The sequence below is a fragment of the Zoogloea sp. genome (assembly GCF_023150065.1).
Lineage (GTDB): Bacteria > Pseudomonadota > Gammaproteobacteria > Burkholderiales > Rhodocyclaceae > Zoogloea.
The window spans coordinates 112594-169169 of the sequence record NZ_JAKLLN010000002.1 but is presented as its reverse complement, the minus strand read 5'-3'; the positions used below and the strand labels follow the sequence as shown (position 1 = coordinate 169169).

At 64.1% G+C, this 56576-nt stretch carries 56 protein-coding genes (2 of these 56 only partly in view); 34 read left to right on the top strand and 22 right to left on the bottom strand.

The genetic code is table 11. The features are described 5' to 3' along the window. The 3 genes from secD to L6Q67_RS04035 form a co-directional block, all read left to right on the top strand. Window positions 1-67, top strand: partial view of a protein translocase subunit SecD gene (gene secD / locus L6Q67_RS04045; protein ID WP_296565687.1) — the final stretch only. Its footprint begins 1793 nt before the window's first position; 67 of the gene's 1860 nt are visible here — the last part of the coding sequence; its start codon lies beyond the left edge, outside the window; the stop codon is at window positions 65-67. A gap of 33 nt (window positions 68-100) precedes the next feature. Then, the gene (gene secF / locus L6Q67_RS04040; protein WP_296565683.1) at window positions 101-1033 is read left to right on the top strand and encodes a protein translocase subunit SecF; all 933 of its coding nucleotides are present in this window, start codon (window positions 101-103) and stop codon (window positions 1031-1033) included. A 213-nt stretch (window positions 1034-1246) separates the two neighbouring features. Then, entirely contained in the window at window positions 1247-3484 is a 2238-nt protein-coding gene (locus L6Q67_RS04035) for an NADP-dependent isocitrate dehydrogenase (protein WP_296565680.1), read from the top strand. A 118-nt stretch (window positions 3485-3602) separates the two neighbouring features. On the opposite strand, the gene icd is transcribed toward L6Q67_RS04035, so the two are convergent. Next, window positions 3603-4847 carry an NADP-dependent isocitrate dehydrogenase gene (gene icd / locus L6Q67_RS04030; protein ID WP_296565677.1) on the bottom strand — a complete coding sequence of 415 codons (1245 nt, stop codon included), beginning with the start codon at window positions 4845-4847 and terminating at the stop codon, window positions 3603-3605. Window positions 4848-5177: 330 nt separating this feature from the next. Here icd and aceK point away from each other — a divergent pair, with 330 nt between their 5' ends. Both aceK and L6Q67_RS04020 read left to right on the top strand, forming a co-directional pair. After that, a complete protein-coding gene (aceK, locus tag L6Q67_RS04025; RefSeq protein ID WP_296565674.1) occupies window positions 5178-6956 on the top strand; it encodes a bifunctional isocitrate dehydrogenase kinase/phosphatase in 1779 nt (592 codons plus the stop codon). A gap of 147 nt (window positions 6957-7103) precedes the next feature. Further along, on the top strand, window positions 7104-9785 hold the full coding sequence (locus L6Q67_RS04020) for a D-(-)-3-hydroxybutyrate oligomer hydrolase (protein ID WP_296565671.1): 2682 nt from the start codon (window positions 7104-7106) through the stop codon (window positions 9783-9785). 53 nt (window positions 9786-9838) lie between these two features. Here L6Q67_RS04020 and L6Q67_RS04015 read toward each other — a convergent pair whose 3' ends face one another. The 3 genes from L6Q67_RS04015 to coaBC are packed head-to-tail and all read right to left on the bottom strand — an operon-like array spanning window position 9839 to window position 11933. Continuing rightward, window positions 9839-10267, bottom strand: coding sequence for an NUDIX domain-containing protein (locus tag L6Q67_RS04015; protein ID WP_296565670.1), 429 nt, complete (start codon window positions 10265-10267; stop codon window positions 9839-9841). After that, complete coding sequence (dut, locus tag L6Q67_RS04010; protein ID WP_296565667.1) at window positions 10267-10716, bottom strand: dUTP diphosphatase; 450 nt, start codon at window positions 10714-10716, stop codon at window positions 10267-10269. The genes L6Q67_RS04015 and dut overlap by 1 nt, the downstream gene beginning before the upstream one ends. A gap of 26 nt (window positions 10717-10742) precedes the next feature. After that, on the bottom strand, window positions 10743-11933 hold the full coding sequence (gene coaBC / locus L6Q67_RS04005; RefSeq protein ID WP_296565664.1) for a bifunctional phosphopantothenoylcysteine decarboxylase/phosphopantothenate--cysteine ligase CoaBC: 1191 nt from the start codon (window positions 11931-11933) through the stop codon (window positions 10743-10745). A 47-nt stretch (window positions 11934-11980) separates the two neighbouring features. Here coaBC and radC point away from each other — a divergent pair, with 47 nt between their 5' ends. From radC to rpmG, 3 genes are all read left to right on the top strand, one after another. Beyond that, a complete protein-coding gene (radC, locus tag L6Q67_RS04000; RefSeq protein WP_296565661.1) occupies window positions 11981-12658 on the top strand; it encodes a DNA repair protein RadC in 678 nt (225 codons plus the stop codon). 119 nt (window positions 12659-12777) lie between these two features. Beyond that, entirely contained in the window at window positions 12778-13014 is a 237-nt protein-coding gene (gene rpmB, locus L6Q67_RS03995; RefSeq protein WP_169144506.1) for a 50S ribosomal protein L28, read from the top strand. Window positions 13015-13042: 28 nt separating this feature from the next. Further along, window positions 13043-13210 (top strand): 50S ribosomal protein L33, encoded by a 168-nt coding sequence (rpmG, locus tag L6Q67_RS03990; protein ID WP_153161166.1) that lies wholly within the window; start codon window positions 13043-13045, stop codon window positions 13208-13210. A gap of 256 nt (window positions 13211-13466) precedes the next feature. On the opposite strand, the gene L6Q67_RS03985 is transcribed toward rpmG, so the two are convergent. Further along, the gene (locus tag L6Q67_RS03985) at window positions 13467-13670 is read right to left on the bottom strand and encodes a cold-shock protein (protein WP_079433360.1); all 204 of its coding nucleotides are present in this window, start codon (window positions 13668-13670) and stop codon (window positions 13467-13469) included. Window positions 13671-14061: 391 nt separating this feature from the next. Here L6Q67_RS03985 and clpS point away from each other — a divergent pair, with 391 nt between their 5' ends. The 7 genes from clpS (at window position 14062) to L6Q67_RS03950 (ending at window position 21121) form a co-directional block, all read left to right on the top strand. Further along, entirely contained in the window at window positions 14062-14370 is a 309-nt protein-coding gene (gene clpS / locus L6Q67_RS03980) for an ATP-dependent Clp protease adapter ClpS (RefSeq protein ID WP_296565658.1), read from the top strand. Window position 14371: 1 nt separating this feature from the next. Continuing rightward, complete coding sequence (gene clpA / locus L6Q67_RS03975) at window positions 14372-16654, top strand: ATP-dependent Clp protease ATP-binding subunit ClpA (RefSeq protein ID WP_296565655.1); 2283 nt, start codon at window positions 14372-14374, stop codon at window positions 16652-16654. An 85-nt stretch (window positions 16655-16739) separates the two neighbouring features. After that, window positions 16740-17219, top strand: coding sequence for a ribonuclease E activity regulator RraA (rraA, locus tag L6Q67_RS03970; protein ID WP_296565653.1), 480 nt, complete (start codon window positions 16740-16742; stop codon window positions 17217-17219). 307 nt (window positions 17220-17526) lie between these two features. Further along, entirely contained in the window at window positions 17527-18828 is a 1302-nt protein-coding gene (aceA, locus tag L6Q67_RS03965) for an isocitrate lyase (RefSeq protein ID WP_296565649.1), read from the top strand. A 142-nt stretch (window positions 18829-18970) separates the two neighbouring features. After that, window positions 18971-19834, top strand: coding sequence for a DMT family transporter (locus L6Q67_RS03960; protein WP_296565647.1), 864 nt, complete (start codon window positions 18971-18973; stop codon window positions 19832-19834). Window positions 19835-19894: 60 nt separating this feature from the next. Then, a complete protein-coding gene (locus tag L6Q67_RS03955) occupies window positions 19895-20254 on the top strand; it encodes an STAS/SEC14 domain-containing protein (RefSeq protein WP_296565643.1) in 360 nt (119 codons plus the stop codon). A 12-nt stretch (window positions 20255-20266) separates the two neighbouring features. After that, window positions 20267-21121: a sulfurtransferase gene (locus tag L6Q67_RS03950; protein ID WP_296565641.1), complete on the top strand. Its 855-nt coding sequence runs from the start codon at window positions 20267-20269 to the stop codon at window positions 21119-21121. Between the two features lie 26 nt (window positions 21122-21147). On the opposite strand, the gene L6Q67_RS03945 is transcribed toward L6Q67_RS03950, so the two are convergent. Further along, on the bottom strand, window positions 21148-21660 hold the full coding sequence (locus tag L6Q67_RS03945) for a YidB family protein (RefSeq protein WP_296565638.1): 513 nt from the start codon (window positions 21658-21660) through the stop codon (window positions 21148-21150). Between the two features lie 140 nt (window positions 21661-21800). Here L6Q67_RS03945 and rpiA point away from each other — a divergent pair, with 140 nt between their 5' ends. The 3 genes from rpiA to L6Q67_RS03930 all read left to right on the top strand — a co-directional run bounded on the left by rpiA (window position 21801) and on the right by L6Q67_RS03930 (window position 24146). Further along, entirely contained in the window at window positions 21801-22463 is a 663-nt protein-coding gene (rpiA, locus tag L6Q67_RS03940) for a ribose-5-phosphate isomerase RpiA (RefSeq protein WP_296565635.1), read from the top strand. Window positions 22464-22528: 65 nt separating this feature from the next. Continuing rightward, window positions 22529-23227 carry a phosphate signaling complex protein PhoU gene (phoU, locus tag L6Q67_RS03935; RefSeq protein WP_296565633.1) on the top strand — a complete coding sequence of 233 codons (699 nt, stop codon included), beginning with the start codon at window positions 22529-22531 and terminating at the stop codon, window positions 23225-23227. 154 nt (window positions 23228-23381) lie between these two features. Next, window positions 23382-24146: a flagellar brake protein gene (locus L6Q67_RS03930; protein ID WP_296565629.1), complete on the top strand. Its 765-nt coding sequence runs from the start codon at window positions 23382-23384 to the stop codon at window positions 24144-24146. 89 nt (window positions 24147-24235) lie between these two features. Here the strand turns inward: L6Q67_RS03930 and fliE are convergent, their stop codons facing one another. The 3 genes from fliE to L6Q67_RS03915 all read right to left on the bottom strand — a co-directional run bounded on the left by fliE (window position 24236) and on the right by L6Q67_RS03915 (window position 27155). Next, window positions 24236-24556, bottom strand: coding sequence for a flagellar hook-basal body complex protein FliE (gene fliE, locus L6Q67_RS03925; RefSeq protein WP_296565627.1), 321 nt, complete (start codon window positions 24554-24556; stop codon window positions 24236-24238). A gap of 63 nt (window positions 24557-24619) precedes the next feature. Continuing rightward, window positions 24620-26017 (bottom strand): sigma-54 dependent transcriptional regulator, encoded by a 1398-nt coding sequence (locus tag L6Q67_RS03920; RefSeq protein ID WP_296565624.1) that lies wholly within the window; start codon window positions 26015-26017, stop codon window positions 24620-24622. Between the two features lie 34 nt (window positions 26018-26051). Then, on the bottom strand, window positions 26052-27155 hold the full coding sequence (locus L6Q67_RS03915) for an ATP-binding protein (RefSeq protein ID WP_296565619.1): 1104 nt from the start codon (window positions 27153-27155) through the stop codon (window positions 26052-26054). A gap of 155 nt (window positions 27156-27310) precedes the next feature. On the opposite strand from L6Q67_RS03915, the gene fliF reads away from it, so the two are divergent. From fliF to fliN, 9 genes are all read left to right on the top strand, one after another. Continuing rightward, a complete protein-coding gene (gene fliF / locus L6Q67_RS03910; RefSeq protein WP_296565615.1) occupies window positions 27311-29017 on the top strand; it encodes a flagellar basal-body MS-ring/collar protein FliF in 1707 nt (568 codons plus the stop codon). After that, complete coding sequence (gene fliG, locus L6Q67_RS03905; RefSeq protein ID WP_296565612.1) at window positions 29001-30002, top strand: flagellar motor switch protein FliG; 1002 nt, start codon at window positions 29001-29003, stop codon at window positions 30000-30002. Before fliF ends, fliG begins: the two co-directional genes overlap by 17 nt. Window positions 30003-30017: 15 nt before the next feature. Beyond that, window positions 30018-30746 carry a flagellar assembly protein FliH gene (locus tag L6Q67_RS03900; protein ID WP_296565610.1) on the top strand — a complete coding sequence of 243 codons (729 nt, stop codon included), beginning with the start codon at window positions 30018-30020 and terminating at the stop codon, window positions 30744-30746. After that, window positions 30746-32149 carry a flagellar protein export ATPase FliI gene (fliI, locus tag L6Q67_RS03895; protein WP_296565607.1) on the top strand — a complete coding sequence of 468 codons (1404 nt, stop codon included), beginning with the start codon at window positions 30746-30748 and terminating at the stop codon, window positions 32147-32149. The genes L6Q67_RS03900 and fliI overlap by 1 nt, the downstream gene beginning before the upstream one ends. Window positions 32150-32232: 83 nt before the next feature. Further along, on the top strand, window positions 32233-32682 hold the full coding sequence (fliJ, locus tag L6Q67_RS03890) for a flagellar export protein FliJ (protein ID WP_296565597.1): 450 nt from the start codon (window positions 32233-32235) through the stop codon (window positions 32680-32682). Between the two features lie 73 nt (window positions 32683-32755). Continuing rightward, a complete protein-coding gene (locus tag L6Q67_RS03885; protein ID WP_296565595.1) occupies window positions 32756-33877 on the top strand; it encodes a flagellar hook-length control protein FliK in 1122 nt (373 codons plus the stop codon). A gap of 93 nt (window positions 33878-33970) precedes the next feature. Further along, window positions 33971-34543: a flagellar basal body-associated FliL family protein gene (gene fliL, locus L6Q67_RS03880; RefSeq protein WP_296565593.1), complete on the top strand. Its 573-nt coding sequence runs from the start codon at window positions 33971-33973 to the stop codon at window positions 34541-34543. Between the two features lie 12 nt (window positions 34544-34555). Continuing rightward, window positions 34556-35548, top strand: a complete 993-nt coding sequence (gene fliM, locus L6Q67_RS03875) for a flagellar motor switch protein FliM (protein WP_296565590.1) — start codon at window positions 34556-34558, stop codon at window positions 35546-35548. A gap of 9 nt (window positions 35549-35557) precedes the next feature. Next, window positions 35558-36016: a flagellar motor switch protein FliN gene (fliN, locus tag L6Q67_RS03870; protein WP_296565588.1), complete on the top strand. Its 459-nt coding sequence runs from the start codon at window positions 35558-35560 to the stop codon at window positions 36014-36016. A gap of 37 nt (window positions 36017-36053) precedes the next feature. Here fliN and L6Q67_RS03865 read toward each other — a convergent pair whose 3' ends face one another. Continuing rightward, entirely contained in the window at window positions 36054-36272 is a 219-nt protein-coding gene (locus L6Q67_RS03865; RefSeq protein ID WP_296565585.1) for a hypothetical protein, read from the bottom strand. 169 nt (window positions 36273-36441) lie between these two features. Between L6Q67_RS03865 and fliO the strand changes: the two genes are divergently transcribed. Genes fliO through L6Q67_RS03830 form a run of 7 tightly spaced genes read left to right on the top strand, consistent with a single transcriptional unit; the run spans window position 36442 to window position 45120 of the window. Then, window positions 36442-36858 (top strand): flagellar biosynthetic protein FliO, encoded by a 417-nt coding sequence (gene fliO / locus L6Q67_RS03860; RefSeq protein WP_296565582.1) that lies wholly within the window; start codon window positions 36442-36444, stop codon window positions 36856-36858. Continuing rightward, entirely contained in the window at window positions 36855-37601 is a 747-nt protein-coding gene (fliP, locus tag L6Q67_RS03855; protein ID WP_296565579.1) for a flagellar type III secretion system pore protein FliP, read from the top strand. Before fliO ends, fliP begins: the two co-directional genes overlap by 4 nt. A 9-nt stretch (window positions 37602-37610) precedes the next feature. Further along, window positions 37611-37880: a flagellar biosynthesis protein FliQ gene (gene fliQ, locus L6Q67_RS03850; protein WP_296565578.1), complete on the top strand. Its 270-nt coding sequence runs from the start codon at window positions 37611-37613 to the stop codon at window positions 37878-37880. A 13-nt stretch (window positions 37881-37893) separates the two neighbouring features. Next, complete coding sequence (gene fliR, locus L6Q67_RS03845; RefSeq protein WP_296565575.1) at window positions 37894-38697, top strand: flagellar biosynthetic protein FliR; 804 nt, start codon at window positions 37894-37896, stop codon at window positions 38695-38697. After that, the gene (locus L6Q67_RS03840) at window positions 38694-40931 is read left to right on the top strand and encodes a PAS domain S-box protein (protein WP_296565572.1); all 2238 of its coding nucleotides are present in this window, start codon (window positions 38694-38696) and stop codon (window positions 40929-40931) included. The genes fliR and L6Q67_RS03840 overlap by 4 nt, the downstream gene beginning before the upstream one ends. Window positions 40932-40984: 53 nt before the next feature. Next, complete coding sequence (locus L6Q67_RS03835; protein WP_296565569.1) at window positions 40985-42031, top strand: HD domain-containing phosphohydrolase; 1047 nt, start codon at window positions 40985-40987, stop codon at window positions 42029-42031. After that, complete coding sequence (locus L6Q67_RS03830; protein WP_296565567.1) at window positions 42028-45120, top strand: response regulator; 3093 nt, start codon at window positions 42028-42030, stop codon at window positions 45118-45120. The genes L6Q67_RS03835 and L6Q67_RS03830 overlap by 4 nt, the downstream gene beginning before the upstream one ends. Before the next feature lie 20 nt (window positions 45121-45140). Here L6Q67_RS03830 and mnhG read toward each other — a convergent pair whose 3' ends face one another. The 12 genes from mnhG to glyQ form a co-directional block, all read right to left on the bottom strand. Next, the gene (mnhG, locus tag L6Q67_RS03825; RefSeq protein ID WP_296565564.1) at window positions 45141-45500 is read right to left on the bottom strand and encodes a monovalent cation/H(+) antiporter subunit G; all 360 of its coding nucleotides are present in this window, start codon (window positions 45498-45500) and stop codon (window positions 45141-45143) included. Then, a complete protein-coding gene (locus L6Q67_RS03820; protein WP_296565562.1) occupies window positions 45497-45781 on the bottom strand; it encodes a K+/H+ antiporter subunit F in 285 nt (94 codons plus the stop codon). The genes mnhG and L6Q67_RS03820 overlap by 4 nt, the downstream gene beginning before the upstream one ends. Next, window positions 45778-46296: a Na+/H+ antiporter subunit E gene (locus L6Q67_RS03815; protein ID WP_296565559.1), complete on the bottom strand. Its 519-nt coding sequence runs from the start codon at window positions 46294-46296 to the stop codon at window positions 45778-45780. The genes L6Q67_RS03820 and L6Q67_RS03815 overlap by 4 nt, the downstream gene beginning before the upstream one ends. Next, on the bottom strand, window positions 46293-47915 hold the full coding sequence (locus L6Q67_RS03810) for a monovalent cation/H+ antiporter subunit D (RefSeq protein WP_296565556.1): 1623 nt from the start codon (window positions 47913-47915) through the stop codon (window positions 46293-46295). The genes L6Q67_RS03815 and L6Q67_RS03810 overlap by 4 nt, the downstream gene beginning before the upstream one ends. Next, window positions 47912-48253, bottom strand: a complete 342-nt coding sequence (locus tag L6Q67_RS03805) for a Na+/H+ antiporter subunit C (RefSeq protein ID WP_296565554.1) — start codon at window positions 48251-48253, stop codon at window positions 47912-47914. The genes L6Q67_RS03810 and L6Q67_RS03805 overlap by 4 nt, the downstream gene beginning before the upstream one ends. Continuing rightward, window positions 48253-51162: a monovalent cation/H+ antiporter subunit A gene (locus tag L6Q67_RS03800; RefSeq protein WP_296565551.1), complete on the bottom strand. Its 2910-nt coding sequence runs from the start codon at window positions 51160-51162 to the stop codon at window positions 48253-48255. The genes L6Q67_RS03805 and L6Q67_RS03800 overlap by 1 nt, the downstream gene beginning before the upstream one ends. A 71-nt stretch (window positions 51163-51233) precedes the next feature. Further along, window positions 51234-51635: a lactoylglutathione lyase gene (gloA, locus tag L6Q67_RS03795; RefSeq protein ID WP_296565548.1), complete on the bottom strand. Its 402-nt coding sequence runs from the start codon at window positions 51633-51635 to the stop codon at window positions 51234-51236. Between the two features lie 17 nt (window positions 51636-51652). Continuing rightward, window positions 51653-52378, bottom strand: coding sequence for a M48 family metallopeptidase (locus tag L6Q67_RS03790; protein WP_296565546.1), 726 nt, complete (start codon window positions 52376-52378; stop codon window positions 51653-51655). Further along, window positions 52375-53124 (bottom strand): 1-acyl-sn-glycerol-3-phosphate acyltransferase, encoded by a 750-nt coding sequence (locus L6Q67_RS03785; RefSeq protein WP_296565543.1) that lies wholly within the window; start codon window positions 53122-53124, stop codon window positions 52375-52377. Before L6Q67_RS03785 ends, L6Q67_RS03790 begins: the two co-directional genes overlap by 4 nt. A 9-nt stretch (window positions 53125-53133) precedes the next feature. Then, entirely contained in the window at window positions 53134-53667 is a 534-nt protein-coding gene (gene gmhB / locus L6Q67_RS03780) for a D-glycero-beta-D-manno-heptose 1,7-bisphosphate 7-phosphatase (RefSeq protein WP_296565540.1), read from the bottom strand. Between the two features lie 9 nt (window positions 53668-53676). Continuing rightward, window positions 53677-55761 (bottom strand): glycine--tRNA ligase subunit beta, encoded by a 2085-nt coding sequence (gene glyS, locus L6Q67_RS03775; protein ID WP_296565538.1) that lies wholly within the window; start codon window positions 55759-55761, stop codon window positions 53677-53679. Beyond that, window positions 55761-56576, bottom strand: partial view of a glycine--tRNA ligase subunit alpha gene (gene glyQ, locus L6Q67_RS03770; RefSeq protein WP_296565535.1) — the 3' portion only. Its footprint extends 93 nt past the window's final position; 816 of the gene's 909 nt are visible here — the last part of the coding sequence; the start codon falls outside the window, past its right edge; the stop codon is at window positions 55761-55763. The genes glyS and glyQ overlap by 1 nt, the downstream gene beginning before the upstream one ends.

Sequence of the window (56576 nt, the reverse complement as noted above, 5' to 3'; positions counted from 1 at the left end):
GATCTACGGCAAGAAGCGCAAGCTCGACAAGCTGTCCATCGGCCAGGTCTGGAAGCCGGGCAGCTGAAGCCTGCATCAATAAAGAAACGGACCCGCAAAAATGGAATTTTTCCGCATCCGCAAAGACATCCCGTTCATGAAGCATGCGCTGGTGTTCAACGTCATTTCGTTGGTCACCTTCCTGCTCGCGGTCACTTTCCTGGCCACCAAAGGCCTGCATTTCAGCGTCGAGTTCACCGGCGGCACTCTCATGGAGGTGAGCTACAGCGAGCCCCCCAACCTCGAAAAGCTGCGTGAATCCCTCGCCAAGGACGGTTACCAGGACGCCCAGGTGCAGAACTTCGGCAGCGCCCGTGACGTCCTGATCCGCCTGCCGAACCGGGACGGCATGGAGACCGGCAAGGTCAGCGAGAAGGTCATGGCCAACCTCGCCACCCTCGAAGGCCCCAAGGCCGAGATGCGCCGTGTCGAATTTGTCGGCCCTCAGGTCGGCAAGGAGCTCGCATCCGATGGCGCCATGGCCCTGCTGCTGGTGATCGGCGGCATCGTCGCCTATCTGGCGATGCGCTTCGAGTGGCGCTTTGCCGTCTCCGCGATCATCGCCAACCTCCATGACGTGATCATCATTCTCGGCTTCTTCGCCCTGTTCCAGTGGGAGTTCTCCCTGCCGGTACTGGCGGCCACCCTGGCCGTACTGGGCTACTCGGTGAATGAGTCGGTGGTGGTGTTCGACCGGGTCCGCGAGACCTTCAAGAAGAAGCGCGGCCTATCCACCCCCGAGGTGCTCGACCACGCCATCACCAGCACCATCAGCCGAACCATCATCACCCACGGCAGTACCCAGATCATGGTGCTGTCCATGCTGCTGTTCGGCGGTGAAACTCTCTACTACTTCTCCCTGGCCCTGACCATCGGGATCTGCTTCGGCATCTACTCCTCCGTCCTCGTGGCCAGCCCCCTGGTCATGTGGCTGGGCGTATCCCGGGAGCAGTTCATGCAGGTAAAGAAGGACAAGGAAGAGGCTGTCGTCTGAGCCTCATCTGAATGCAAAGGGCTGCCACTTGGCGGCCCTTGTCATTTGGCAGATCGGGCCTGCAGAGGCAAGGTTTGCCGGTTTCAATGCAGGCGCGCGGGATACGTGATATTTTCCCCGCCGACTGCAAAAAGCGTCGTCCGCCGGTTTCAACGGCGACTGGGGGGCCTGAAGGGCTCGTCGTCAATAAAATCAAATATCGAGGGAAGATAAATGGTTACTGGGAAATCTAAGATCATCTACACGCTGACGGACGAAGCTCCGCTGCTGGCCACCTGTGCGTTTCTTCCCATCATCCGGACCTTCACCGGTCCGGCTGGCATCGACGTCGAAAAGGCCGACATCTCCGTGTCCGCCCGCGTTCTGGCCGAGTTCTCTGACGTACTCCCCGAAGAACAGCGTGTGCCCGACACCCTGGCCGAACTGGGCAAGAAGACCCTCGAAGCCGACGCCAACATCATCAAGCTGCCCAACATCAGTGCCTCCGTGGCACAGCTGAAGGCCTGCATCAAGGAACTCCAGGCCAAAGGCTACGCTGTTCCCGACTACCCGGAAGTGCCTTCCACCGACGAGGAAAAGGCGATCGTTGCCCGCTACGGCAAGTGCCTGGGCTCCGCGGTGAACCCGGTTCTGCGTGAAGGCAACTCCGACCGCCGTGCTCCGCTGGCCGTCAAGAACTACGCCCGCAAGAACCCCCACTCCATGGGTGAATGGAAGCCCTGGTCGCGGACTCACGTGTCCCACATGCACCACGGTGACTTCTACCACGGCGAAAAGTCCATGACCCTGGACAAGGCTCGCAACGTGCGCATGGAGCTGATCGCCAAGGGCGGCAAGATCACCGTGCTGAAGCCGAAGGTCGCGCTCAAGGAAGGCGAGATCATCGACTCCATGTTCATGAGCAAGAAGGCCCTGTGCGACTTCTACGAGAAGGAACTGGAAGACTGCCGTGAGTCCGGCATCCTCTTCTCCCTGCACGTGAAGGCCACGATGATGAAGGTGTCCCACCCCATCGTGTTCGGCCACTGCGTCAAGATCTTCTACAAGGAAGCCTTCGAGAAGCACGGCGCCCTGTTCAACGAGCTCGGCATCAACGTCAACAACGGCATGGTCGACCTCTACGAGAAGATCAAGACCCTGCCCGAGTCCAAGCGCGATGAGATCATCCGCGACCTGCACGCCTGTCAGGAACACCGCCCCAAGCTGGCCATGGTCGACTCGGCCAAGGGCATCACCAACTTCCACTCCCCCAACGACGTGATCGTCGACGCCTCCATGCCGGCGATGATCCGCCAGGGCGGCAAGATGTGGGGTGCGGACGGCAAGCAGTACGACAGCAAGTGCGTCATGCCGGAATCGACTTTTGCCCGGATCTACCAGGAGATGATCAACTTCTGCAAGACCAACGGCAACTTCGACCCGAAGACCATGGGCACCGTGCCCAACGTCGGCCTGATGGCCCAGAAGGCCGAGGAATACGGTTCCCACGACAAGACCTTCGAGATCGCCGAAGACGGCATCGCCAACATCGTCGACATCGACACCGGTGAAGTGCTGCTCACCCAAAACGTCGAAGCCGGCGACATCTGGCGCATGTGCCAGGTCAAGGACGCTCCGATCCGTGACTGGGTCAAGCTGGCCGTCACCCGCGCCCGTAACTCCAACACCCCGGCGGTGTTCTGGCTTGACTCCTACCGTCCCCACGAAGCCGAGCTGATCAAGAAGGTCCAGACCTACCTGAAGGATCACGACACCAGCGGCCTCGAGATCTACATCATGTCCCAGGTCCGCGCCATGCGCTTCACCCTGGAGCGCGTGATCCGTGGCCTCGACACCATCTCCGTGACCGGCAACATCCTGCGCGACTACCTGACCGACCTGTTCCCCATCATGGAACTCGGCACCTCAGCCAAGATGCTGTCCATCGTCCCGCTGATGGCCGGCGGCGGCATGTACGAAACGGGTGCCGGCGGCTCCGCACCGAAGCACGTGCAGCAGCTCACCGAAGAGAACCACCTCCGCTGGGATTCCCTGGGCGAGTTCCTGGCCCTGGCCGTGTCCCTCGAGGACCTGGGCATCAAGACCGGCAACAAGCGTGCCGTGCTGCTGGCCAAGACCCTCGACGCCGCCACGGGCAAACTGCTGGATAACCGCAAGTCTCCGTCGCCCAAGACCGGCGAGCTGGACAACCGGGGCTCCCAGTTCTACCTGGCCATGTACTGGGCCCAGGAGCTGGCCAACCAGACGGAAGACGCAGAGCTGGCCGCCCAGTTCGCCAACCTGGCCAAGACCCTGACCGACAGCGAAGGCCAGATCGTGGCCGAGCTGAAGACCGTACAGGGCAAGGCCGTGGATATCGGTGGCTACTACAAGGCCGATGCCGAAAAGTGCAAGGCCGTGATGCGTCCCAGCCCGACCCTGAACGCCGCCCTGCGCGCCGCCCGCGCCTGACGGTAGTTCCCTGCGCCGCCTGCGGGCGGAGCAGGGGTCAAAAAACAAAACCCCCGTGGAAACCACGGGGGTTTTGTTTTTTTGATGGCCCGGCACACCGCCAGGCACGCGCAGGCTGTTACATGCGCGCGATCATCGCGTCACCGAACTCCGAGCACGACACCTCGGTCGCTCCGTCCATCAGGCGGGCAAAATCGTAGGTCACGATCTTGTCGCCGATAGCCGCCTCCATCGACCGGATCACCAGATCAGCCGCCTCGGTCCAGCCCAGATGCCGCAGCATCATCTCGGCCGAGAGGATGATGGAACCCGGGTTCACCTTGTCGAGCCCGGCGTACTTGGGCGCCGTACCGTGGGTGGCCTCGAAGCAGGCGTACTGGTCGGAGATGTTGGCCCCCGGCGCAATGCCGATGCCCCCCACCTGGGCCGCCAGGGCATCGGAGATGTAGTCGCCGTTGAGGTTGCAGGTGGCGATCACGTCGTACTCCGCCGGGCGCAGCAGGATCTGCTGCAGGAAGGCGTCGGCGATCGCATCCTTGACGATGATCTCGCGCCCGGTCTTCGGGTTGGCAAATTTGCACCACGGACCGCCATCGATGGGCTGGGCACCGAACTCTTCCTGGGCCACCTTGTAACCCGTGTCGCGGAACAGGCCCTCGGTGAACTTCATGATGTTGCCCTTGTGCACGATGGTCACCGACTTGCGGTCGTTCTCGATCGCGTACTTGATGGCCGCACGGACCAGGCGGGTGGTGCCCTCGATGGACACCGGCTTGATGCCGATGCCTGATGTTTCCGGGAAACGGATTTTCTTGACGCCCATCTCCTCGGTCAGGAACTTGATGACCTTCTTCACCGCCTCGGACTGGGCGGCCCACTCGACACCGGCATAGATGTCTTCGGTGTTCTCCCGGAAGATGACCATATTGACCAGGTCCGGCCGCTTCAGGGGCGACGGGACCCCCTGGAAGTACTGCACCGGACGGACGCACTGGTAAAGGTCGAGCTCCTGGCGCAGGGCCACGTTGAGAGAGCGGATACCGCCGCCCACCGGGGTGGTCATCGGCCCCTTGATGGACACCGAGTATTCCTTGAGAGCATCGAAGGTTTCCTTGGGGAACCACTCGTCCGGCCCATACAGCTGGGTGGATTTTTCGCCCGCGTAAACCTCCATCCAGTGGATCTGCTTCTTGCCGGCGTAGGCCTTGTTCACCGCGGCATCGATGACCTTGATCATCACCGGGGTGATGTCGACGCCGATGCCGTCCCCCTCGATGTAGGGGATGATGGGATTGTCGGGAACGGTCTGGCCCGGAACGATTTTTTGCCCGCCAGCCGGCACCTTGATCAGAGAAGTACTCATACCAACGCCCTCGCAAAGGTTTTATATCGTGTGGACGGGTCAGTCTCCTGACAACGACCGGCCGGCAAAACACCGGCCAGCTGTACGCCTCGACCGACTCCCTGCCTGCCCCTCACGCGGGGACAAACTGCACCGATTATGGACCAAAACCCGGCCGGGTCAATGCTGCACCGCCCACTGCACACCGCCCCGAAACCCGCGCCAGACGGCGTGCTCCGGCCAGGGCGGGGATTGGGGAGTGCTACTATTTGAAGGCTGGACACGCGCACGTGGCCGTCGCCGAGGCGCCACCGCGGCAGCGTGCCGGCCAACCTGCTGGAGGAGACAGAAGTGGACGCTGCACACAACGAAAATCCGGTTGCACTCGCCATCGCCCAGGCCTTGATCGAGGGCTTCAACAAGCACTACCGGATCTTTCGGGAGACCTCCCGACGCGCCAAGGAAAGTTACGAGGCCGCGGCCTGGCAGGAGCAGCTCTCGGCCGTGCGTGACCGGGTTCAGTTTTACGATGACCGGGTCAACGAGACCGTGCAGCGCCTCCACGAGGAATTCAACGCCGAGTCCATCGACGATGCCACCTGGCAGGCCGTCAAGCTCCACTACATCGGCCTGCTGATCAACCACAAGCAACCCGAGCTGGCCGAGACCTTCTTCAACTCGGTGACCACCAAGATCCTGCACCGGGACTACTTCAGCAACGCCTACATCTTTACCCGGCCGGCCATCTCCACCGACTACATCGAGTCCTTCCCGCCCACCTATTCCAGCTACTACCCCCAGGATGAAGGGCTGCGGGCCACCATCCTGCGCCTTATCGAGGACTTTGACTGGCAACGCCCTTTCGAGAACCTGGAACGGGACGTGGATTACGTGATGCGCAGTGTCGAGAAGCATCTCGGCAGCTGGCCCAAGATGGAGGTGAACTGCCAGATCCAGGTTTTGTATTCGGCCTTCTACCGCAACAAGACCGCCTACATCATCGGCAAGGGCATCAACGGCTACCAGGAATGCCCCTTCGTCATCGCCGTCCGCCACGGCGCCTCCGGCATGCTCCACCTGGACACCATCCTGCTCGACACCTGGCGCATCTCCCTGCTGTTTTCCCTGTCCCGGGCCTACTTCCTGGTGGACATGGAAGTCCCCTCGGGCTATGTGCAGTTCCTGCGCAGCATCATGCCCAACAAACCCCGCTCCGAGCTGTACACCATGCTCGGCCTGGGCAAACAGGGCAAGACCAACTTCTTCCGCGACCTCATCGCCCACCTGCGCCACTCCAACGACCAGTTCATCGAGGCGCCCGGCATCCGCGGCCTGGTGATGCTGGTATTCACCCTGCCCTCCTACCCCTACGTGTTCAAGATCATCAAAGACGTCTTCGGGAGCTCCAAGAACATGGACCGGGCCACGGTGAAACGGAAATACCTGCTGGTACGCCAGGTGGACCGGGTGGGGCGCATGGCCGACACCCTGGAGTTCTCCAACGTGGCCCTGCCCCGCAGCCGCTTCCACCCCGACCTGATCCTGCAACTAAAGGAACTCGCCCCCTCGGTGATCGAGGAGGATGGCGACACCCTGGTGATCAAGCATCTCTACATCGAACGCCGCATGACCCCCCTCAACCTCTACCTGGACAAAGCCAGCGACGAGCAGGTGGACGAGGCCGTCCGCGAGTACGGGCAAGCGATCAGCGAACTGGCCATCGCCAACATCTTCCCCGGCGACATGCTGTGGAAGAACTTCGGGGTGACCCGCTACGGCCGCGTCGTGTTCTACGACTACGACGAGATCGAGTACATGACCGACTGCAACTTCCGCAAGATCCCCCCGGCCCCCAACGAAGACATGGAGATGTCCGGCGAACCCTGGTACTCCGCCGGCCCCCACGACATCTTCCCGGAGGAGTTCGCCACTTTCCTGCTCGGCCAGGTCAAGATCCGCAAGGCTTTTCTCAAGCACCACCGCCGGCTCCTCGACCCGCGCTTCTGGCAGGAGGCACAAGCCCTCATCCGCGATGGCCACGTGGAGGACTTTTACCCCTATCCCCAGGCGCTGCGCTTCTGCAACGCCTTTGGCCCTGCCGAGGCCACCGCCCCCCCGCATATCGCCTGATTCACCGCGCCCTGCGCTCCGATGCGGCCAGCGCTTTTTGCATGAAGTTCAGGTAAACCCCAGTGTCGAAGTCCGCCGCCAGGCACCACCATGGCTATGAAGCCGTCACGTGATGATGACTTCCATAACCAATAAAGGAGGAGACACATGGAATACCGGTTTCGATTGAAGGCTGTGGTGCTGGCGGTCAGCGGAGCGCTGCTCCTGAGCGCTTGTGGAGGAAGCGGCAACGGCAGCGATAAAGGCATACAGCTGAGTGGCATCGCCGCTGAAGGCCTGGCCATCGCCAACGGCACGGTCACCATCAAGGACAAGACGGGCCAGACCCGCAGCGCCACCACCGACAGCAACGGCAACTACACGGTTCAGACCATCGGACTGACTTACCCGCTGATGCTCCAGATCACCGGCAGCCAGGGCGTATGGCATGCCCTGATCACCGAAGACGATGCCGGCAAATCCGCCAACATCAACAACGCAACCAACAGCATTGCCCAGTTGGCACTGGGGCTCAGCTCCGATGCCGCCTTGCGCTCCGCCTTTGCGACGGGCACGTTCAGCCAGGTCGGGGCTGCCAGCGTGGCCAGTGCCGACGCCAAACTGCTCGACGCCCTCGAAGCCGAGCTCGGCAAGCGCCCGGCCTCCCTGCGCCACGCGAAATTCCAGCCCGGCACCGCCAGCACGGACGGCGACGAAACCGACCGCCTGCTGACCCTCGTGGACCTGCGCCCATCCGGCACCGGTTTCATTGCCTACAATCGCCGCCCCGAGCGCATCCGCGCCGACTCCTACCGCATCCAGGATTACGACGGCAGCAGCGACGACCTCCTCACCGCCGGGCTCGGCAAGACCGGGCTCGGCAGCGCCACCGCCCCCGCCTATACCAACGCTGCCGCCCCCACCGTCGCCGAGCTGCGCCGCAACGCCATCTACAACAACTACCGCGCCCTGGTGGACGCCAACAAGCCCAGTGGCGGCTACGGCACCCTCTACGGCCCCAACATCGACACCCAGGGCGGTGACACCCTGGGCGAAGGCAAGATCGCCGGCACCGAGGCCATTGCCTTCTCCGGTGACGAAAGCGGAACACGTCTGGTCACCGTCATGGTGCAGATTCCTGCCAGCTTCAACGCCGCTCAACCCTGCATCGTCACCGCCACCTCATCCGGCTCGCGGGGCATATATGGCGCCATCGGTACCGCCGGCGAATGGGGCCTCAAGCATGGCTGCGCCGTGGCCTACACCGACAAGGGCAGCGGCAACGGCATGCACGACCTTGCCAAGGACACCGTCAACCTGATTGACGGCACTGTCTCCAGCGCCAGCGCCGCCGGCAAACGGGCCCATTTCGCGGCCGACCTGAGCAAGAGCCAGCTCGACGCCTTCAATACGGCTTTCCCCAACCGGATCGCCTACAAGCACGCCCACTCCCGCCAGAACCCCGAGAAGGACTGGGGGCGCAACACCCTCGACGCGGTGGGTTTCGCTTTCTACGTACTCAACGAAAAATTCGGCACGGCCGACGCCAGCGGCAAGAAGCCGCGGGCCATCCGCCCGGCCAACACCCTGGTGATCGCCTCATCCGCCTCCAACGGCGCGGGCGCCGCGCTCCTCGCCGCCGAACAGGACAGCCTGGGCCTGATCGATGGCGTCGCCGTCAGCGAACCCCAGATCCAGCCCAAAGACGTGAGTGGCATCGGCATCAAGCAGGGCACCGCCACCGTCAGCACCATCGGTAAGCCGCTGATCGACTACTTCACCTACGCCAACCTCTATCAGCCCTGCGCAGCGCTCTCGACCGCAGCCACCGGCTCACCGGGTGCCGCCTTCATCGCCGGCTATGCCAGCAATCGCTGCACGGCGCTCAAGGCCAAGGGCCTCCTGGCCGGCACTACGCTTCAGGCCCAGGCCGACGAGGCTCTCCAGAAGCTGCGCAGCTACGGCTGGAGCAGCGAGCACGACCTGTACCACGCCTCCCACCACGCCCTCGCCACCCCCTCCATCGTCGTCACCTACCTGAACACCCTCGGGCGTTTCAGCGTGGCCGACAACGTCTGCGGCTTCAGCTTCGGCAGCACCGTGGCCACGGCAGGTGCCACTCTGGGCAACGTCACCGCCACCAGCGCCCTGGTTCAGGCCGGCATTTTTGCGAGCGGCAATGGCGTCCCACCCACCAGCGGCATCAACCTGGTCTACAACGATGCCAGCGGCGGCGCCAAACGGGACGTCCTTGCCGTATCGCCCTCCACCGGGCTCGCTGACGGCGCGCTTGACGGGGCCCTGTGCGCCCGCTCGCTGGTCACCGGCACCGACACCGTGACCGGCAGCAAGCTGACCGGCACCCTCCTTGCCCAATCCGAGCGCGTACGCCAGGGCATTGCCGAGGTACAAGCCAGCGGGGCGCTCAATGGCAAGCCGACGGTCATCGTGTCCGGCCGTTCAGACACCCTGATTCCCGTCAATCACGCGTCCCGGGCCTACTACGGCGCAAACCGGAAGATCGATGGCGCGAGCAGCAAGCTGCGCTACTACGAGGTCACCAACGCCCAGCACTTCGACGCCTTCATCGACAACGGCCTGCTCCCCGGCTACGACAGCAACCTTGTACCCCTGCATGTGTACTTCAACCGGGGCCTGGACATCATGTATGCCCACCTGAAGAATGGCACCGCACTGCCTAACTCCCAGGTGATCCGGACCACACCGCGCGGCGGCACGGCAGGCTCGGCGCCGGCCCTCACGGCCAGCAACCTGCCGCCGATTGCCGGCAACCCGGCAGCAGCGGACACCATCAGCTACACAGGCGGCACGGTGAACGTTCCCGAGTAAGGCGTCTCCTGAACGAAAAAAACCCCGGTTCTGACAGACCGGGGTTTTTCATTTCAGCGCCAGCCGGACTCCCGTATCCACGGGCCCGGCCCCTCCGCAAGCGCCTCGCGGATGTAGGGCACCACAGCTTCGGGCAAGTTGTCCAGGGGAAACCAATCCAGCGCATCACACTTGTCAGGCTCGGCAATATGCGGCTCACCGCACCAGGATCGGGCCCGGACGAAAAAATCGATCCGGTTCGTATCCGAGCGACGATGCACCACGCCCAGCACATCCACACTGTCCGCCGCGAGCACGACCCCAACCTCCTCGGCCATCTCGCGAACAGCCGTTGCCACCACCGACTCCCCCTCCTCCACGTGGCCGCCCGGCAGGCTGTACAGACCGTCGAAGAACCCCGTCCCGGCCCTGCGCATCAACAGCACCCGCCCGTCCCACTCAAGCAGGACGTGGACGCCAGTGGGGATGCCCGGATGCCGCATCAATGCTTGCCGGTGCTGCCAAACCCGCCGGCACCCCGCTCGCTGGCGTCAAAATCATCCACCACATTGAAGGCCACCTGCAGCACCGGCACCACCACCAGTTGGGCAATACGCTCCATCGGCTGCACCGTGAAGTGCTCATGCCCACGATTCCAGACCGATACGAAGATCTGGCCCTGGTAGTCCGAATCGATCAGGCCGACCAGATTGCCCAGCACGATCCCGTGCTTGTGCCCCAGCCCCGAGCGGGGAAGGATCATCGCGGCCAGGCCCGGATCGGCCAGGTGGATCGCCAGGCCCGTCGGCACCAACGTCGTCTGCCCGGGAGCAAGGTTGATCGGCGCGTCGATGCAGGCGCGCAGGTCGAGGCCGGCCGAACCGCCGGTTGCATACGCGGGCGGCTGGCTCTGCAGGCGCTCGTCGAGAATCTTGATGTCAATCCGATGCATGGCAATCCAATCGTTCAGGGCTAGGTTCAGACTTTGGGCAACAGGCCCGCCAGATGGGCCACGATGGCCCGGGCAAGCTCGGGCTTGGCAGCCTTCGGCAGGGGGTGACGGCCGGCATCGTCATACAGCACCACCAGGTTGTCGTCACCACCCAGCCCGTCCTGCACCAGGTTGCCGACGATCAGGGGCAGCTTCTTGGCCTTGCGCTTGCCTTCCGCGTATTCGTCCAGGTTGCGACTCTCGGCAGCAAAGCCCACACAGAATGGCGGGTTTGGCAAACCCGCCACATCCGCGAGGATGTCCGGGTTGGGCGTCAGGGTGATGGACAGTTCGGCACCCGACTTCTTGATCTTGTGCTCCGCCGACGCGGCCGGCCGATAGTCCGCCACCGCGGCCACGCCGATGAAGACATCGGCTCCCGGCAGGGCGGCAAACACGGCCTCACGCATTTCCAGCGCACTGCGCACGCTCACCCGGCGGGCGCCCGCAGGCATCGGCAGGGAAACAGGGCCACTGACCAGAACCACCTCGGCCCCTGCCTGGACGCACGCCCGCGCCAGGCCGTAAGCCATCTTGCCGGAGCTGGAGTTGGTGATACCGCGCACGGGGTCAATCGCCTCGAAGGTCGGCCCGGCCGTCATCACTACCCGCCGCCCGGCAAGCACGCGGGGCTGAAAGAAGCCGATAAGCGCCTCGCACAGCGCCTCCGGCTCCAGCATGCGCCCCAGCCCGACCTCTCCGCAGGCCTGTTCGCCCGCCGCCGGCCCGAACAACGTGACCCCATCGGCGATCAACTGCGCAGCATTGCGCTTGGTGGCGGGGTGCTCCCACATCTGGCGGTTCATGGCCGGCGCGACCAACAGAGGACAGTCCCGGGCCAGGCACAATGTGGTCAGCAGATCATCGGCCAAGCCATGAGTGAGCTTGGCCATCACATCGGCTGTAGCCGGCGCAATCAGGATCGCGTCCGCATCACGGGTGAGATCGATGTGGGCCATATTGTTGTCCATGCGCGGATCCCACAGATCGGTCCACACCCGGTTGCCGGAAAGCGCCTGGAAAGTGACTGCCGTCACGAAGCGCGCACCGCCTTCCGTCAACACCACGTGGACGTCCGCCCCAGCCTTGCCGAGCAGCCGCACCAGCTCCGCCGCCTTGTAGGCCGCCACGCCGCCTGTGACACCCAACACCAGTTTCCTGCCCTTGAGCTCGCTCATGCCAATGGTATTATCCGAGTCCTTCAGAAGCTGGAATTGTACACGCCATGGCAATCACCGACTGGCCTGCCGACGAACGCCCGCGGGAGCGCCTCCTCAGCCTGGGCGCCAGTGCCCTGTCGGACGCGGAACTCCTGGCCCTGTTCCTTCGGGTCGGCATCCGCGGCAAGAGCGCGGTCGATCTCGCCCGCGACCTCCTTGCCCATTTCGGCGGACTGTCCGCCCTGTGCACGGCAACGGCAACAGCCTTCTCGGCGATTCCGGGCATGGGCCCCGCCAAGTACGCCCAGCTCCAGGCTGTGCTCGAACTGGCCCGGCGTGCCCTCGTCGAGGAGATGGCCCGCCGTGACGTACTCGACTCACCTCGTGCCGTACGCGACTGGCTGCGCCTCAAGCTGGCCCAGCTCCCCCACGAAGTCTTCATGATCCTGCTCCTCGACGCCCAGAACCGGGTCATGGGTAACGTGGAACTGTTTCGCGGCACGCTTACCCAGACCTCTGTCTATCCCCGGGAAGTGGTCAAGCTGGTTCTGGAGCGTAATGCCGCAGCCGTCATCCTGGCCCACAACCACCCTTCGGGGGTCGGCGAACCGAGCACAGCCGATCAATCCCTCACCAAAAGCCTCATCCAGGCGCTGGCCCTGATCGATGTCAGGGTTCTCGATCACTTCATCGTTGCCGGCAATGCACCTCCCGTCTCCTTTGCCGAACGGGGCCTGCTCTAGGTTTCGAAGGCAGCAAGGTACATATTCACGATTTGAAACGCACCAAAGTATTGATTCGAGTGAACTTCGTCGCTTATAATCGAGAGTCTTATCGAATCAAAACCAGTTTGGAGCAACAAATGGCTCGCGTTTGCCAAGTGACCGGAAAAGCACCGATGGTGGGTAACAACGTTTCCCACGCGAACAACAAAACCAAGCGCCGCTTCCTGCCGAACCTGCAGAATCGCAAGTTCTGGAGCGAAGCCGAGAATCGCTGGGTGCGCCTGCGCGTATCCAATGCGGCCCTGCGCACCATTGACAAGAAGGGCATCGACACCATCGTCGCCGAGCTTCGCGCTCGCGGCGAAAAAGTCTGAGCCTTTTCACCACCGGAGATAAATCGACATGGCAAAAGGCGGCCGCGAAAAGATCAAGCTCGAGTCCACTGCTGGCACCGGGCATTTTTACACCACCTCCAAGAACAAGCGCACCACCCCGAACAAGCTTGAGTTCAGCAAGTACGATCCCGTTGCTCGCAAGCACGTGCCGTACAAGGAAGTCAAACTCAAGTAATTGCTTCCGGCACGCGATTACCGCTTGTTGCACCTGAAAACCCGCCCAATGGCGGGTTTTCTGCATTCTGCCCCGGCACTCTCCACCGCGACGGCGTAGCCTTCACCGCAAAATCCACGCATTGCATCCGCGCCAAACCCGCAAACGCATCCAAAGCACAACCAGACGCACAAAAACAAAACCGCCGGCAAGCTTGCGCAGGCCGGCGGTCTGGATCACTGCATCAGGGCAGCGAGCCCCGATGGATCGGAATGGATCAAGCGCGCTGGATGTTCGACGCTTGCTTGCCCTTCGGACCTTGGGTGACCTCGAACTGAACCTTCTCCCCCTCCTTCAGCGACTTGAACCCGTTCATATTGATCGCAGAGAAGTGCGCGAACAGGTCTTCACTGCCGTCATCCGGCGTGATGAAGCCGAAACCCTTGGCGTCGTTGAACCACTTAACAGTACCAGTTGCCATATTGCTCATTCCTTCTTGATTTCAGTAATACGATCCGGACTTCCGGCATGCGATCGGGTCAAGGCAAGGGCAGGACTTTCGAGGGCATTTCTTCGAACACGCAACGCAAACCCCGTCGCCCCTGGCTCAGCACGAACACAGCCCTGCTTTTACGTGACTTGATTGGCGTCGTCAACGCATTTGTAATCCGGCACAAATGTTGCACCACAACACGAAAGCAGCGGATAAATGTCGTGTTTTTGTGTGTTTTCCAACAAAACCCGACATTTCAACGCGGCTTTTGCCCCGCTTGCGACGCACCATGAGGGGGCAAGTGCACCGCTTTGGAAAGCCCCGCCAAGTGTGCCAAGTCACTCTTGCACAATCATCGGGGTTGTTTAGAATGGGTCGCATGGTCATCAAAAAGCAGGAAGAGTCTGTACTTGAAACATCGGTGACACGGGTCAAACCGCCACCACTTTTCAAGGTCATGCTCCTTAACGACGATTTCACCCCCATGGATTTCGTGGTGGCCGTGATAGAGAAATACTTTGGCAAGGACCGCGAACAAGCGACGCGAATCATGCTCAAAGTGCACAGAGAGGGCGTTGGTGTGTGCGGGGTCTTTCCACGGGACATCGCTGCCACCAAAGTCGAGCAGGTCATCGCGTACGCACGCCAGTACCAGCATCCCCTGGCATGCGTCATGGAGGAAAACTGAAATGATCGCGCAAGAGCTTGAAGTCAGTCTGCACATGGCCTTTGTCGAAGCACGGCAGAAGCGCCATGAGTTCATCACCGTGGAGCACCTCCTGCTTGCGCTCCTCGACAACCCTTCCGCCGCCGAAGTGCTGCGGGCCTGCGCAGCCAAGACCGACGAGCTGCGCAAGGAGCTCACGAACTTCGTGAATGAGCACACGCCCAAGGTTGAAGGCACGGAAGATATCGACACCCAGCCTACCCTGGGTTTTCAACGGGTCATCCAGCGGGCCATCCTCCACGTCCAGTCCTCCGGCAAGAAGGAGGTCACCGGCGCCAACGTGCTGGTCGCCATCTTCGGAGAGAAGGACTCCCACGCGGTTTACTTCCTGCAACGCCAGAACATCTCCCGCCTGGATGTGGTGAATTTCATCTCCCACGGCATCACCAAGACGCCCCAGCAAGGTGCAAACCCGGCGGCCTCCCGCCCCAGCGGCGAATCCGAACAGGGCGAGCAGGAGCAGGAAGGCAACCAGGCCGGCGGCGCGCTCGACAACTACACCCAGAATCTCAACCAGCAGGCACTTCTCGGCAAGATCGATCCCCTCATCGGTCGCGAGAAGGAGGTCGAACGCGTCATCCAGACCCTCTGCCGGCGTCGCAAGAACAACCCCCTGCTGGTCGGTGAAGCAGGCGTCGGAAAGACTGCGATCGCTGAAGGACTGGCCCGGCGCATTGTCGAAGGCCGCGTTCCCGAAATCCTCGCCGACGCCCAGGTCTACGCCCTCGACATGGGTGCGCTGCTGGCCGGCACCAAATATCGGGGCGACTTCGAGCAGCGCCTGAAGGCGGTTCTGAAGCAGCTCGCCGACCACCCGAATGCCATCCTGTTCATCGACGAGATCCACACGCTGATCGGCGCTGGTGCAGCGTCGGGCGGCACGCTGGACGCCTCCAATCTGCTCAAACCGGCCCTGTCCTCAGGGCAGATGAAGTGCATCGGGGCCACCACCTACACCGAGTTCCGCCAGATCTTCGAGAAGGACCACGCCCTCTCCCGCCGCTTCCAGAAGGTGGATGTGGTGGAGCCGTCGGTTTCCGAGACAGTCGAGATCCTCAAGGGCCTCAAGTCGCGCTTCGAACAGCACCACGGCATCAAGTATTCAGCCTCGGCCCTGTCGAGTGCGGCAGAGCTGTCGGCCCGCTACATCAATGACCGCCACCTGCCGGACAAGGCCATCGACGTGATCGACGAAGCTGGCGCCGCCCAGCGCATCCTGCCCAAGTCCCGCCAGAAGAAGCTCATCGGCAAGACGGAGATCGAGGAGATCGTCGCCAAGATCGCCCGCATCCCGCCGCGCAGCGTCTCGAATGACGACAAGGCCGCCCTGAAGACCCTGGAACGCGACCTGAGAAACGTCGTATTTGGCCAGGACGCCGCCATCGAGGCACTGGGCAAAGCCATCAAGATGTCCCGCTCGGGCCTGGGCAATCCCCACAAGCCCATTGGCTCCTTCCTCTTCAGCGGCCCCACCGGCGTGGGCAAGACCGAGGTGGCACGGCAGCTCGCCTACACGCTGGGTATCGAGCTGGTGCGTTTCGACATGTCCGAGTACATGGAGCGCCACGCCGTATCCCGGCTGATCGGCGCACCGCCGGGCTATGTCGGCTTCGATCAGGGCGGCCTGCTTACCGAACAGGTCACCAAGAAGCCCCACTGCGTGCTTCTCCTGGACGAGATCGAAAAAGCCCACCCGGACATCTACAACATCCTGCTCCAGGTGATGGACCACGGCACGCTGACCGATAACAACGGACGCCAGGCGGACTTCCGCAACACGATCATCATCATGACCACCAACGCCGGCGCCGAAGCCATGCAGAAGGCCATCATCGGCTTCTCGGCCAAGCGCGAGCAGGGTGACGAGATGTCTGACATCAAGCGCCTGTTCTCGCCGGAGTTCCGCAACCGCCTTGATGCCATCATCTCTTTCAAGGGGCTGGACCAAGACATCATCACCCGGGTGGTCGAGAAGTTCCTGATGCAGCTCGAGGCGCAACTCCACGAGAAGAAGGTGGAAGCCCACTTCACCGACCGGCTCAAGGAATGGCTGGGCAAGAAGGGCTTCGATCCGCTGATGGGGGCCCGGCCGATGGCTCGCCTGATCCAGGACACCATCCGCTCGGCGCTGGCGGACGAGTTGTTGTTCGGGCGTCTGTCCAGTGGTGGCACCGTCACCATTGACCTGGACGACAGTGACAGGGTCCGGCTCGTGTTCGAAGAGTTGGCGGAAGCTGCGGTATAGTTTTCGCAACCGCAAACATGATCCCCTGCGGGCGGCTTCGGCCGCCCGTTTGCATTGTTCCGCCTTTCAACCCGATGGAGTAACCATGGAATTCCAGACTACCGATCTTTGCGATGCCAACGAAGGCAAGGTGCGCGCCGTCGCCCCGATGTTCCGCAGCTTCGGCGGCAAGACCCGCTTTGCCGGCCCGATCCGCACCCTCAAGGTCTTCGAAGACAATGCCCTGGTGCGCTCGACCCTCGACACCCCGGGCCAGGGCGCGGTTCTGGTCGTCGATGCCGGCGGCTCGATGCGCTGCGCCATGCTCGGCGACCAGCTCGCCCTCCTCGGCGTCAAGAACGGTTGGGCTGGCGTGATCATGTATGGCTGCATCCGGGATTCGGGCCCGATCAGCGGCATGGACCTGGGTGTTTTCGCGCTCGGCACCCACCCCATGAAGAGCGTCAAGAAGGGTGCTGGCGATCTGGACATCCCGGTGAGCTTCGGTGGCGTGACTTTTATCACCGGCCAATACGTGTACGCTGACGAGGATGGAGTCATCGTTTCCGAGGCCCCGCTGCTATAAGCGGGGCCGGAAACGACGCGGCGCAGCGGTTTTTTGTTTCATAATCGCCATCGCCGTTTCGCAATATAAAAACAGGGGCTCAAGCCCCTGTTTTTTATGGAAAATTAATTTCTTATATCTTATATAAGACTTGTTGCTGCCGTGCAAAATCCTGCCTATACTCTCATCCACTGACCGGGCTCCCGGAGATCGCAAAAAGCGGCCCCCGAAGCTCCGGAAAATGGACAGGCGCAAGTCCGATCACCCTCCCCGGGCCGGACCTGCCCTCAGGCTTCCCCTCCCCTTCAATGTTAGTAAAGGATGTCGTATGTCTCTGACTCGCGAACAGCAAATCGCCGCCCTCGAAAAAGACTGGGCCGAAAACCCCCGCTGGAAAGGCATCAAGCGCGGTTACTCCGCCGCTGACGTCGTCCGCCTGCGCGGCTCCTTCCAGGTTGAGCACACCCTGGCCCGTCGTGGTGCCGAGAAGCTGTGGGATCTGGTCAACAACCAGCCTTACGTCAACTGTCTGGGCGCCCTGACCGGCGGTCAGGCCGTTCAGCAAGCCAAGGCCGGCATCAAGGCCATCTACCTGTCCGGCTGGCAAGTTGCTGCCGACAACAACGAGTACGCCGCCATGTACCCGGATCAGTCCCTGTACCCGGTTGACTCCGTGCCGAAGGTTGTCGAGCGCATCAACAATGCCTTCAACCGCGCTGACGAAATCCAGTGGTCCAAGAACATCAACGCTGGCGACGCCGGCCACGTTGAATACCACCTGCCGATCGTGGCTGACGCTGAAGCCGGCTTCGGCGGCGTGCTGAACGCCTACGAACTGATGAAGGCCATGATCCGCGCTGGCGCTGCCGGCGTGCACTGGGAAGACCAGCTGGCCTCCGTCAAGAAGTGCGGCCACATGGGCGGCAAGGTGCTGGTTCCGACCACCGAAGCCTGTCAGAAGCTGATCGCTGCCCGTATGGCTGCCGACGTCTACGGCGTGCCGACCCTGGTCATCGCCCGTACCGATGCCGAGGCTGCCGACCTGCTGACCTCCGACTACGACGAGAACGACAAGCCCTTCCTGACCGGCGAGCGCACCGCCGAAGGCTTCTACAAGACCAAGAAGGGTCTGGACCAGGCCATCTCCCGCGCCATCGCCTACGCTGAGTACGCCGACCTGGTGTGGTGTGAAACCGGCACGCCGGATCTGGAATTTGCCCGCAAGTTCGCTGAAGCCGTGCATAAGGTTCACCCGGGCAAGATGCTGGCCTACAACTGCTCCCCGTCCTTCAACTGGAAGAAGAACCTGGACGATGCCACCATCGCCAAGTTCCAGAAGGAGCTGGGCGCCATGGGCTACAAGTACCAGTTCATCACCCTGGCTGGCATCCACTCCATGTGGTACAACATGTTCGATCTGGCCCAGGACTACGCTGCCCGCGGCATGTCTGCCTACGTCGAGAAGGTTCAGGAGCCGGAATTCGCTGCCCGCGACCGTGGCTACACCTTCGTGTCCCACCAGCAGGAAGTGGGCACCGGTTACTTCGACGATGTGACCACCGTGATCCAGGGTGGCAAGTCCTCCGTGACCGCCCTGACCGGCTCCACCGAAGAAGAACAGTTCCACTAAGACCCGGATCGCCGGTAACCCTCACCGGCACGCCTGGTTGATGAGCCCCCGCAGGTGCAAACCTGCGGGGGCTTTTTCGTGCTCGACGCAGCATGCAGGCACCTCCAGTAGAATGGCGGCTTTTCGCCTGCGGCACTGCACCATGCAATCCCTGTGGATGATCGTTGCCAGTCTGCTGTTCGCCTGCATGGGCGTCTGTGTGAAGCTCGGCTCGGCCCACTTCAGTACCGGGGAGCTGGTGTTCTACCGGGGTTTCGTCGGCCTGCTGATGATGGCTGCGCTGCTGCGCCTGCAGGGCACCTCCTACGCCACGCCCCATTGGCGGCTGCAGCTGTCCAGGGGCGTCTCGGGCACCATCGCCCTGATGTGCTATTTCTTCGCGCTCGGCATTCTTCCCCTGGCCACTGCGGTCACCCTCAACTACACCTCCCCCCTGTTCGTCGCCATCCTGCTGGCCTGGTGGTTCCGGGAGCGGGTCGGCAAGTCCCTCTTCGCGGCGGTCGGATTGGGTTTCATCGGCGTCGTGCTGCTCCTGAAGCCCACCCTCCAGGCCGAGCAGTGGTCCGGCGCCCTGGGCGGGCTGGCCTCGGGCCTGATCGCCAGCCTTGCCTACGTCAATGTGCGCGAACTGGGGCGTGCAGGCGAGCCCGAGGCCCGCACCGTGCTGTGGTTCTCCCTCATCACCGCCGCCTTCGGACTGCCCTGGGCCCTGTCATCCGGCAGCATCCACACCATCAGCCCGACGGAAGCCGCCATCCTCCTGGGCGTCGGCGGCTTCGGCGGATGCGCCCAACTCGCCATGACCCGCGCCTACCGCTACGGCAAGACCATCGTGTCGGCCAACTTGGCCTACACCACGGTTATTTTTTCTAGCCTCTTCGGCGTCATCCTATGGGACGAGCACCTGCCCTGGACCTCGCTTCTGGCCATCGTGATCATCATCGCCAGCGGCGTGCTGGTCTCCATCGCATCGCGGAAACCCACGCCAGCTCTAGAGTCCGATTGAAGAGCAGGCAGCGGGGGGCTACACTGGTGCCGTCCAGTCAGCCCAGAAAGGAAGCAGGCGATGATCACCACCGACCACAAGGAAAACCGGGTCAACGTAACTGTCTTCGGCGAGTTCACCCTGGCCGACTACAAGGAGTTCGAAGAAGTCGTCAATTACAAGGTGCAGTTCGAGGGCCCGGTGGATCTGCTCTTCGACCTCAGGGAGATGGACGGCTTCACCGTCGACATGGCCCTCGAGGAAATCCGCTTTGCCCGGGCTCACGCCCATGACTTCGCCCAGATCGCCATTCTCACCAAGGATCAATGGGTCACGTGGAGCGCCTGGCTGTCGCAGATGTTCGTGGATGCGGATGTCCGCGTCTTCGACAACACCGATGATGCCGAGGCCTGGCTGGATGGCATTGAAACCCCCGCCTGAAGAGCCCAGACCGTGTCCGTACCCTTCACCACCCTTATCAGCACCAACGACCTTGATCGATTGGCCACTCCAGCGTGGCGCATCATCGATTGCCGCTTCAGTCTCGCCGACCCGCTTTTCGGGCGTCATGCCTACGCTGCAGGTCATCTTCCCGGCGCATTCTTTCTCGACCTGGAAGAAGACCTTTCAGGCCCCGTCACCGGCCGCAACGGTCGCCACCCCCTGCCCGCACCAAGCCTGCTGGCCGACAAACTCGGCAGCCTCGGCATCGGCGACGAGACCCAGGTGGTGGCCTATGACGACGCCGGAGGCATGTTTGCCGCGCGCCTTTGGTGGCTGCTGCGCTGGCTGGGGCACAGTCAGGTCGCCGTGCTCAACGGCGGCCTGCAGGCCTGGGTATCAGGGGGGCACCCCCTCAGCACCGACACGCCCGAAGCCCGTGCCGCGGTTTTCATCCTGAGACTGCAGAACGGCATGAAGGTGGATGCCGATCATGTTCAGCATCACCTGGGTACCCCCGAAATGCTGCTCATCGATGCCCGCGCCCCTGATCGCTACCGGGGCGAGAACGAAACCCTGGACCCGGTGGGTGGGCACATTCCAGGGGCCATCAATCGGTTCTTCAAAGACAACCTCGGCCCCGACGGATGCTTCAAACAGGCATCGGAGCTGCAGGAGGAATACGGGCGGATCCTGAAGGGAGGAGACGCCCACACCGCCGTCCTCCAATGCGGATCCGGCGTGACCGCCTGCCACAACCTGCTTGCAATGGAAGCCGCGGGCCTCGACGGCGCGCGTTTGTATGCGGGTTCATGGAGCGAATGGTGTGCGGACCCAAGCCGGCCGGTAGCAACCGGCCCGGGTTGAGGGGAGCCGCCCCGGCCCCCTGAAAATCAGACCTTGCCCAGCAGGCCGCCCAAGGCCGAAAGGCCTTGCCCCAGAAGATCGGCGCCGGCATCGGGCACCTGACCATTCGGGGTGAGGCCGTCAATCACCTGGGGCAGCAGCTGCGCAAGCTGACCTGCCAGCTGGTCCGGAGGCAGGCCGAGCTGGGCGGCGATATTCCCCAGACCACCGGCGCCACCGAGCACCTGCCCGAGCTGGTCTGCACTGACAGGCAGGTTCTGGCCCGTTCCCACCCAGGACGCCACCTGGTCGCCCAGCCCGGCCTGGTTGAACTTGGCCAGAAGACCACCAAGCCCGCCCTCACTGTTCTGAATGAGGTTCAGCACCAGCTGGATCAGGGGCGACTGCCCGCCGCCCTGTGCGCCTCCTGCCAGGGAACCCAGAACCTGTCCTGCAAGTTGATCGAGCAAACCCATACACTGCCTCCAGTCAAAAGATGAATGGGGTAGACCGGGTCGGCCGCACGCCTGTTCCCATGCCTGCTGCATCCGCCCCCCCAACCCGCCACACTCCGAAACGAGTGTCGCATGGTTTTCACACTCTACCCTCAACCCGCGGTCACACCATGACGGTTTGCAGAATCTGACCTCTTTGCCCGGGCCGGTTAGAATTTGGTCTTTTGGCCGCAGGCAGAAACACCATGACCCAGGACGAACTCAAGCAACAGGCCGCGCTGCGCGCGCTGGACTACGTGATCGAAGGCGCCATCGTCGGCGTCGGCACCGGTTCCACCGCCAACTTCTTCATCGATGGCCTGGCCACGATGAAGGACCGCATCGCCGGAGCCGTCGCATCCTCGGAGGTTTCCGCACGCCGCCTTGCCGGTCATGGCATCCGCCTGCTCGACATGAACGACGTGGATGAGCTGCCGGTTTACATCGACGGTGCCGACGAGATCGACGCCTCGCTGGCCATGATCAAGGGTGGTGGTGGCGCCCAGACCCGGGAGAAGATCGTCGCCGCGGTGGCCCGCAAGTTCGTCTGCATCTGCGACGCCACCAAGAAGGTGGCGCAACTGGGGCGCTTCCCCCTCCCCGTCGAGGTCATTCCGATGGCCCGCGCCCAGGTCGCCCGGGCCCTCACTCAACTGGGTGGCCAACCGGTGCTGCGGGAAGGTTTCACCACCGATAACGGCAACCTGATCCTTGACGTGCATGGCCTTGTCATCAATGATCCGGCGAGCCTTGAGGTCACCATCGACGGCATCGTCGGGGTGGTCACCAGCGGCCTTTTCGCCAAGCGCGGAGCCGACGTACTGCTGCTCGCAACTGCCGATGGCGTGGTCACCTTCGAGCGGAGTTGAAACAAAAACGTCATGTTGCACTGCTAGTCTTCGATGATTACATATCACCCCCAACAGGATTTCCCATGAACGAACACACATCCAAGAAGTTTGACGCCGAACTGGAAGGCATCCGGACGCGTGTCCTGCAGATGGGCGGCATGGTCGAACTGCAGATCGTGAAGGCCATGGAAGGCCTGTCAGACGGGGATCTGCTGCTGATCGACCAGGTCATCGAGAACGACAACCGGGTGAATCACCTGGAAATCGAGCTGGACGAGGCCTGCAATCAGGTCATCGCCAAGCGCCAGCCCACCGCTGTGGATCTGCGCATGATCAGCACGGTGCAGAAGACCATCACCGATCTCGAACGGATCGGTGATGAGGCCAAGAAGATCGCCAAGACGGCCAAGCAGCTGCACACCACCGGTTCGTCCTTTACCCCGCAGATCCGTCTCGCCCACATCGCCGACGCCGTGGTGGACATGCTCCGCACTTCCCTCGACGCCTACGCCCGCCTGGACACCATCTCGGCTGCCCAGGTGGTCCGCCAGGACAAGGAGGTCGATGCCGAGTTCAAGGGCATCATGCGCCAGCTCATCACCTACATGATGGAAGACCCCCGCACCATCTCCCAGTCCATCGAGCTGATGTTCGTGGCCAAGTCGGTAGAGCGTATCGGCGATCACGCAAAGAACATCGCTGAATACGTGGTCTATATGGTCAAGGGCCGCGACGTCCGCCACACCAGCCTTGAGGAAATCGAACGCGAAGCCACCCGCTGACTTCACGTTCTCCCGGAGCGCCCCAGGGCGCTCCGGTTATTTTCAGGCGATTCCTCGCCTTCCCGTCCGGCATGGGGCCCGCAGCGGCTCCGGGAGCCCATTCAGGGCTGCTAGAATCCCGTCCATCATCCGATTGCCGGACGCCATCGCCACCATGCCGCTCAAGTTCGAACTCCTGCAGGCCGACGACTATTCCCGCTACCTGCTGCGGGATAAAACCGACATCCTCTACAACCTCCGGGCCCTGATGCAAAAGCGGGCCATGCTAAGCGCCTTCATCGACGCAAGCGCCGACTCCTTCCTGAGTGCGATCCTGGCCATCACCCCGGACGAACGCCACCTCATCCTCGACGCAGCCAGTGATGAAGCCATCAATCAGCGGGTTGAAGGAGCCGAGCAGCTGATCTGTGTCACGCAACTCGACAAGATCAAGATCCAGTTTGCCGCCCAGGGCATCGAGCGCTTTCCCCACGAGGGTCATGAGGCCTTCAGGATCGCCCTCCCCGACGTCCTGCTGCGCCTGCAGCGACGGGAGTACTACCGCCTCACCGCGCCCAGCCCCCACAGCCTGAGCTGCCAGATCCCCATCGTGGTGGGTGGCGAAAACAAGGTGATCAGCGTCGAGGCCGATGTCGTGGACATCAGCGGCGGCGGGCTGGCCATCACGGTTCCGCCCAACGGGATCATTTTCGAGCCCGACATGGAGTTTGCCGATTGCCGGCTTATGCTTCCGGAGGTGGGCCCCATTGCGACCTCCCTGCGGGTGCGCAATCTCTTCCGCATCACCAACCGGGATGGCAGTGTGATGCTGAGGGCAGGGTGCGAGTTCATGAACCTGTCGGCAAGCATGGCCTCCTCCATCCAGCGCTACATCCTGCGTGCCGAACGCGAACGCAACGCCCGGGAACGCATCCGTTGATGCTCACGCCATTGAACAAAAAGCCGGCAATGCCGGCTTTTATGTTTGTGCGATAGGCGTCAGCCCGAGGAAGGCAGGCTGACGTTCAACTACACGGACATGTTCATGATGTCCTGGTAGGCAGTGACCAGCTTGTTGCGCACCTGGACCATCTGCTGGAAGGACAGGCTGGCTTTCTGCAGATTGACCATCACATCCTGCAGATTCACGTTGGGATCACCAGCCGAGAAACCCCTGGCCATCTCCTGGGCCTGCATCTGCGCCGAACTCACATCGGCAATGGCGCTTTGCAGGACCTGTCCGAAATCGGTCTCACCGGCAGCGGTTGCGGCCTGCGCAGCCTTGCCCGACGCCACCTGTGACGTGGCGCGCAGCTCTGACAGCATTTGATCGATTCCGCGGGTATCCATGATCCTGCTCCTTTTTCCTGACTATAGCAGAGCAAAGCACGTGCCAAGCAGCACAAGAGGCCATCAGCCGGAGAAGAGCCCCTCCTCGCGGTACTGCTGGAGCTTGTAACGGAGGGTCCGCTCGGAGATGCCAAGCTGCGCCACGGCCCGCTTTCGCGACCCGCCCACCTCTTTCAGCACCTGCAGGATGTGCTCACGCTCCAGATCCTTCATGTTGGCCGGACGCCCCCCGTCCTTGCTCCCCTCACCGACCTCTCCGGCAGAAACTACCGGATCTGCGGCAAAATTTGCCGAAACGGCAAGCGTCGAAACCGGCAGGCGCACGGGTTCGCCATTCCAGTGGGGCAGGCACAGACGGATCGTCTCCGCCGACACGGCCTCACTGCCGCTCAGGATCAGGGCGCGCTGCACCGTGTTCTCGAGCTCGCGGACATTGCCTGGCCAGTGGTAGGTCACCAGCACGGCCTCTGCCTCCGGCGAGAGTCGGCCAGCCCGCTTCAGACGTGCTCCGTGCATCAGCGCAAAATGCCGTGCCAGCGGCACAATGTCACCCGGGCGCTCGCGCAGGGATGGGATGGCCAGCGGAAACACGTTCAGCCGATAGAAAAGATCCTCCCGGAAACGTCCTGCCGCCACCTCCTTCGTCATATCGCGGTTGGTCGTCGCCAGCACGCGGATATCCAGGGGAATGGCCTTCTTTCCGCCCACCCGCTCCACCTCCCGTTCCTGCAGCACCCGCAGCAGCTTGGCCTGCAGACCCAGGGGCATTTCCGAAATCTCGTCGAGCAGCAGGGTTCCGCCCTCCGCCTGCTCGAACTTGCCGGCCTGGGAAGTGGCAGCACCGGTGAATGCGCCCTTTTCGTGACCAAACAGGGTGGCCTCGAGGAGCGTGTCGGGGATTGCCGCACAGTTGATGGCCACAAAGGGTCCACTGCGCCGCAGGGAGTGTTCGTGGAGATAGCGGGCAAAGACTTCCTTGCCGGTGCCGGACTCTCCGTTGAGCAGCACCGTGGCATCGGTCTCCGCCACCTTGTCGGCCAGGGCAAGCAGATTGCGGGTATGGGGGTCGGCGGCGATCATGCCGTCGGCCTGACGGGTCACGGCATAGCGCTGCACATGTTCGAGCAGCACCGCGGGTTCAAAGGGCTTCATCAGAAAATCACAGGCTCCGCCACGCATGGCATCCACGGCCTTCTCCACGTCACCAAAGGCGGTCATCAACAGGACGGGCAGCTGGGGCAGGCGCTGGCGCAGTTCGGCCAGGAGCTGCAGACCATCCATCGGCTGCATCTTCAGGTCGGACAGGACCAGATTGAAGGCCTGCCGGTCCACTTCCGCCAGCGCGGCCGGGCCATCGCCGACCCCGGTGACGGCATGGCCGGCCAGCTCGAGGGTCAGGCACACCGCGTCCCGCAGGGGCGCGTCGTCTTCGACAACCAGGATGTGAAGGGCTTCTGGCATGGGGATCTCTCTAGAACTCGGGTGCAACGGGGCGTCAGCCGCCCATGGCGAGGGTCAGGGTGAAGGTGGAACCACGACCGGGCTCCGACTCGATACCGATGTCGCCTCCGTGGGCGCGGGCTACCCCCCGGGCGATCGCCAGCCCCAGACCGGTTCCGTCGGGGCGGGTGGTAAAGAACGGCTCGAAAAGCCGTGACTGTAGGGCGGGGTCGATACCGCGGCCGTCATCGGTGACCCGGAAACAGGCCCGCACACCGTCCTGCTCGGCATGAAAGCGGACGGAGCCGCCTGCCTCCAGGGCCTGGACGGCGTTCTCAAGCAGATTGGTCAGCGCTCCCGCGATCGCCTTGCGATCGCCCACCACACGGGTGTCGCCACAGGCACACGTCGCCTCGAAGCCCAGTCCGCGAGCCCGGGCGACCGGCTCGAGGGTCTGGGCCAGCTCGGCCACCAGATCACAGATGGCAAAAGGTTCACGCCCGAGGGTCTCGCCCCGGGCGAACAACAGCATGTCGCGAATGAGCTTTTCCAGATGACGCAGACGTTCCAGGGCCCGGGTGCCAACACGCTCCTTGTCGGCCGGGGCCATGTCCTGCTGCACCAGGGTAGCGGTGTACAGCAGCGCTGCCGACAGGGGCGTGCGCAGCTGATGGGCCAGGCCGGCAACCATCTCGCCCATCGCGGCGAGGCGCTCGTTGCGCTCGGCAGCCAGGCGCATGTGATGGGCTTCGGTGACATCGGTCAGCAGCACGATATGCCCTTCGCCGGACTCCAGCGGCGCATCCACCCGGGTCACGCGCCGGGTTTCGCCGGCGTGGTCCACCTGCCACTCACCCGGCGTTTCGGTGCCCGCCAAGCGGGTGGCGCAAAACGCCATCCAGTCCACGCCCGCCAGGGGCTCGCCGAACATCCCCTCCACGGCCTTGTTGGCCTGGACCACCCGGGCGTCCCGGTCAAGGACGACGACACCGGCCGGCAGCGCCCCCATCAACACGCTCAGGCGCTCGGTCAGCTGGCCGACCTGGGTCTGCAGCCCGGCGTAGGCGCCGGTCAGCGCCTCGGATGCCTGGCTGAACTGGCGGAAGGCATCGGCCAGCTGGCGGGCATCGAGACGGTCTTCGGTAGCAGGGTCGGTCATGGATGGGCGGAGACGAAATTCACCGGTTCGCAGCTTAGGCCTGCCGACGCCCCGGCAAGGCGGCAAATAGGCGGCAAAAAGCGCCGCTAATCCCACCGTAGAAAACCCCGGCAACGCGCCAGAATGCGAGCATCCGAAATAGGGGGAATGTTTCCATGGCAGCAGAAGAGGCCGCCGCTCCGGCCCCGCCCGCCTCACCATTTGCCCAGGTGCAGGAGAACATCCGCAACCTGTCCCAGCGCCAGAAGCTTGCTGCCGGCGCTGCGCTGGCGTTCGGCATCGCCCTGATCGTCGGCGTGCTGCTGTGGAGCCGCCAGCCCGACTACGCCGTGCTGTTCTCCAATCTCGCCGAGAAGGACGGCGGCGCCGTCGTTGCCAGCCTCCAGCAGCAGAACGTCCCCTACAAATTCTCGGACAACGGTAACGCCATCCTGGTGCCGGCCACCCAGGTCCATGACCTGCGCCTGCGCCTCGCCGCCCAGGGCATCCCGAAGGGCGGCCTGGTGGGCTTTGAGCTGATGGAGACCCAGAAGCTCGGCCTGTCCCAGTTCCACGAGCAGGTGAACTACCAGCGCGCCCTGGAAGGCGAGCTGTCCCGCACGATCTCCTCGATTGCCAGCGTCGCAGGGGCGCGGGTGCATCTGGCCATTCCCAAGCAGACCGCCTTCCTGCGCGACGAACAGAAGCCCACCGCCTCGGTGATGGTGAATCTGCACACCGGCCGCAGCCTCGACCAGGCCCAGATCGCCGGCATCGTGCACCTGATCTCCTCCAGCGTACCCAACCTGTCCAACGACAACGTGAGCGTCATCGACCAGGACGGCAGTCTGCTCACCAAGAAGCCCGACCCCCTGCGCACCTCCCTCGACGCCACCCAGATCAAATACACCCGCGAGCTGGAGGAAGGCTACATCGAGCGCATCAACGCCATCCTCACGCCACTCTTCGGCAAGGGCAATTTCCGCGCCCAGGTTTCCGCAGACGTGGACTTCAATCAGACCGAACAGACCGCCGAGACCTACCGCCCCAACCCATCCCCCGAGCAGGCCATCCGCAGCCAGCAGAGCAACGAGAGCCAGACCCGCGACCAGGGGCCGCAAGGTGTGCCGGGCGCCCTCAGCAATCAGCCCCCCGTCCCCGCCACGGCGCCGGTGACCACGCCGGCAGTGCCGGGAACGACCGGCGCCAGCGGCCAGCCCCCCCTTACCACCAGCAAGAGCGCCACCATCAACTACGAGGTGGACAAGACCATCCAGCACACGCGCAAGGCCCTCGGCCAGATCAAGCGCCTGTCGGTGGCGGTGGCCATCAACCACAAGGAAGAAAAGGACAAGAACGGCAACGTCAAGACCGTTCCCCTCAGCGATGACGAGCGCAAGCAGGTTGAAGACCTCGTGCGCGAAGCCGTCGGCTACAGCAAGGACCGGGGCGACACCATCAACGTCGCCAGCAGTGCCTTCGTCGCTTCCGACAAGGACGCCTTCGAAACCCCGATCTGGAAGGACCCGGACAACGTCGCCCTGTTCAAGGAGCTCCTCAAATACCTGGTCATTGCCGGCGTGATCGCCTTTGTGGCCTTCGGGGTCATCCGGCCGCTGATGAAGCAGGTCATGCCGCCCCCGCCCGAAGAGAAGGACGAAGACGCAGACGCCGCCTCCGGCCGTGCCGACGGAGAAGAGGGCGAAGAAGGTGAGGAAGGCGAGGACGACGAGGGCGCCCAAGTGGCCCTGTCGCCGGAAGCCGCAGCTCGCCTGGCCTATGACGAAAAACTCGCCAAAGTACACGAGATCGCCAAGAACAACCCGCGCGTGGTCGCCAACCTGATCAAGGAATGGATGGGAAGCAATGAGCAGCAACGATGAGGGCCAGGAAAAGAGCGCCCTGCTGTTGATGACCCTGGGTGCCGACGAAGCCGCCGAAGTGTTGAAGCAGCTGGGCCCGAAGGAGGTCCAGAAACTCGGTGCCGCCATGGCCGGCATGCCCTCCCAGCCGCGGGAGAAGGTCGAGATCATCCTCGACGAGCTGATCGCCTTTGCCGAGAAAGGCACGCCCATCGAGGCCGATCACGAGCACATCAAGGCGATGCTCACCAAGGCCCTCGGCGACGAGCGGGCCACCCACCTGATCAGCCGCGTGCTGCAGGGCTCCGACACCGCCGGCATCGAGAGCCTGAAGTGGATGGACGCCCCGACCGCCGCCGACATGATCAAGAACGAACATCCCCAGATCATCGCCACCATCCTGGTACACCTGGAGTTCGACCAGGCCGGCGAGATCCTCAAGCACTTCACCGACCGCCTGCGCAACGACGTGCTGCTGCGTATTGCCACCCTGGACGGGGTGCAGCCCGTCGCCCTGCGCGAACTCAACGAAGCCCTCACGCGCATGCTGGCCGGCGCATCCACCATCAAGAAGACCGCCATGGGTGGCGTGCGCCACGCCGCCGACATTCTCAACTTCGTCGGTTCGGCGGCCGAGACCGCGATCCTCGACAACGTGCGCGAATACGATCCCGACCTGGCCCAGAAGATCCTCGACGAGATGTTCGTGTTCGAGAACCTCATGGAACTCGACGACCGGGGCATCCAGACCCTGCTGCGCGAAGTCCAGAGCGACTCCCTGGTCATCGCCCTGAAGGGCGCGCCGCCCGAGATGCGCGAGAAGATCTTCAAGAACATGTCCCAGCGCGCCGCCGAGATGTTGCGGGAAGACCTCGAATCCCGTGGGCCGGTGCGCCTGTCGGAGGTGGAGGCCGAACAGAAGGAGATCCTCAAGACCGCCCGTCGTCTGGCCGAAGAGGGCCAGATCGCCCTTTCCAGTGGCGGTGGCGACGACGCCTTCGTCTAAACACCGCCCCCCACCATGTCCATGAATCGTCACCAGGCCGTCGGCGCCTACCAGCGCTGGGACCTCCCGTCCTTCGACGCGCCGGCGGCACCGCAGCCGGTCCCCCCTGAGCCCATCGAAAGTGGCGCCGAAGCACTCCCGGAGATCGTCGCCGCGCCGCCGCCCCCTCCGCCCGTCGAGCCGGAGCCCTTGCCCACGACCGGCATCGACCCCGAGCCGGACATCCACCTGCCCACCGCAGAGGACATCGAGCGCATCCACGAGGAGGCTCGCAAGGATGGCTACGCAGCCGGCTACGAAGAGGGCACGGCCCGCGGTCGCATCGAGGCGATGCAGTTCCATGGCCTCGTCGAAACCCTGGAGAACTCCCTCACCCTCCTCGACCAGGAGGTGGCCGACGAAATTCTGGCCCTGGCCACCGAACTGGCCCGCCAGATGGTGCGCCAGACCCTCACCGTGCGCCCCGAATCGGTCGTGGAGCTGATCCGCGAAGCCCTGCTGCAGCTACCCCAGGCCCACGCCCTCATCCACATCAACCCGGAAGACCTGGCCATGGCCAAGGAATACCTGGGTGAGCAGCTCTCCCACGCCGGTCACCGGCTGATCGACGACGCCACCATCACCCGCGGCGGCGTGCGCATCGAAGCGGCCGGCAGCCAGATCGACGCCACGGTGCAAACCCGCTGGCGCCGGGTCATGGACAACCTCAGCCGCAACATCCCCTGGGACGGAGACGCGCCCTGATGGAACACGGCATCGAGACCTGGAAGTCCTTTCTCGCCGACGGCCGCAAGCTCGTCGGCGCCACACCGCCTTACCAGATGTCGGGCCGCCTGACCCGCATCAACGGGCTGGTGATGGAGGCCTCCGGGCTCAAGCTCCCCCTCGGCTCGGGCTGCCGCATCATCATCCCCGGCGGCAGCTCGGTGGAGGCCGAAGTGGTGGGCTTTCACGGCGAGAAGATCTTCCTGATGCCCACCGACGACGTCTTTGGCCTGGCGCCCGGCGCCCAGGTGCTGCCGGTGGAGCCCACCCAGCCCCCGCTGATCGCCGGCGAGCGCATCGAGCCCCGCCGCCGCGCCTCCGACCGGGCCAAGCACCTGCCCATGGGTGACGAGCTCCTCGGCCGGGTGGTGGACGGCGCCGGCCGGCCGCTGGACGGGCTCGGCCCCCTGGCCGTCCGCCATTCCCGGCCTCTCCAGGCCCGGCCCATCAACCCCCTGCAGCGCGCCCCCATCAGCCAGTCCCTGGACGTGGGCATCCGTGCCATCAATGCCCTGCTCACGGTGGGGCGCGGCCAGCGCATGGGCCTCTTCGCCGGCTCCGGCGTGGGTAAATCGGTGCTCATCGGCATGATGGCCCGCTACACCGCTGCCGACGTGATCGTGGTCGGGCTGATCGGCGAGCGCGGCCGCGAGGTGAAGGAATTCATCGAGCACAACCTGGGCCCCGAGGGCCTGGCCCGCTCGGCGGTCATCGCCGCCCCCGCCGACTGCAGCCCGCTGATGCGCCTGCAGGGCGCCTCCTACGCCACCACCGTGGCCGAATATTTCCGCGACCAAGGCAAGCAGGTGCTGCTGATCATGGACTCCCTCACCCGCTACGCCATGGCCCAGCGGGAGATCGCCCTGGCCATCGGCGAGCCACCGGTGACCCGCGGCTACCCGCCATCGGTGTTCGCGCGCCTGCCAGCCCTGGTCGAACGGGCCGGCAACGGCCCCGAGGGCGGCGGCTCGATCACCGCCTTCTACACCGTGCTGGCCGAGGGCGATGACCAGCAGGACCCCATCGCCGACTCGGCCCGGGCCATCCTCGACGGCCACATCGTGCTGTCCCGCAACCTGGCCGACCAGGGCCACTACCCGGCGATCGACATCGAGCAATCCATCTCCCGGGCCATGCACAACCTGGTCAAGAGCCAGCACTTCGACATGGTGCGGCGCTTCAAACAGCTCTTTTCCCGCTACCAGCGCTCCCGCGACCTGATCGCGGTGGGGGCCTACCACGCCGGCTCCGACCCCGTCCTCGACCAGGCCGTCGCCATGTACCCGCGACTGGAGGCCTTCCTGCAGCAGCGCATCGAGGAGAGCGAGCCTTACGAATCCGCGGTGGAGAAGCTCCACGCACTGTTTGGCGCCACCCCATGACACGCACGCCGGCCAGCAAGGCCATCAGACCCTGCCCCTAAAGATTCCCGCCCCCCGTCCGATAACGCCGAGAGAAACAGACGATGACCGAGCAGTTTCCGCTACAGCCTTTGCTGGATCTCGCCAACACCCGCATGGACGACGCGGCGCGGCGGCTCGGCGAGCTGATTGCCAGTGATCGTGCGGTTGAAGAGAAGCTCGCCCTCCTCGTGGAGTATCGCCGGGAGTATCAGGCCCGCTTTGTGGAAACCGCCCGCAACGGAATCGGCCCCGATGCCTGGCGCAATTACAGCGCCTTCCTCGCCAAGCTCGACGAAGCCATCGCCCACCAGCAGGGCGTGGTCACCGAATCCAAGCGACGCGTCGAACAAGGCCAGCAGGAATGGGTGGACCAGCGCAACAAGGTGAAGGCCTTCGACACCCTGTCCCACCGTCACCAGACCCTGCAGGCCCGCAAGGAAGCCAAGCAGGAGCAGCGGCTCACCGACGAACACGCCGCCAAGCAGTTCCGGGACCGCGGCAACGAAGAATGAAGGTAGCGCCAGCCAGTGCTGGCACGTGGCTTGCTGATACGGAGTTGTCTGCATCCTTACCAGGAACACCATCATGTCCGGACCGGCCTTGAACCCCATCGCCAGCATCGCCCCCGCGGCCCCGCCGAAAGGCCTGGATGCCTCCAGCCCGGATGCTGCCGCCCCGTCCGAACCGGACAAGGGCGGTACCGGCTTCGCCTCCGAGCTGCAGCGCCAGATGAAGGGCAGTCCGCCTCCGGACGACGGGCAGGGTTCCAAATCCGCGTCTGATACCGATACCGACTCCGATGCAGCGGCCCGGGCCGAGGCCGCGGCACAGGCCCAACCACCGGCCCAGCCCGAACTGGCTGCGCTGCTGGGCGGCCTCCTCCCCGCCGCCGCCCTTCCCCCGGCAGAACCGGCCCCGGCCGCCTCCGGGGAGGGCGACACCGCGCCAATCTCGGCTGACACCAGCACCCTGCCCGGCGGCGGCCTCTTCGCCCTGCCCACCGCGCTTACACCGGAGGCCATATCCCGGAGCACTGGCGGCAATGCGGAACAGAAAACGGCAGAGAGCGCCGTCGGCGCTCCGGCAAACTTTGCCGCCACACCCGGCAAAGGCGAAGACATCGCCCCCCATGGTGCGCCGACAGCCTTGGCCGACGCCCCTTTGCGGGCGGCCGAGCCCCCGGTCGCAGCCCCCCCGACCAACAGCTTCGCCGCCATACACGCTGCCGCACTGGCCAACCTCCAGGGAGCCGCCCCTCCCCAAGCCCCGGCGCCTGTGCCCATGCACGTGGCCACCCCGGCCGGCAGCCCCGGCTGGCCCGAGGAGGTCGGCAACCGGGTCAGCTGGATGGTCGGACAGGCGGAGAGCCACGCCGAGCTCACCCTCACCCCGCCCCAGCTGGGCAAGGTGGAGGTCTCGATCACCGTCAGCGGCGACCAGACCAGTGCCCAGTTCGTGGCCGCAACCCCGGCTGCCCGCGAGCTGATCGAGCAGAGCCTGCCCCGCCTGCGGGAAATCCTTGAACAGAGCGGTATCAGCCTCGGGCAGACCGATGTGGGCACCTCCGGCCAGCCCGGCGACCCGGAACGCAGCCCCCGCGGCAGCCAGTGGCGGGGTGGTGGCAGCGCCGATGAAGGACTTGCAACAAACGCAGTGCCGGCCCAATGGGCCAGGCGCGGCGAAGGTTTGGTTGACACGTTTGCCTGAAGTGGCACAAATGGCGGGCCGTGATGCCCCTATTCAACGCTTGCCGGGCAGCCGTGGTGGATAACAATGGATGCAAACAAGGAGTGATCCAGCATGTCGAAAGCACCGGCCAAGGCTGAAAGCGCCGAAGGCGAAGCCCCCGCCAAGGGTGGCAAGAAGAAGATGATCATCATCATCGTGGCAGTTCTGGTGCTGGCAATTGCCGGCGCGGGTGCTTTCATGATGATGGGCAAGAAGAAGCACGCCGAAGGTGAGGACGCGGAAGAAGAGCCCGCCGCCCATGAGCCGCCCAAGGTCAAGGTGGATCCGTCCAAGCCGCCGGTCTTCGTGCAGCTCGAGCAATTCACCGTCAACCTGGCCCCCGAGGAGGGTGAGCACTTCCTGCAATCCACCATGGTCCTGCGGGTTGCCGACGCCAAGGTGGGCGACTCCCTGAAGCTCTACATGCCCGAGCTGAAGCACCGCATCATCATGCTGCTGTCGTCCAAGAAGCCCTCCGATTTGGTCAGCTCGGAAGGCCGCGAGGAGCTTGCCGACGAGATCAAGGAGGAAGCCAACGACGTGCTCGGCTATGCCCCCAACCCGAAGAAGAAAAACAAGCGCAGCCGCCCCGAAGACGACGGGCCGGTGCTTGCCGTGCTGTTCAACCAGTTCATCGTGCAATAACGGGGTTTAGTCATGGCCCAGGACTTTCTCTCCCAGGAAGAGGTGGATGCCCTGCTCAAGGGCGTCACCGGGGAGAGTGACGACACAGAGCACGCAGAAGAGAACACCAGCGGGGTCCGGGACTACAACCTGGCCACCCAGGAGCGCATCGTGCGTGGGCGCATGCCCACCATGGAGCTCATCAACGAGCGCTTCGCCCGCTATCTGCGCATCGGCATGTTTACTTACATGCACCGCAACGTCGAAGTCTCGGTGGGGCCCATCAAGGTCCAGAAATTCAGCGAGTTCGTGCGCAACCTGGTCGTACCCACCAACCTCAACCTGTTCATCGCCAAGCCCCTGCGTGGCACGGGGCTCATCGTTCTCGACCCGAACCTGGTGTTCCTGGTGGTGGACAACCTGTTCGGTGGCGACGGCCGCTTCCACACCCGGGTCGAAGGCCGCGACTTCACCCCCACCGAACAACGCATCATCCAGGGTCTGCTGAAGGTCACCTTCGACGAGTACGCCAAGGCCTGGGCCCCCGTGCAGAAGCTGGAGTTCGAGTACGTCCGCTCGGAGATGAACCCCCAGTTCGCCAACATCGCCACGCCCAGCGAAATCGTCGTGGCGGCCTCGTTCACGCTGGAGTTCGGCGGCTCTCAGGCGGAGATGCACTTCTGCTTCCCCTACTCGATGCTGGAGCCGATCCGCGAGACGCTCTACTCGACCATGCAGAGCGACCACATCACCCAGGACAACCGCTGGGTGAACATGATGGGCAAACAGCTGCAGACCGCCGAAGTCACCCTGGTGGCCCGTCTGGGCACCGCCAAGGTCACCCTGCGGGATATCGTCCAGATGAAGCCGGGCGACGTGATTCCCCTCAACATCCCGGAAACCGTACAGGCGGAAGTGGACGGAATCCCGTTCATGGAATGCCGCTACGGCGTCCAGCGCGGTCAATACGCCCTCAAGGTCGAACGCTTCCTGGCCCAGGAAGAAGAAACCGCGGCCAAGGGCTAGGAGCACACCATGTCAGAAACCGACACCCCCGACGAAAACCAGATCAGCGACGACGACTGGGCTGCGGCCATGCAGGAGCAGGCGGCCGCGGAAGGGCTCACCGACCCGGCGGAGCCTGCCGAGGACGATGGCTCCCCCTACCAGGCGAAGCCCGCCAGCCAGCTCTTTCCCGATTTCGGCCAGGCCGGCGCCAAAGGCGGCTCGATCAACGACTACGACATGATCCTGGACATCCCGGTGCAGCTCACCGTGGAACTGGGACGCACCAAGATCGCCATCCGCAACCTGCTGCAGCTGGCCCATGGATCGGTGGTGGAACTCGACGGCCTGGCCGGCGAGCCGATGGATGTACTGGTGAATGGCACCCTGATCGCCCAGGGTGAAGTGGTAGTGGTCAACGACAAGTTCGGGATCCGCCTGACCGACATCATCACGCCGGCCGAACGCATCCGCAAACTCCGCAACTGAACCTGCCACCAAGCCGCGGGTGGCAGGCACCCAGCCCTCAGCGCGCAGGGGCGGCTTCGCCAGCCCTTGGGCGCATCAGCACCGAACGGTTCGGCTGCCGATCAGGAGCGTTGGCCCGGTGCAGCAACCAGCGTTCCCCGAGAATCTGCAGGGCCCGCTGACGCTTGGCCTCATAAGCATTGCCGGACGCCGCCTCCGGCAACTTGTCTTCAGACGCGCCAGCCGCCGGCTGGATGTCACGATGCCACAGCAACATGATCACACCTCCTGAACCCGACACTGCTTTGATTGATAGCACATCATGCAGTTCATCGGCAAAAGGCGCAAAGCACAAAAATATGCCCCTTTTGCATGCCTAATCGACCCATTCCGTGATGGCCCTCACGGATAAGCTGGCGGCAGGCTCCCCACGGTTTCCGCCCCCCATGTCTTTCCCGCTTCCTGCTGCCGGCCTGCTCTTTCTGACCGGTTCCGCCTTCGCCGCGGACGGCGGCACCTTCGACACCACCGGGAGCGTTGTCCAGATGCTGCTCGGGCTGGGCCTGGTGATCGGCCTGCTCTACGCCAGCCTGCATGTTCTCCGCCGGATAGGGGGAGGCAACGCCCAGGGCGCCGCCCTGCTGAAGGTGCGGGGCGCAACGGCGGTCGGCCCCCGGGAGCGTGTCGTGCTGGTGGAGGTGGGCGACAAGATCCTCGTCCTCGGGGTCGCCCCGGGGCGGGTGAACGCCCTCCACACCCTCGACACCACCGATCTTCCCTCGCCCGGCAACAGCAGCCCCATGCCTGGCGGCAAGGACTTCCAGACCTGGCTCAAGCAGACCCTCGAACGCCGCACCCGATGAACCACCTCTCCCTCCTGCTCCGGCGCCTTGGCCCGCTGCTTCTGCTGGCGCCCCTACCCGTTCTGGCCCAGGCCATGCCCGCCCTCACCACCACACCCACGGGTGGTGGTGGCACCCAGTACAGCCTGTCCATCCAGACCCTGCTGCTGCTCACCTCCCTGAGCTTCCTGCCGGCCCTGGTGCTGATGACGACCAGCTTCACCCGGATCATCATCGTCATGTCCCTGCTGCGCCACGCCATGGGCACCCAGACCTCGCCCCCCAATCAGGTCATCGTCGGCCTGTCCCTGTTCCTCACCTTCTTCATCATGTCCCCGGTGATCGACAAGGTTTACACCGAGGCCTGGCAACCCCTGTCGGAGAACCGCATCACCTTCAACGAAGCCCTCGACCGGGCCACCGTACCGGTCAAGGCCTTCATGCTCAAACAGGTCCGCGAGCCCGATCTCAACCTGTTCTCCAAGCTCGCCAAGACGCCCCGGGTCGACAAGGCCGAAGACCTGCCCATGCGGGTAGTCATCCCGGCCTTCGTCACCTCCGAGCTGAAGACCGCCTTCCAGATCGGCTTCATCGTCTTCATCCCCTTCCTGATCATCGACATGGTCGTGGCCTCGGTGCTGATGTCCATGGGCATGATGATGATGAGCCCGGCCATCGTCGCCCTGCCCTTCAAGATCATGCTTTTCGTGCTGGTGGATGGCTGGAATCTGCTGATCGCCTCCCTCGTGCAGAGTTTCGGATAGGAGCGCCCCGTGACCCCCACTACCGTCATCGACCTGGGCCGTCAGGCCCTCGAGCTCACCCTGCTCGTCTCGGCGCCCCTGTTCATCGCCGCCCTCGCCACCGGCCTGATCATCTCCATCTTCCAGGCCGCCACCCAGATCAACGAGCAGACCCTGTCCTTCGTGCCCAAGCTGATCGCCACCTTCATCACCCTGGTGCTGGCCGGGCCTTGGATGATCACCATGATGACCGACTTCATCCGGCGTCTCTTCGAGAACATCCCCGCCATGATCGGCTGAGCCTGGCCACCCCATGCTCACCGTCACCGCGGCCCAGCTCGACGCCTGGCTGGCCCTTTTCGCCTTTCCCCTGGCCCGGGTCCTCGGCCTGATCAGCGCGGGGCCCGTGTTCGGCAACAACGCCCTTCCCCGACGCATCAAGCTGGTGGTCGGGCTGGCCGTGGGCCTCGGCGTCGCGCCGGCCTTCCCGGTGACGGTCAATGTTGCCCTCGACTCCTGGGCCGGGCTGCTCATCCTCCTTGAGCAGACCCTGATCGGCATCGCCATGGGCCTGGCCATGCGCGTGGTGTTTGCGGCCCTCGACCTGATGGGCGAACTCATCAGCCTGCAGATGGGCCTCTCCTTTGCCACCTTCTTCGACCCCATGGCCGGCGGACAGACGGCGGTCGTGGCCGAGCTGCTGGCCCTGCTGGCGACCCTCGTATTCCTCTCCCTGAATGGTCACCTGGTAATGCTCGACACCCTGGCCCGGAGCTTCGAATGGCTGCCGATCGGCAATGGTGACCTGCACCAGGAAGGCTGGATGGTGCTGGTGCATTCCGGGGCCACGATCTTCGCCTCCGGTCTGCTGATGGCCCTGCCGGTGGTCACCGCCCTGCTCATCACCAACATCGCCCTGGGCATCCTGACCCGCGCCGCGCCGCAGCTGAACCTCTTCGCCATCGGCTTTCCCATCACCATGACGGTCGGCTTCGTCGTGCTGCTGCTTGCCCTCGGGCATATGGCGCCCTTGCTGCAACGCTTCTACGACATGGGTTTCGACACCATGGCGAGTATCCTCCGCACCCTTCACCAGGCCCCCCCGGGGGCACGATGATCTCCGTGGCCGTCACCGCGCTGCTCGCCACCAGCCTGCTCGCGCTCATCGGGCTTGGCCTCGGCTGGCGACAGCTGAGCGCGGCCAGGCGTTCCGCGGCCGATCTGGCCACCGCCCTGCAGACCGAGCAGGCGCGCCGCTGCAGTGCCGAAGAAGCCCTCGACGCTGCACATGATCGCTTTTCCGCGGTGTTCCGCTTTCTGCCCGATCTCGTCACCCTGACCCGCCTCGACGACGCGCGCCTGATCGACATGAACCACAACTGGAGCACCCTGCTGGGCTACACCCGGGAACAGGGGCTCGGCCAGCGCGGGCGGGATTTCGGCCTGTGGGCCCGGCCGGAAGACGAGATCGAGATGGACACCCTGCTGCGTGCCGGTGAAGTCGTCCACAACCGCCCCGTGACCCTGCGCAACCGGGACGGACACACCCTGGAAACCCTGGCCCGGGCGCGGCTGCTGTCCATCGGCAAGCAGGCCTGCATCCTCACCGTGTTCCGTGACATCAGCGAGCAGATGCGTCTCGAACGCGCCGAACGCTCCGCCGCCGAAGCCCAGCGCATCTCCGAGGCCATGTTCTCCGCGGCCTTCCACTGCAGCCCCGACTACATCACCATCAGCCGCCTTTCCGACGGCACCATCCTCGAGGTCAACCAGGCCTTCATCCAGCTGGTCGGCTGGTCGCGGGAAGAGTCCATCGGCACCACCTCCCTGAACCTCGGCCTGTGGCCCATCCCCGAAGAGCGGGCGGCCGTGGTGGAGCTGGTCAGCCAGCACGGCGCCCTGCGCAACTTTCCCTGCACCATCGGCACCCGCGAGGGGCTGCGGCGTCACTGCCTGCTCAATGCCTCCACCGTGGTCATCGAAGGCCAGACCTGCCTCATCGCCATCGTCCGCGACGTATCCGAGCAGAAAGCTGCCGACGAGGCCCTGCAGGAGAGCCAGGCCAAGTTCTCGCGCATTTTCGCCTCGGCTCCCGTGGCCACGTCCGTGACCCGGCTGGCCGACCGTACCCACGTGGACGCCAACCCTGCCTGGGAGAACCTGTTCGGGCTCGAACGCAGCGCCGTACTCACCCGGAGCACTGGCGAGCTCGGCTTCTGGGTGGACTCCGAGGTCTACGACGATCTCTACGCCCGCATTGCCCGGGACGAGATCGTGGCCCAGCGGGAAGTCCGCATCCGCCCCCGGGGCCGCGACGAGATCGCCACCTGCCTGGTGTCCGGGTGTCGCCTGCGCATCAATGGCGAGGACTGCGGGCTGTGGTCCCTGGTGGATATCTCGGAGCTGCGACGGGTCCAGGGGCACATCGAAGAACTCAACGAGGGGCTGGAACGGCGGGTGGAGGAGCGCACCGCCGAACTGCAGAGCGCCCTCGAAACCCTGCACCAGGCCCGGGACGGGCTGGTGCGCAGCGAAAAACTGGCCGCCCTCGGCGCCCTCGTGGCCGGCATCGCCCACGAACTCAACACCCCCATCGGCAACAGCGTCACCGTCGCTACCACCCTCGCCGCCCGCACCGAAGAGATGACCCGGGAATTCGCCTCCGGCGGGCTGCGTCGCAGCAGTTTCGATGCCTACATGGAGAATGCCCGGGAGGCCGGCGAGCTGCTGATGCGCAGCCTGCAACGCGCCCAGGAACTGGTTCGCAGCTTCAAGCAGGTGGCCGTCGACCAGAGCAGCGAGAACCGCCGCTCCTTTGAGCTGGGCGAAATGCTCCACGAGATCGCGGTCACCCTCGGCCCCATGCTCAAAGGCACCCACTGCACCCTCGACATCGCCCCGGCAGAAGCGCTCCAGATGGACAGCTACCCCGGCGCCCTCGGTCAGATCCTCACCAACCTGGTCAGCAATGCCCTGACCCATGCCTTTGCCGAACGCCCCGACGGCCACATCACCGTCACCACCCAGGCCGGCCCCGACAACGTGCGCATCCGCATCACCGACAACGGCAACGGGATAGACAGCGCCAGCCTGCAGCGCATCTTCGACCCCTTCTTCACAACCCGCCTCGGCAAGGGGGGCAGCGGACTCGGCCTGTACATCGTGTACAACCTCGTCACCCGCACCCTGGGGGGGCAGATAGACGTCCAGAGTACACCCGGCACCGGCACCCGCTTCACCCTGCTACTGCCTTTCACGGCCCCGGCGGACGGCGCCCACGAAAACGCCATGGCCATTCCGGTTCATGACCGGCCCCCACTTAACTTCGAGGACTTCGGGCCGATAATCTGACATCGCCCAAGTCACCGGGACAGGCCTTTGCGCCCCGTCCCACCGGAGCCCCCATGGCCATAGCCATCGTTGATGACACCCCCCTCAACCTGACCCTGATCCAGGCGCTGGTTCGCAAGCTCACGCCGGCCGGCACCGAGATCGTGTGCTTCACGTCACCGCTCGAGGGGCTCAAATGGTGCGAAAGCCATGAGCCCGATCTGATCATCGTCGATTACATGATGCCCGACCTCAACGGCATCGAGTTCATCAACGCCGTGCGCCAGCTGCATCCGGCCGACGTGGTGCCCATCCTGATGGTCACCGCGGCCCATGAGAAGGAAGTCCGCTACCAGAGCCTCACCGCCGGGGCCAATGACTTCCTGACCAAGCCCATCGACCGCCACGAGTTCGACCCCCGGGTGCGTACCATGCTGGCCCTGCGCAGCAGCCACACTCGCCTGCGTACCTGGAACGACGACCTCCAGACCGAAGTCCGCCGCCAGACCGCCGACATCGTTGCCCGCGAGCGCGAAACCATCGCCCGCCTGGCCCGCGCCGCCGAGTTCCGCGACCCGGAAACCGGCGCCCACATCCTGCGCATGGCCCACTACTCCGAGCTCATCGCCCAACGCCTGGGCCTCGACCCTGAGCTGTGCGAGCGCCTCCTGAGCGCAGCCCCCATGCACGACGTCGGCAAGGTCGGCACGCCCGACCACATCCTCCTCAAGCCCGGGCGCCTCACCGACGAGGAAATGGCCATCATGCGGCGCCACGCCACCATCGGCTACGACATCCTCAAGGGCTCCTCCTCTCCGATGATCCAGCTGGCCGCCGAGATCGCCCTCAGCCATCACGAGAAATTCAACGGCAGCGGCTACCCCTCCGGGCTCGCCGGGGAGGCGATTCCCCTGGTGGGGCGCATCGTCGCCGTGGCCGATGTCTTCGACGCCCTCACCTCCGCACGCCCCTACAAGCCGGCCTGGGAGATCGAGCGGGCGGTCGACTTCCTGAAGACGGAACGCGGGCAGCACTTCGACCCCGACTGCGTCGACGCCTTCCTCGACCAATGGGCCGGCGTGCTGGCCGTACGGGAACGCTTTCAGGACGAAGAGGAATGATCGGCCTCCTGCATCGCCTGGCAGACCGTGTGGGGCTCCACTCCCTCGGCCAGCAACTCACCCTGCTGTTCGCCCTGCTGCTGACCCTGTCGGTCTCCGCCTACTCCCTTTACACCGGTTTCGATCAGGCCAACTACGTCGAACGTCTCGAGCGCACGCACGCCGACGAGCTGACCCAGCACCTGGCCGCGGTGCTTGAGCCCCACGTCGCCAGCAATGACCGCCGTGGCATCACCGAGCATCTGCTGGAAATCTCCAGCAACATGGCCATCCAGCGCCTCACCGTCACCGACCGCCAGGGCAATCCGTTGGCCAGCGTGCATCGCGCCACCGACACCGCCCCCCTGAGCGCGGAGCCGGACAGCGACACCCCCGTTCCCCTGCCGGATCAAGGGCGTCAGGCTGGCAGCGTCGAGGCCCAGGCCGGCAGCTCGATGATCGTTGCCTGGGTGGGGATCGGTGAAAAGGCACCCATGGGCTGGTTGCGCAGCGAGATCCATCCGGCCGCAGCCAACGACAGCCTGCACCACATCCTCAAGGACAGCGTCCTGGCCGGCCTGCTGACACTGCTGGTCGGCACCATGGCCATCCTGATCTTCCTGCGCCCCACCCTGCGCAGCCTGGAGCGGGCCACGACCTTTGCCGAAGCCATGGAGAACTGCCAGGGAGACACCCTCAACGAACCCACCTCGGTCGTCGAAATCCGCAAACTCGTGGATGCGCTCAACTGGACCTCCATCCGCCTCTTCGACGGCCAGTCGGCGCTGGCCGCCAGTGAGCTCCGCAACCGAGCCATCGCCGAAGCTGCCCTCGACTGCATCATCACCGTCGATGCCCTCGGGCGCATCCTCGAATTCAACCCCGCCGCCGAGCGCACCTTCGGAATCTCCCGCGCTGACGCCCTGCATCAGTCAGTCTCCGAACTCCTGTTTCCCGAGCAACTGCGTGACACCCACTCCGCCAGGCTCCGCGAGCTCCTCGAACACCCGCCCTCCGACACCCAGCAGCAGCGTATCGAAACCCTGGCCCGACGCTACAACGGCGAGGAGTTCCCGGTGGAAATGGCCCTGGTCACCGTGGATGGCGGTGGCAGCCGCCTGATCACCGCCTACCTGCGTGACATCGGCGAGCGCAAGGAGACGGAGCGGATCATGCGCCAGGCCAAGGAATCGGCCGAGGCCAACAGCCGCTCCAAGAGCGACTTCCTGGCCAACATGAGCCACGAGATCCGCACCCCCATGAACGCCATCCTGGGGATGACCGATCTGGCCCTGGAGACGGAGCTGGATGAAGAACAGAAGGAGTACCTGACCCTGGTGAAGAGCTCCGCCAACTCGCTGCTCGGCATCATCAACGACATCCTAGACTTCTCGAAGATCGAGGCCGGCAAGCTCGATTTCGAGCACATCGATTTCAGCCTGCGGGACTGCGTTGCCCTGGCTGCCCGGACCCTCCAGCAAAGGGCTGCCGAAAAGGACCTGCTGCTCAGCGTCCAGGTTGCACCCGAAGTCCCCGACAGCCTGATCGGCGACCCCCACCGGCTGCGCCAGGTCCTGATCAACATGATCTCCAACGGGATCAAGTTCACCGCCGAGGGCAGCGTCAGTGTCATCGTGCAGGCGGGTCCGGCGATTGAAAACGGTGTTTCCATCGAATTCAGCGTGCAGGACACCGGGATGGGGATTCCTGCCGAAAAGCAGGGGCTGATCTTCGAGGCCTTCTCCCAGGCAGATACATCCACGACGCGGCGCTACGGCGGCACCGGCCTGGGGCTCACCATCAGCGCCCAGTTGGTCCAGGCCATGGGCGGTCAGATCAGCGTGGACAGCACACCCGGCGTGGGAAGCACTTTCCGTTTCACCGCCCGCTTCGAACGGGGCCAGTGCACTGCGAGCACCGAGGAGCGCGCCCACCTGGAAGGCCTGCCGGTGCTCATCGCCGTGGACAACCCCACCGAGCGCAGCACCCTCATCGAACTCCTGAGTCAGTGGCGGATGACTCCCACCTGCGCCCCTGACGCCAACACCTGCCTGCGTGAGCTGACCCAGGCAGCCAGCAACGGCCTGCCCTACCGGGTTGTCGTCCTCGGAACACAGCTGCCCGATGCCGAGGGTTTCGCCCTGGCCGAGACGATTCCCCAGTCCGGCATCCCCCAACCCTGCGTCATCATGCTTGCCGGTGAAGGCCGGCGGGGCGACGGGGCCCGCTGCCGGGACCTGGGCATCGCCGCCTACCTGCCGATGCCGGTCGAGGCCTCCGACCTGCTCAACGCCATCCTGCTGTCGGTCGACCCGATCGATGAACGCCCGCTGATCACCCGCCACACCCTGCGCGAACAGCGCCGCCAGCTGCGCATCCTGCTGGCCGAGGACAACGTGGTCAACCAGACCCTGGCCATGCGCCTGCTGGCCAAGCTGGGACATCACGTGGAGGTCGCGAACAACGGTGAGGAAGCCCTCGCCCTCCATGCGGCAGGGCGTTTCGATGCCATCCTGATGGACGTGCAGATGCCGGTGATGGGTGGCTTTGAAGCCACCGCCGAGATCCGCAGGCGGGAAGCGGCGGGCATGCCCCGCACCCCGATCATCGCCATGACCGCCCACGCCATGAAGGGCGACCGGGAGCGCTGCCTGCAGGCCGGCATGGACGGCTACCTGTCCAAACCGGTCCACGCCCCGGATCTGGTCGAAGTGCTGATTCACCATACCGGCCACAACGACCCGGCGCCGGCTCCCGTCACCGAATCCGCCCCTGCAGGCGGCCCGATATTCGACCGGGAGCAAGTACTGGCCAACCTGGGCGATGATGAAGATCTGCTGGCCCAGCTGATGGTCATGTACAGCGAGGACGAACCCCGTCTGCTGGCCGACGTGGAAGCAGCGGTGGCCGCCGGTGACGCCGAGGCACTCTACGGTACCGCCCATGCCCTGAAGGGCGCCGTATCCAACTTCTGCGCCAGCCGCTCCCAGGCCAAGGCCCAGCAGCTCGAACGCATGGGCCGGGAGAAGAACATGGACGGAGCAAGCGCTGCTCTCGCCGAACTCAAGCAGGAACTGAGCTCTCTGCGGGTCGCCTTCGCCGAAGGCTGACCGCCCGCACGGATCCGACCTCAGTCTGGTGCGGACGTGTCGCCAGTCCCGGCACGCTCCGATCGGTTACGCAGATCCCGGTAAACACCGGCGCGCATGATCAACATGGCCACGACGGGCGCAGTCATCAGCACGAAAAGGCTGATCAAGACCTCATGAATCACCAGGCGCGACTGGGACAGCGTGAAGTAGAGCATGGAAGCCAGCAGGATGCAGCCCGCCCCCAGGGTGATGGCGATAGCTGGCCCGTGGATACGCTGATAAAAATCCTGTAGTCGCACGAGGCCAAGGGCCCCGATCACCGTGACCAGACCTCCCAAGACCAGCAAGAGGGCGATCGGAACCGCAGCCCACCAGGAAAGGCTCTCGGCACCCGTCATTCGATGACCTCACCGCGCAGCAAAAACTTGGCCATGGCCATGGTGGAAACAAACCCAACCAGGGCAATCATCAGGGCCGCCTCGAAATAAATCTGGCTGGCATCCCTGATGCCCAGAACCAGACTCAAGAGCATCACACACATCCACAGGGTATCGAGCGCAAGAACCCGGTCCTGGGCGGTCGGCCCGAGCAACAGACGCACGGTGCAGAGCAGCATGGCCAGCACGACGCACGCCATGGCAACAAAGACCGCGGCCGACAGCAGCGCGACCGTCGTCATGACAGTTCTCCTCGGGAAACAGGGTGCTCGAACACCTCCATGATGGGGCGTTCGTAGCGTGTCTTGATGGTCTCCACCCACCAAGCCTCACTATGCAGATCGAAGACATGAAGCAGCAGTTCATGCTTCGCAGGCAGCAGATCCACCCACACCGTGCCCGGCGTAGTGTTGATCAGGCACGACAGCAGGGCCAATCCATGAGGACTCCTCAGATCAAGGGGCACGCGGATGAACTGGGAATTGACCCGGACAGCCCGGCGCATCAGGATAATCTGGCTTACATTGATACAGGAACGAACGATCTCGATCGCTGAAAAACACAGCAAGCGCACCAAGGCCATGGGCTTGCGCAGCACGGCATAGCCGTGGGGCTGCAAGGGGCGGGACAGAAGGGGAGCGACGATGCCCAGAACGCCGCCCAACAGCCAGTGGGCAGGTTCCACGCTTCCATTGAGCATCAGCCACATCAGCATCAGACTCACGCTGAGAGCAGGCGAAGGCAACCAGCGCTTCATGGCCGCAGCTCCGCGCCCGGCACCCGCTGCACAGGAGGTTCGCCCAGTACGCGCTGAGTGTAGTCCTTGCTGCGCAGCAGCCCTTCCGTCGCACGGTTCAGATAGTCGAACACGCTACCCGCCTGCATCGTCAGGAGTACACATAGCATTACCAGCGAACCGATCGATATGGCTTCAGTGAATTGCAGCCGGGGCATCGTCACGCCAGCGGCCCAAAATGTCCGAACCCCAAGACGCATCAGCGAAATGATTGCAGCCAGACCGCCAGCCACCATCAGCCCCATCAACAGCCAGGTTGTCGCCGGCACGGGCCCGGGCGCTGCCGCCAGCAAGGCGTGAAAGAGACTGAACTTGGCGACGAAACCCGCCAGCGGCGGCATCCCGGCGATCACCAGCGCACAGGCAGCGAAACTCAGACCGAGAAAGGCCAGCGTGCCGGGGATTCCCACCCCGACGGGGTCTTCCGGCTTATCCTCGATGGCAAAGGCCTCCATGGTGATCGCCAATAACGCAGCACCCGGCGGCCGGATGCGCTCAATGAGCTCAATCAGCAGCATGAAGGCCGCCATCGCCAGGGTGGAGCCCAGAAGATAATACAGACCCGAAGCCAGCACGCCGCTACCAGAGTGACCGATCACGGCCAGGAGCGTGCCCGAGGAGATGACAGCGCCAAAACCAGCCATGCGCCCCCCATCCTGGCTGGCCCACATGCCGATGGCACCAAACAGCAGGGTCGCCATTCCACCCAGGGTCAGAGCGAAAAACCCGAACTGCCCGAGGGCGCCGGCCCCCTCGCCAAAAAGTGCCAACCAGACCCTCAAAAGTGCATACACCCCCACCTTGGTCATCAGGACCAGCATCGCACCGACGGGAGCGGAAGCCGATGCATACGTAGTGGGCAGCCAGAAGCCCAGTGGCCACATTGCCCCCTTGGTCAGGAAGGCCAAGGCCAGCACCGTCGCGCCGATCTGCAACAACCAGGCATCCTGTGGCCCGAGCGACGCTACCCGTCCAGAAAGATCGGCAAGATTGAGCGTCCCGGTGGCGGCATAAATCAGCGACACCCCGATCAGGAACAGCAACGAAGCAGCCAGGTTGATGGCGATGTACTGCATGCCCGCCTGGATGCGACGAAGATTGTAGCCATGCAGCACCAGGCCATAGGAAGCCGCGAGCATGACCTCGAAGAAGACGAACAGATTGAAGAGGTCGTTGGTCAGAAAGGCACCGTTAAGCCCCATCAGCATGAACTGGAACAGCGAGTGGAAACTCACCCCGACCCGATCCCAGCGCCGCGCCGAGAACACGAGGACCGCCAGGGCGATGGTCGCGGTAAGCACCAGCATCAGCGCGGTCAGCCGGTCGACGACAAGGGCGATGCCGAAGGGCGCAACCCAGTTGGCCGCCAGGTAAACACCAATGCCTGCAGGCCAATGGCCGCCGTCCGCCATCAGCAGGAGAGCAACGGCAACGGCCCACAGCATCACGCAACTGGCCAAGCCCAGGGAAAACTTGAGCACGTAACGCTTCTGATTGACCGGAATCAGCAAGGCCCCCACGATCAGCGGCAGCAGCACGGGGACCACCAGGAGGTGCTGCGACCAATGTAGGGAATTCACTGGCGAGGCTCCTCACCATCCACATGGTCGCTGCCGGAAAGTCCACGTGCGCCAATCATCATCACCAGATAGAGGGCCGTGGTGGCAAAGCCAATCACTATCGCCGTCAATACCAGCCCTTGGGGCAGCGGATCCGCGAACAGGGACGGATCCACATCGGGCGTCGGCGTGATCGGGGGCTTGCCCACCCACAGACGACCCATGGCGAAGATAAACAGGTTCACCGCGTAGGACATCAACATCAACCCAGTGATGAGCTGAAAGGTACGGGGACGCAGGATCAGCCAGATGCCTGAACCGAACACCACGCCCACCGAAATCGCCAGCACCAGTTCCATCAGCTCACCTTACCTTTCATACCTTCAGTCTGCTCCTCCGCAGCCGACTCACCGGGCTGACGATGGGCGCGCACCGACTGGTGGGCAAGGGCAACCAACATCAGCATGGTGGTACCTACCACCACCGCAAACACGCCAAGATCGAAAACAAAGGCACTCGGGACATGAAGTGCTCCCACCACCGGCCATTCCACATGCGCAGTGTGGGTCGTCAGGAAAGGATGGCCGAAGACCCACGCCCCCAGGCCCGTCAAGCAGGCCAGCAACAGGCCGAGACCCAACCAGCGGTGCGGTCTCAGGTTGATGTGATTCTCGACCCAGGTGGTGCCGGCCAACATGTACTGAACCAGAATGGCGACAGCAAAGATGAGCCCGGCGACAAACCCCCCTCCCGGAAGATTGTGGCCGCGCATGAAGAAGTAAACGGCGATCACCCCCATGAAAGGCAGGAGCAGTCGGAGATAAACGCCGGGCACCAGCAGATAGCCCGTATTGGCCTGATCCGCCGGGCTCTGCCCGTTAGCCGGATCCTCCAGGAAACGCTGCTGCGGCGGAACGCCTGCGCTCTCGGGCGCCGGGCGAAAACGGCGTAACAACGCGTAAACGGTCAGCGCCACCACAGTGAGCACGGTAATCTCACCCAAAGTGTCAAAGCTGCGGAAGTCCACCAGCAGCACGTTGACCACGTTGCTCCCTCCCCCACCGGTGAGCGCATTGCTCAGGAAAAAGTCGGCAATGGAGTCCGACGCAGGGTGCAATAGGACGGCGTACGTCAGCGCGGCCAGGCCAAGCCCGCCCCCCAAGGCAATCGCAAGATCGGTGGACCGGCGCGTCCATACCCGCCAGGAAGCCTCCTCCGGGGCCGAGATCGACTCCAGCCGCGGCGGCAACCAACGCAGCCCCAGCAGGATCAGCACGGTGGTCACCGTTTCCACCATCAACTGCGTCAGCGCCAAGTCGGGCGCCGACAGCCACAGAAAGGTTGCCGCGGTGACAATGCCTGTCCCGCCGACCAGGGCAAGCGCTGCCAGACGGTGATACTTCGCCATCCATGCCCCAGCCACCGCCGAACCGGCGCCCACTAGCCACATGAGCGCAAACAGCGGATCAAATGCCTGTTCAGGAATGACCGTCCATTCAGGTGGAGGACCGGCGAGGATCAAAGGAACCAGCAACAACAGCAGCATGAGCAGCAGGAGCTGGGGCTGCTGACGCTGCGTTCCGACTCGGCGCAGGAGCCATGCCGCACCACGGGTAAGCTGCGCCATGATGGTCTCGTAGGTCTGGGCTCCGTTGAACCGGTAGATCACCGGCACCAACTGCCTCTGCTGCAAACCGAAGTAACGACGCAGCACCACATAAACCAACAAGCCACCGACAAGCGCCAGCACACTCATCAAGAGCGCCAGGTTGACGCCATGCCACAGGGCCAGATCGTAAGCGGGCGCCGCCGGCCCCAGCGTCGCGACCACGGCGAGATGCAACAAGGGTTCGATACTCAGGCCTGGTGCGATGCCGACAACCAGGCACGTCAGCACCAGCAGTTCCACCGGGAAGCGCATCCACCGCGGCGGTTCATGGGGCACTCGCGGCAGCCCCTGACTGGGTTCTCCAAAAAACACGGATATGAACCGTAGCGAATAGGCCACGCTGAACATCCCCATCGCCACGGCGGCAATCGACATCCACCAGTGGCGGTCGCCCCCTACGTGGATGGTCTCTGCAAAGAACATCTCCTTGGACAAGAAACCGTTGAGCAGCGGCACACCCGCCATCGCGCCGCTGGCCACGATGGCCAGGGTCGCGGTGACCGGCAGAGAATGACGCAGCCCACGCAGCACACGCAGATCACGGGTGCCCGTCTCATGGTCAATGATGCCTGCGGTCATGAACAGGGATGCTTTGAAGACCGCATGATTCAGGATGTGGAAGATCGCCGCGACGATGGCCATGGGGGCACCAATGCCGATCAGTACGGTGATCAGCCCGAGGTGGCTGATCGTCGAGTAGGCCAGCAGACCTTTCAGATCATGCTGGAAGATGGCGATGAAGGCCCCGAGCAACATCGTACACACGCCGGCCCCCCCCACGATCCACGTCCATTCGGGGGTACCCGCCAGCGCCGGCCAGAGTCGAATCAGGAGGAACACCCCCGCCTTCACCATTGTGGCCGAATGCAGGTAGGACGACACCGGCGTGGGTGCAGCCATGGCATGGGGCAACCAGAAATGGAAGGGAAACTGCGCACTTTTGGTGAGCGCCCCCAGTGCGATCAGCACAAGTGCAGGGAGGTACAAGGCATGACCACGGATCTGATCGCCGGACGCAAGTATTAAGTCCAGATCGTAGCTACCCACGATGTTGCCCAGTATCACTACCCCGAAGAACAGTGCCAGCCCCCCGGCCGCAGTCACGGTAAACGCCATCCGCGCGCCCCGGCGCGCATCGGCCCGATGATGCCAGTAGCCAATCAGCAGGAAGGAGGTGAGGCTGGTCAGCTCCCAGAATACGACCAGTTGCACCAGATTCCCGGACAGCACCACGCCCAGCATCGACCCCATGAAGGCCAGCAGGAACGAAAAGAAACGCGGAACCGGATCGTCCGGTGACATGTAGTAGCGCGCGTACAGCACTACCAGCGCCCCGATCGCCAGTACCAGGACCGAAAATATCCAGGCCAGCCCATCCACCCGAAACACGAGATCCAGCCCGATTGCAGGCAACCACGCGAACTCGGCCCGCAGAACCTCGCCACTGGCGATCTGCGGCAACATCAGGCCACAGATCACCAGCCCACCGACCGAAACACCGATTCCCAGCCAGGATTCGCGATTGCGCGCGTCCTGGGGCATCAGTGCCGCCAGCAGACTACCGAGAAAAGGAAGGAGGACGAGAACAACAGCCGGCATTGAACAAGAAATCAAGAGGGTTAGTCAGAATGGCAGGCGGGGCGGAGGCCCCTCGCCCCAGGGAGCCGATCTCAGTGAGCCGGCGAATCAGACCGTGCCTGGATCAACTCGACCTTGTAGCCGTCCGGGTCCTCGACGAAGGCGATCACCGTGGTGCCATGCTTCATGGGCCCGGCTTCCCGCACGACCTTGCCTCCACGGACACGGATCGCCTCACAGGCTGCGTAGGCGTCAGGCACCTCCAGGGCGATATGACCGTAGGCCGTCCCGAGTTCATAGCCATCCACCCCCCAGTTGTGCGTGAGCTCCAGCACCGCGGCCTCAGACTCGTCCTGATACCCCACGAAGGCCAGGGTGAACTTGCCCTCGGGATAGTCCTGGCGGCGCAACAGGCGCATTCCGAGGACCTCAGTATAAAAAGCAATGGCGCGATCAAGATCACCGACGCGAAGCATGGTGTGGAGCAGACGCATGGCTGTAATCCTTGGATTCAGATGAGAGGAAGAGCGACGGCGGCATCCCGAAGAGCGCGGCGGGCCGCCATATGCCCGGGATACAGTGACTCAACAACGGACCAGAATCGTGGAGAGTGGTTCATTTCAATCAGATGTGCCACCTCGTGGGCCACCACGTAATCGATCAAGGACAGAGGCAGGTGTATCAGGCGCCAGTGCAGGCGGATGCCGCTGCGACTGCTGCAGCTGCCCCAGCGGGTTCGCGCATTGGACAGCCCGACTGGCGGCGCCGGCCGCCCCAGCCGCGCACAGAACTCTTCAACTCGATTGACGAACAGCAGCAGGGCACGCTGCTGCAGGGCCTTGAGCAGCAGCAGACGGGGCTCGGCACCGGCGCGCAGAGCCAGCTCCAGCGTCGGCACGTCTCCGGCCTCGTGCCAGCGGATCTGGTTGTTGCCTTGCCCCAGACGCAGGCGGCAGGGCTGCCCCAGATAGGGCAGCACGGCCCCCCCATCTGCCTGGAACCGCGGCGTCACGGCCTGGGGGGAACGGGCGCGGGCCTCCAGCTTCTCGATGATCCAGGCGGCGTGGCTGCGCATGAAGGCCTCCGCGTCGCCGAGGCGCGCGCGCAGCGGCACACCCACAATCAGCCCACGGTGGTCGATGCGCAGGCCGAGCGTCTTGCGAGCACTCCGACGCAACAGGTAAGACACCCGCTGACCGCCCAGAACGATCTCGCGGGCCTCCGCAGCCGTGCTCACGCCGCCGCGGTCTCCTTGTTGCGCAGCTCGCGATAGTGGTGAGGGAAGAGCCGCCGCATCTCGGCCTCGACCCAGGCTTCGGCCTTGGCGTTGATCTGCTCGGCATTCAGGCCGGTGGTGTCGATCACCGGCCCGATACTCACCACCACTTCCCCCGGTGTCTTGAAGAAGGCATTGCGGGGCCAGAACTCGCCAGCGTTATGGGCCACCGGCACAACGGGGGTTCCGGTCTGGGCGGCCAGCCACGAGGCGCCTGCCTTGTAGCGCTTCTTGCTGCCGGGTGCCACCCGGGTGCCCTCGGGAAAGATGGTCACCCAGAAACCTTGGGCCAGGCGATCACGCCCCTGGGACTCCACCTGGGCCAGGGCGTCCTTGCCGGCGGTGCGGTCGATGGCGATCATCGGCATCTGCGAGATCCCCCAGCCGAAGAAGGGCACCTTGTGGATCTCCCGCTTCATCACGAAGACCATGGGCGGAAAGATGTCCTGGAGCATGATGGTTTCCCAGGCCGACATGTGCTTGGAGATGATGATGGCCGGGCCGGCCGGAATGTTCTCGCTGCCGATCAGCCGATACGGAATGCCCAGCACATGCTTGATGACCCACGCCATGATGCGCGGCCAGCCGCGGATCAGCTTGTGGCGGGTCTTGGGACCGAAGGGAAAGGTGGCCATGCCGATCAGGGCATACAGCGGCGTGAAGATGGCCAGGGCCACCATGAACAGGATGTTGCGGATCAGGACCACGGGTTTCTCTCAGGCGGTTAGGTGCGCGACCACGGCCGCCAGGTCGGGGAAGATCTCGGTGCCTTCGGGCAGTTCAGGGTCGAGCAGGGTCTTGCTGCCCTTGCCGGTCTTCACCAGATAGGGTTTGCAACCGACCGCCATGCCCGCCTGCAGGTCACGCAGGCTGTCACCGACCACCGGCATGCCCTTGAGATCGACGTTGAAGCGCTCGGCGATCTCGACGAACATGCCCGGCTTGGGCTTGCGGCAGGAGCAGGTTGAATCGGCCGCGTGAGGGCAGAAGAAGATGGCATCCAGCCGCCCGCTCACCTGGCCGAGGGCCTTGGTCATCTTCTCGTTGATGGCATTGAGGGTGTCCATGTCGAAGAGACCGCGCCCGACCCCGGACTGGTTGGAAGCCACCACCACCCGCCAGCCCGCCTCGTTGAGGCGGGCAATGGCTTCGAGGGAGCCGGGGATCGGCTTCCATTCGTCCGGCGACTTGATGAACTGGTCGGAGTCGAAGTTGATGACCCCATCCCGGTCGAGCACGATGATCTTCATGGCGGGCCCTCAGGCGGACAGACGGGAGATGTCGGCCACCTGGTTCATCAGGCCGGCCAGCTGCTTGAGCAGCGCCAGGCGGTTCTGACGGATCAGCGGCTCTTCGGCCATCACCATCACCTCGTCGAAGAAGCGGTCCACCGCAGCACGCAGGCCGGCCAGCACGCGCAGGGCGTCGGTGTAGGCCTCGTTCTGGAAGTGGGATCGGGCCAGCGGAGCCACGTCGGTGATGGCGTGGAACAGGGCCTTCTCGGCGTCCTCGACCAGCAGGGCCAGGTCGGGCTCGCCGATCTCGCCCTCGGCCTTCTTGAGGATATTGACGATGCGCTTGTTGGCAGCCGCCAGCGCGGCGGCTTCGGGCAGCTGCTGAAAGGCCAGCACGGCGTCGAGCTTGGGCACCACGAGGTCGATGCGGGTCGGCTTGAGGGCCAGCACCGCGTCCACGACGTCCTGGGCATGTCCGGCGTCGCGCAGGGTGTTGCGCAGGCGTTCAAGCATGAAGTCGTAGAGCGGCCCGGCCACCTCGGCGCTGAGGCGCCCCGGCGGGAAGCTGGCGGCAGACTCGGCGATCAGCTCGGCCAGGTCGAGGGGCAGCGGCCCTTCCATGAGGATGCGCAGCACGCCCAGGGCTGCGCGACGCAGGCCGAACGGGTCCTTGTCACCGGTCGGAATCTGGCCGATGCCGAAGAAGCCGCTCAGGGAGTCGAGCTTGTCGGCCAGGGCCAGGGCCCGGCCGATGTTGCTGTCGGGCAGGGCATCGCCGGCAAAACGCGGGCGATAGTGCTGCTCGATGGCCTCGGCGACCACCGGCGCAGCGCCTTCGGCGAGGGCGTAGTAACGGCCCATGGTGCCCTGCAGCTCGGGAAACTCGCCGACCATGTCGGTGAGCAGGTCGGCCTTGGACAGCAGTGCCGCGCGGTTGGCCAGGTTCTCGTCGGCGCCGAGCAGGCCGGCGACCTTGCGGGCCACGATGGACAGGCGCTGCACCCGGTCGCCCAGGGAGCCGAGCTTGTTGTGATAGACCACCGCATCCAGCTTGACCACGCGGGAGGTGAGGCCCGCCTTGATGTCCTGCTCGAAGAAGAAGCGGGCGTCGGACAGGCGCGGGCGCACCACGCGCTGGTTGCCGGTGATGATGTTGGACGGATCGGCCAGCTCCATGTTGGAGACGATCAGGAAGCGGTTGAGCAGCTTGCCGTCAGCATCGAACAGGGGGAAGTACTTCTGGTTGGCCCGCATGGTGAGGATCAGGCACTCCTGGGGCACGGCCAGGAACTCGGCTTCGAACTCGCCCACGTACACGGTGGGGTGCTCGACCAGGGCAGTCACTTCATCCAGCAGGTCGGCGTACTCTCCCAGGGTGGCTTCCTGACGGCCGGCCTCGGTGACGAGCTGCTTCTCGATGTTGGCGCGACGCTCGGCGAAGTCGGGGATGACCTTGCCTTCGGCCAGCAGGGTCGGCTCGTAGGCGTCGGCGGTGGCGATCTGGATGTCGCCGCGGCTCATGAAGCGGTGGCCCTTGGTGGTGCGGCCAGACTGGATGTCGAGCACCGACCCCGGCACCACGTCGGCGCCATGCAGCAGGGTCAGCTTGTGGGCCGGGCGCACGAAGGTGGCGTCGCCGTCGCCCCAGCGCATGACCTTGGGGATGGGCAGCTGCTTGAGGGCGTCCTGGACGATGCCGCCGAGCACGTCGGCCAGCTTCGCGCCGGCCACCGTGGAGGTGTAGAACAGGGCTTCGGCCTTGCCGTCCATGCGCCGCTCGAAGCTGGCCACGGCCGACAGGGGAATGCCCTTGGCCTCGAGCTTTTTGCTCAGGGCCGGGGTGGGCTGACCGTCGGCGGTGAGGGCCACGGAGACCGGCATGATCTTCTCGGTCACGTCCTTGGCGGTGGCCTCGGAGACCACGTTGGAGATGGTCACCGCAAGGCGACGCGGCGTGGCAAACCAGCGGAAGGCGCCATCGGCCACCACTAGCCCGCGCGCGCGGAGACCGGCGACGATGCCATTGGAAAAAGCCTGGCCCAGCTTGGGCAGGGCCTTGGGCGGGAGTTCTTCGGTCAGCAGTTCTACGAGCAGGGTCGCGCTGGTCATCACGCGGCCTCCTTCTTCAGCATCGGGAAGCCGAGGGCTTCGCGGGAGTTGTAATAGGCCTGGGCCACTTCACGGGCCAGGGCACGCACGCGGCCGATGTAGGCGGCGCGCTCGGTCACGGAGATGGCGCCACGGGCGTCGAGCAGGTTGAAGGTGTGGGAGCACTTCATGACCATCTCGAAGGCCGGCAGCACCAGGGGCACGGCCATCAGGCGCTTGGCCTCGGCTTCATACTCGCCGAACAGGCGGAACAGCCACTCGACGTTGGAATGCTCGAAGTTGTAGGTGGATTGTTCCACCTCATTCTGGTGATAGACGTTGCCGTAGGTGACCGGCATGCCGTCGGGACCGATGGACCACACCAGGTCGTAGACGTTCTCGACGCCCTGCAGATACATGGCCAGACGCTCGAGGCCGTAGGTGATCTCGCCCAGCACAGGCTTGCAGGAGAGGGAGCCGACCTCCTGAAAGTAGGTGAACTGGGTGACCTCCATACCATCCAGCCAGACCTCCCAGCCCAGACCCCAGGCGCCCAGGGTGGGGGATTCCCAGTCGTCCTCGACGAAGCGGATGTCGTGGGCGTTGGGGTCGATGCCCAGCGCCCGCAGGCTGTCGATGTAGAGTTCCTGGATATTCACCGGCGACGGCTTGAGCACCACCTGATACTGGTAATAGTGCTGCAGGCGGTTGGGGTTCTCGCCATAGCGGCCATCCTTGGGGCGGCGGGACGGCTGCACGTAGGCGGCGTTCCAGTGCTCGGGCCCGATGGACCGCAGGAAGGTGGCCGTGTGGAAGGTGCCGGCGCCGACTTCGAT

Bases quoted from the DNA above. Each gene is read 5' to 3' on its own strand.
- secF (WP_296565683.1), top strand. From the start codon at position 101: ATGGAATTTTTCCGCATCCGCAAAGACATCCCGTTCATGAAGCATGCG.
- L6Q67_RS04035 (WP_296565680.1), top strand. From the start codon at position 1,247: ATGGTTACTGGGAAATCTAAGATCATCTACACGCTGACGGACGAAGCT.
- icd (WP_296565677.1), bottom strand. From the start codon at position 4,847: ATGAGTACTTCTCTGATCAAGGTGCCGGCTGGCGGGCAAAAAATCGTT.
- L6Q67_RS04020 (WP_296565671.1), top strand. From the start codon at position 7,104: ATGGAATACCGGTTTCGATTGAAGGCTGTGGTGCTGGCGGTCAGCGGA.
- L6Q67_RS04015 (WP_296565670.1), bottom strand. From the start codon at position 10,267: ATGCGGCATCCGGGCATCCCCACTGGCGTCCACGTCCTGCTTGAGTGG.
- dut (WP_296565667.1), bottom strand. From the start codon at position 10,716: ATGCATCGGATTGACATCAAGATTCTCGACGAGCGCCTGCAGAGCCAG.
- coaBC (WP_296565664.1), bottom strand. From the start codon at position 11,933: ATGAGCGAGCTCAAGGGCAGGAAACTGGTGTTGGGTGTCACAGGCGGC.
- radC (WP_296565661.1), top strand. From the start codon at position 11,981: ATGGCAATCACCGACTGGCCTGCCGACGAACGCCCGCGGGAGCGCCTC.
- rpmB (WP_169144506.1), top strand. From the start codon at position 12,778: ATGGCTCGCGTTTGCCAAGTGACCGGAAAAGCACCGATGGTGGGTAAC.
- rpmG (WP_153161166.1), top strand. From the start codon at position 13,043: ATGGCAAAAGGCGGCCGCGAAAAGATCAAGCTCGAGTCCACTGCTGGC.
- L6Q67_RS03985 (WP_079433360.1), bottom strand. From the start codon at position 13,670: ATGGCAACTGGTACTGTTAAGTGGTTCAACGACGCCAAGGGTTTCGGC.
- clpS (WP_296565658.1), top strand. From the start codon at position 14,062: ATGGTCATCAAAAAGCAGGAAGAGTCTGTACTTGAAACATCGGTGACA.
- clpA (WP_296565655.1), top strand. From the start codon at position 14,372: ATGATCGCGCAAGAGCTTGAAGTCAGTCTGCACATGGCCTTTGTCGAA.
- rraA (WP_296565653.1), top strand. From the start codon at position 16,740: ATGGAATTCCAGACTACCGATCTTTGCGATGCCAACGAAGGCAAGGTG.
- aceA (WP_296565649.1), top strand. From the start codon at position 17,527: ATGTCTCTGACTCGCGAACAGCAAATCGCCGCCCTCGAAAAAGACTGG.
- L6Q67_RS03960 (WP_296565647.1), top strand. From the start codon at position 18,971: ATGCAATCCCTGTGGATGATCGTTGCCAGTCTGCTGTTCGCCTGCATG.
- L6Q67_RS03955 (WP_296565643.1), top strand. From the start codon at position 19,895: ATGATCACCACCGACCACAAGGAAAACCGGGTCAACGTAACTGTCTTC.
- rpiA (WP_296565635.1), top strand. From the start codon at position 21,801: ATGACCCAGGACGAACTCAAGCAACAGGCCGCGCTGCGCGCGCTGGAC.
- phoU (WP_296565633.1), top strand. From the start codon at position 22,529: ATGAACGAACACACATCCAAGAAGTTTGACGCCGAACTGGAAGGCATC.
- L6Q67_RS03930 (WP_296565629.1), top strand. From the start codon at position 23,382: ATGCCGCTCAAGTTCGAACTCCTGCAGGCCGACGACTATTCCCGCTAC.
- fliE (WP_296565627.1), bottom strand. From the start codon at position 24,556: ATGGATACCCGCGGAATCGATCAAATGCTGTCAGAGCTGCGCGCCACG.
- L6Q67_RS03920 (WP_296565624.1), bottom strand. From the start codon at position 26,017: ATGCCAGAAGCCCTTCACATCCTGGTTGTCGAAGACGACGCGCCCCTG.
- L6Q67_RS03915 (WP_296565619.1), bottom strand. From the start codon at position 27,155: ATGACCGACCCTGCTACCGAAGACCGTCTCGATGCCCGCCAGCTGGCC.
- fliF (WP_296565615.1), top strand. From the start codon at position 27,311: ATGGCAGCAGAAGAGGCCGCCGCTCCGGCCCCGCCCGCCTCACCATTT.
- fliG (WP_296565612.1), top strand. From the start codon at position 29,001: ATGAGCAGCAACGATGAGGGCCAGGAAAAGAGCGCCCTGCTGTTGATG.
- L6Q67_RS03900 (WP_296565610.1), top strand. From the start codon at position 30,018: ATGTCCATGAATCGTCACCAGGCCGTCGGCGCCTACCAGCGCTGGGAC.
- fliI (WP_296565607.1), top strand. From the start codon at position 30,746: ATGGAACACGGCATCGAGACCTGGAAGTCCTTTCTCGCCGACGGCCGC.
- fliJ (WP_296565597.1), top strand. From the start codon at position 32,233: ATGACCGAGCAGTTTCCGCTACAGCCTTTGCTGGATCTCGCCAACACC.
- L6Q67_RS03885 (WP_296565595.1), top strand. From the start codon at position 32,756: ATGTCCGGACCGGCCTTGAACCCCATCGCCAGCATCGCCCCCGCGGCC.
- fliL (WP_296565593.1), top strand. From the start codon at position 33,971: ATGTCGAAAGCACCGGCCAAGGCTGAAAGCGCCGAAGGCGAAGCCCCC.
- fliM (WP_296565590.1), top strand. From the start codon at position 34,556: ATGGCCCAGGACTTTCTCTCCCAGGAAGAGGTGGATGCCCTGCTCAAG.
- fliN (WP_296565588.1), top strand. From the start codon at position 35,558: ATGTCAGAAACCGACACCCCCGACGAAAACCAGATCAGCGACGACGAC.
- L6Q67_RS03865 (WP_296565585.1), bottom strand. From the start codon at position 36,272: ATGTTGCTGTGGCATCGTGACATCCAGCCGGCGGCTGGCGCGTCTGAA.
- fliO (WP_296565582.1), top strand. From the start codon at position 36,442: ATGTCTTTCCCGCTTCCTGCTGCCGGCCTGCTCTTTCTGACCGGTTCC.
- fliP (WP_296565579.1), top strand. From the start codon at position 36,855: ATGAACCACCTCTCCCTCCTGCTCCGGCGCCTTGGCCCGCTGCTTCTG.
- fliR (WP_296565575.1), top strand. From the start codon at position 37,894: ATGCTCACCGTCACCGCGGCCCAGCTCGACGCCTGGCTGGCCCTTTTC.
- L6Q67_RS03840 (WP_296565572.1), top strand. From the start codon at position 38,694: ATGATCTCCGTGGCCGTCACCGCGCTGCTCGCCACCAGCCTGCTCGCG.
- L6Q67_RS03835 (WP_296565569.1), top strand. From the start codon at position 40,985: ATGGCCATAGCCATCGTTGATGACACCCCCCTCAACCTGACCCTGATC.
- L6Q67_RS03830 (WP_296565567.1), top strand. From the start codon at position 42,028: ATGATCGGCCTCCTGCATCGCCTGGCAGACCGTGTGGGGCTCCACTCC.
- mnhG (WP_296565564.1), bottom strand. From the start codon at position 45,500: ATGACGGGTGCCGAGAGCCTTTCCTGGTGGGCTGCGGTTCCGATCGCC.
- L6Q67_RS03820 (WP_296565562.1), bottom strand. From the start codon at position 45,781: ATGACGACGGTCGCGCTGCTGTCGGCCGCGGTCTTTGTTGCCATGGCG.
- L6Q67_RS03815 (WP_296565559.1), bottom strand. From the start codon at position 46,296: ATGAAGCGCTGGTTGCCTTCGCCTGCTCTCAGCGTGAGTCTGATGCTG.
- L6Q67_RS03805 (WP_296565554.1), bottom strand. From the start codon at position 48,253: ATGGAACTGGTGCTGGCGATTTCGGTGGGCGTGGTGTTCGGTTCAGGC.
- L6Q67_RS03800 (WP_296565551.1), bottom strand. From the start codon at position 51,162: ATGCCGGCTGTTGTTCTCGTCCTCCTTCCTTTTCTCGGTAGTCTGCTG.
- gloA (WP_296565548.1), bottom strand. From the start codon at position 51,635: ATGCGTCTGCTCCACACCATGCTTCGCGTCGGTGATCTTGATCGCGCC.
- gmhB (WP_296565540.1), bottom strand. From the start codon at position 53,667: ATGAAGATCATCGTGCTCGACCGGGATGGGGTCATCAACTTCGACTCC.
- glyS (WP_296565538.1), bottom strand. From the start codon at position 55,761: ATGACCAGCGCGACCCTGCTCGTAGAACTGCTGACCGAAGAACTCCCG.